General features: G+C 44.4%; 47 protein-coding genes, 5 tRNA genes and 1 other RNA gene (1 of these 53 running past the window's edge). 35 read left to right on the top strand and 18 right to left on the bottom strand.

Annotation, left to right across the window (positions count from 1 at the left end):
* Positions 1 to 52 precede the first annotated feature (52 nt).
* Entirely contained in the window at positions 53 to 1,399 is a 1,347-nt protein-coding gene (locus VME0621_RS14520; RefSeq protein WP_062462755.1) for a sigma-54-dependent transcriptional regulator, read from the bottom strand.
* Between the two features lie 3 nt (positions 1,400 to 1,402).
* Entirely contained in the window at positions 1,403 to 3,193 is a 1,791-nt protein-coding gene (locus tag VME0621_RS14515) for a sensor histidine kinase (protein ID WP_062462758.1), read from the bottom strand.
* Between the two features lie 560 nt (positions 3,194 to 3,753).
* Here VME0621_RS14515 and tig point away from each other — a divergent pair.
* The 7 genes from tig (at position 3,754) to VME0621_RS14480 (ending at position 12,638) form a co-directional block, all read left to right on the top strand.
* The gene (gene tig / locus VME0621_RS14510; RefSeq protein ID WP_062462760.1) at positions 3,754 to 5,058 is read left to right on the top strand and encodes a trigger factor; all 1,305 of its coding nucleotides are present in this window, start codon (positions 3,754 to 3,756) and stop codon (positions 5,056 to 5,058) included.
* A 105-nt stretch (positions 5,059 to 5,163) separates the two neighbouring features.
* Complete coding sequence (clpP, locus tag VME0621_RS14505; protein ID WP_038229800.1) at positions 5,164 to 5,787, top strand: ATP-dependent Clp endopeptidase proteolytic subunit ClpP; 624 nt, start codon at positions 5,164 to 5,166, stop codon at positions 5,785 to 5,787.
* A 123-nt stretch (positions 5,788 to 5,910) separates the two neighbouring features.
* A complete protein-coding gene (clpX, locus tag VME0621_RS14500) occupies positions 5,911 to 7,191 on the top strand; it encodes an ATP-dependent protease ATP-binding subunit ClpX (RefSeq protein ID WP_038229801.1) in 1,281 nt (426 codons plus the stop codon).
* A gap of 117 nt (positions 7,192 to 7,308) precedes the next feature.
* The gene (gene lon, locus VME0621_RS14495; RefSeq protein ID WP_038229802.1) at positions 7,309 to 9,660 is read left to right on the top strand and encodes an endopeptidase La; all 2,352 of its coding nucleotides are present in this window, start codon (positions 7,309 to 7,311) and stop codon (positions 9,658 to 9,660) included.
* Positions 9,661 to 9,855: 195 nt separating this feature from the next.
* Positions 9,856 to 10,128: a non-specific DNA-binding protein Hbs gene (gene hbs, locus VME0621_RS14490; protein ID WP_006075676.1), complete on the top strand. Its 273-nt coding sequence runs from the start codon at positions 9,856 to 9,858 to the stop codon at positions 10,126 to 10,128.
* Positions 10,129 to 10,313: 185 nt separating this feature from the next.
* The gene (gene ppiD, locus VME0621_RS14485; RefSeq protein WP_062462762.1) at positions 10,314 to 12,173 is read left to right on the top strand and encodes a peptidylprolyl isomerase; all 1,860 of its coding nucleotides are present in this window, start codon (positions 10,314 to 10,316) and stop codon (positions 12,171 to 12,173) included.
* A gap of 171 nt (positions 12,174 to 12,344) precedes the next feature.
* Complete coding sequence (locus tag VME0621_RS14480) at positions 12,345 to 12,638, top strand: ComEA family DNA-binding protein (RefSeq protein ID WP_062462764.1); 294 nt, start codon at positions 12,345 to 12,347, stop codon at positions 12,636 to 12,638.
* On the opposite strand, the gene rrtA is transcribed toward VME0621_RS14480, so the two are convergent.
* Complete coding sequence (gene rrtA, locus VME0621_RS14475; RefSeq protein WP_062462767.1) at positions 12,621 to 13,184, bottom strand: rhombosortase; 564 nt, start codon at positions 13,182 to 13,184, stop codon at positions 12,621 to 12,623. The two genes, VME0621_RS14480 and rrtA, sit on opposite strands and share 18 nt — an antisense overlap.
* On the opposite strand from rrtA, the gene VME0621_RS14470 reads away from it, so the two are divergent.
* Entirely contained in the window at positions 13,183 to 13,803 is a 621-nt protein-coding gene (locus tag VME0621_RS14470; protein ID WP_062462797.1) for a tRNA-uridine aminocarboxypropyltransferase, read from the top strand. The two genes, rrtA and VME0621_RS14470, sit on opposite strands and share 2 nt — an antisense overlap.
* Positions 13,804 to 13,822: 19 nt before the next feature.
* Here VME0621_RS14470 and VME0621_RS14465 read toward each other — a convergent pair whose 3' ends face one another.
* The 3 genes from VME0621_RS14465 to VME0621_RS14455 form a co-directional block, all read right to left on the bottom strand.
* A complete protein-coding gene (locus VME0621_RS14465) occupies positions 13,823 to 15,154 on the bottom strand; it encodes an anti-phage deoxyguanosine triphosphatase (protein WP_370736772.1) in 1,332 nt (443 codons plus the stop codon).
* Positions 15,155 to 15,172: 18 nt separating this feature from the next.
* On the bottom strand, positions 15,173 to 15,757 hold the full coding sequence (gene yfbR / locus VME0621_RS14460) for a 5'-deoxynucleotidase (RefSeq protein WP_006075259.1): 585 nt from the start codon (positions 15,755 to 15,757) through the stop codon (positions 15,173 to 15,175).
* An 83-nt stretch (positions 15,758 to 15,840) separates the two neighbouring features.
* Complete coding sequence (locus VME0621_RS14455; protein ID WP_006075260.1) at positions 15,841 to 17,055, bottom strand: pyridoxal phosphate-dependent aminotransferase; 1,215 nt, start codon at positions 17,053 to 17,055, stop codon at positions 15,841 to 15,843.
* A gap of 228 nt (positions 17,056 to 17,283) precedes the next feature.
* Between VME0621_RS14455 and VME0621_RS14450 the strand changes: the two genes are divergently transcribed.
* The 7 genes from VME0621_RS14450 to VME0621_RS26180 all read left to right on the top strand — a co-directional run bounded on the left by VME0621_RS14450 (position 17,284) and on the right by VME0621_RS26180 (position 24,884).
* Complete coding sequence (locus VME0621_RS14450; RefSeq protein WP_038230150.1) at positions 17,284 to 18,591, top strand: isochorismate synthase; 1,308 nt, start codon at positions 17,284 to 17,286, stop codon at positions 18,589 to 18,591.
* Positions 18,588 to 20,300 carry a 2-succinyl-5-enolpyruvyl-6-hydroxy-3-cyclohexene-1-carboxylic-acid synthase gene (gene menD, locus VME0621_RS14445; protein ID WP_062462770.1) on the top strand — a complete coding sequence of 571 codons (1,713 nt, stop codon included), beginning with the start codon at positions 18,588 to 18,590 and terminating at the stop codon, positions 20,298 to 20,300. Before VME0621_RS14450 ends, menD begins: the two co-directional genes overlap by 4 nt.
* Positions 20,293 to 21,147 (top strand): 2-succinyl-6-hydroxy-2,4-cyclohexadiene-1-carboxylate synthase, encoded by an 855-nt coding sequence (menH, locus tag VME0621_RS14440; protein WP_062462772.1) that lies wholly within the window; start codon positions 20,293 to 20,295, stop codon positions 21,145 to 21,147. Before menD ends, menH begins: the two co-directional genes overlap by 8 nt.
* A 3-nt stretch (positions 21,148 to 21,150) precedes the next feature.
* A complete protein-coding gene (menB, locus tag VME0621_RS14435; protein WP_006075264.1) occupies positions 21,151 to 22,017 on the top strand; it encodes a 1,4-dihydroxy-2-naphthoyl-CoA synthase in 867 nt (288 codons plus the stop codon).
* Positions 22,018 to 22,211: 194 nt separating this feature from the next.
* Positions 22,212 to 23,213, top strand: a complete 1,002-nt coding sequence (gene menC, locus VME0621_RS14430) for an o-succinylbenzoate synthase (RefSeq protein WP_062462775.1) — start codon at positions 22,212 to 22,214, stop codon at positions 23,211 to 23,213.
* Between the two features lie 3 nt (positions 23,214 to 23,216).
* Positions 23,217 to 24,602, top strand: a complete 1,386-nt coding sequence (gene menE / locus VME0621_RS14425) for an o-succinylbenzoate--CoA ligase (RefSeq protein ID WP_062462778.1) — start codon at positions 23,217 to 23,219, stop codon at positions 24,600 to 24,602.
* Positions 24,603 to 24,674: 72 nt separating this feature from the next.
* Positions 24,675 to 24,884, top strand: coding sequence for a hypothetical protein (locus tag VME0621_RS26180; protein ID WP_082795571.1), 210 nt, complete (start codon positions 24,675 to 24,677; stop codon positions 24,882 to 24,884).
* On the opposite strand, the gene VME0621_RS14420 is transcribed toward VME0621_RS26180, so the two are convergent.
* The 3 genes from VME0621_RS14420 to VME0621_RS14410 all read right to left on the bottom strand — a co-directional run bounded on the left by VME0621_RS14420 (position 24,829) and on the right by VME0621_RS14410 (position 28,406).
* Positions 24,829 to 25,755 carry a YeiH family protein gene (locus VME0621_RS14420; protein ID WP_062462780.1) on the bottom strand — a complete coding sequence of 309 codons (927 nt, stop codon included), beginning with the start codon at positions 25,753 to 25,755 and terminating at the stop codon, positions 24,829 to 24,831. The genes VME0621_RS26180 and VME0621_RS14420 overlap by 56 nt on opposite strands.
* A 170-nt stretch (positions 25,756 to 25,925) precedes the next feature.
* Positions 25,926 to 27,800 carry an MFS transporter gene (locus VME0621_RS14415; RefSeq protein WP_062462783.1) on the bottom strand — a complete coding sequence of 625 codons (1,875 nt, stop codon included), beginning with the start codon at positions 27,798 to 27,800 and terminating at the stop codon, positions 25,926 to 25,928.
* A gap of 15 nt (positions 27,801 to 27,815) precedes the next feature.
* The gene (locus tag VME0621_RS14410; RefSeq protein WP_038229823.1) at positions 27,816 to 28,406 is read right to left on the bottom strand and encodes a TetR/AcrR family transcriptional regulator; all 591 of its coding nucleotides are present in this window, start codon (positions 28,404 to 28,406) and stop codon (positions 27,816 to 27,818) included.
* Between the two features lie 263 nt (positions 28,407 to 28,669).
* Between VME0621_RS14410 and VME0621_RS14405 the strand changes: the two genes are divergently transcribed.
* The 3 genes from VME0621_RS14405 to VME0621_RS14395 all read left to right on the top strand — a co-directional run bounded on the left by VME0621_RS14405 (position 28,670) and on the right by VME0621_RS14395 (position 31,434).
* The gene (locus tag VME0621_RS14405) at positions 28,670 to 29,554 is read left to right on the top strand and encodes a Tim44 domain-containing protein (protein ID WP_062462786.1); all 885 of its coding nucleotides are present in this window, start codon (positions 28,670 to 28,672) and stop codon (positions 29,552 to 29,554) included.
* 112 nt (positions 29,555 to 29,666) lie between these two features.
* Positions 29,667 to 30,839 carry a BamA/TamA family outer membrane protein gene (locus VME0621_RS14400; RefSeq protein ID WP_062462789.1) on the top strand — a complete coding sequence of 391 codons (1,173 nt, stop codon included), beginning with the start codon at positions 29,667 to 29,669 and terminating at the stop codon, positions 30,837 to 30,839.
* 82 nt (positions 30,840 to 30,921) lie between these two features.
* Positions 30,922 to 31,434, top strand: coding sequence for a GNAT family N-acetyltransferase (locus VME0621_RS14395; protein ID WP_062462791.1), 513 nt, complete (start codon positions 30,922 to 30,924; stop codon positions 31,432 to 31,434).
* Between the two features lie 101 nt (positions 31,435 to 31,535).
* Here the strand turns inward: VME0621_RS14395 and VME0621_RS14390 are convergent.
* The 5 genes from VME0621_RS14390 to VME0621_RS14370 all read right to left on the bottom strand — a co-directional run bounded on the left by VME0621_RS14390 (position 31,536) and on the right by VME0621_RS14370 (position 32,284).
* Positions 31,536 to 31,620, bottom strand: a tRNA-Tyr gene (locus VME0621_RS14390).
* An 81-nt stretch (positions 31,621 to 31,701) separates the two neighbouring features.
* Positions 31,702 to 31,786: transfer RNA gene (locus VME0621_RS14385), tRNA-Tyr, on the bottom strand.
* 81 nt (positions 31,787 to 31,867) lie between these two features.
* Positions 31,868 to 31,952: transfer RNA gene (locus tag VME0621_RS14380), tRNA-Tyr, on the bottom strand.
* 81 nt (positions 31,953 to 32,033) lie between these two features.
* A tRNA-Tyr gene (locus VME0621_RS14375) sits at positions 32,034 to 32,118 on the bottom strand.
* Between the two features lie 81 nt (positions 32,119 to 32,199).
* Positions 32,200 to 32,284 (bottom strand) — tRNA-Tyr (locus tag VME0621_RS14370).
* A 321-nt stretch (positions 32,285 to 32,605) separates the two neighbouring features.
* Between VME0621_RS14370 and VME0621_RS14365 the strand changes: the two genes are divergently transcribed.
* The 4 genes from VME0621_RS14365 to VME0621_RS14350 all read left to right on the top strand — a co-directional run bounded on the left by VME0621_RS14365 (position 32,606) and on the right by VME0621_RS14350 (position 38,569).
* Entirely contained in the window at positions 32,606 to 33,691 is a 1,086-nt protein-coding gene (locus VME0621_RS14365) for an efflux RND transporter periplasmic adaptor subunit (protein ID WP_081875878.1), read from the top strand.
* Complete coding sequence (gene vexH, locus VME0621_RS14360; RefSeq protein ID WP_062463244.1) at positions 33,691 to 36,819, top strand: vibriobactin export RND transporter permease subunit VexH; 3,129 nt, start codon at positions 33,691 to 33,693, stop codon at positions 36,817 to 36,819. Before VME0621_RS14365 ends, vexH begins: the two co-directional genes overlap by 1 nt.
* Positions 36,820 to 36,943: 124 nt before the next feature.
* Positions 36,944 to 37,264 carry a DUF1244 domain-containing protein gene (locus VME0621_RS14355; protein ID WP_006071398.1) on the top strand — a complete coding sequence of 107 codons (321 nt, stop codon included), beginning with the start codon at positions 36,944 to 36,946 and terminating at the stop codon, positions 37,262 to 37,264.
* A gap of 210 nt (positions 37,265 to 37,474) precedes the next feature.
* Entirely contained in the window at positions 37,475 to 38,569 is a 1,095-nt protein-coding gene (locus tag VME0621_RS14350; RefSeq protein WP_062463247.1) for a methyl-accepting chemotaxis protein, read from the top strand.
* A 70-nt stretch (positions 38,570 to 38,639) separates the two neighbouring features.
* Here VME0621_RS14350 and VME0621_RS14345 read toward each other — a convergent pair whose 3' ends face one another.
* Positions 38,640 to 39,707 carry a PLP-dependent cysteine synthase family protein gene (locus VME0621_RS14345; protein WP_062463250.1) on the bottom strand — a complete coding sequence of 356 codons (1,068 nt, stop codon included), beginning with the start codon at positions 39,705 to 39,707 and terminating at the stop codon, positions 38,640 to 38,642.
* Positions 39,708 to 39,829: 122 nt separating this feature from the next.
* Between VME0621_RS14345 and VME0621_RS14340 the strand changes: the two genes are divergently transcribed.
* The 3 genes from VME0621_RS14340 to VME0621_RS14330 all read left to right on the top strand — a co-directional run bounded on the left by VME0621_RS14340 (position 39,830) and on the right by VME0621_RS14330 (position 43,014).
* Positions 39,830 to 40,291 (top strand): Lrp/AsnC family transcriptional regulator, encoded by a 462-nt coding sequence (locus VME0621_RS14340; RefSeq protein WP_006071395.1) that lies wholly within the window; start codon positions 39,830 to 39,832, stop codon positions 40,289 to 40,291.
* Between the two features lie 108 nt (positions 40,292 to 40,399).
* Positions 40,400 to 41,575 carry an iron-containing alcohol dehydrogenase gene (locus VME0621_RS14335; protein WP_062463253.1) on the top strand — a complete coding sequence of 392 codons (1,176 nt, stop codon included), beginning with the start codon at positions 40,400 to 40,402 and terminating at the stop codon, positions 41,573 to 41,575.
* Positions 41,575 to 43,014, top strand: coding sequence for a coniferyl aldehyde dehydrogenase (locus tag VME0621_RS14330; RefSeq protein WP_062463256.1), 1,440 nt, complete (start codon positions 41,575 to 41,577; stop codon positions 43,012 to 43,014). Before VME0621_RS14335 ends, VME0621_RS14330 begins: the two co-directional genes overlap by 1 nt.
* Positions 43,015 to 43,067: 53 nt before the next feature.
* On the opposite strand, the gene tesB is transcribed toward VME0621_RS14330, so the two are convergent.
* Positions 43,068 to 43,943: an acyl-CoA thioesterase II gene (tesB, locus tag VME0621_RS14325; protein ID WP_038222333.1), complete on the bottom strand. Its 876-nt coding sequence runs from the start codon at positions 43,941 to 43,943 to the stop codon at positions 43,068 to 43,070.
* A gap of 205 nt (positions 43,944 to 44,148) precedes the next feature.
* Between tesB and VME0621_RS14320 the strand changes: the two genes are divergently transcribed.
* On the top strand, positions 44,149 to 44,604 hold the full coding sequence (locus tag VME0621_RS14320; RefSeq protein WP_006071391.1) for a YbaY family lipoprotein: 456 nt from the start codon (positions 44,149 to 44,151) through the stop codon (positions 44,602 to 44,604).
* Between the two features lie 20 nt (positions 44,605 to 44,624).
* On the opposite strand, the gene VME0621_RS14315 is transcribed toward VME0621_RS14320, so the two are convergent.
* Positions 44,625 to 44,927, bottom strand: coding sequence for an MGMT family protein (locus VME0621_RS14315; RefSeq protein WP_038229849.1), 303 nt, complete (start codon positions 44,925 to 44,927; stop codon positions 44,625 to 44,627).
* A gap of 51 nt (positions 44,928 to 44,978) precedes the next feature.
* On the opposite strand from VME0621_RS14315, the gene VME0621_RS14310 reads away from it, so the two are divergent.
* From VME0621_RS14310 to VME0621_RS14295, 3 genes are all read left to right on the top strand, one after another.
* Positions 44,979 to 45,719 (top strand): VP0952 family biofilm-associated protein, encoded by a 741-nt coding sequence (locus tag VME0621_RS14310; protein WP_038229851.1) that lies wholly within the window; start codon positions 44,979 to 44,981, stop codon positions 45,717 to 45,719.
* A 193-nt stretch (positions 45,720 to 45,912) separates the two neighbouring features.
* An RNA gene (gene ffs, locus VME0621_RS14305) (signal recognition particle sRNA small type) lies at positions 45,913 to 46,009 on the top strand.
* A gap of 1,307 nt (positions 46,010 to 47,316) precedes the next feature.
* Positions 47,317 to 50,406: an Ig-like domain-containing protein gene (locus tag VME0621_RS14295; RefSeq protein ID WP_197498260.1), complete on the top strand. Its 3,090-nt coding sequence runs from the start codon at positions 47,317 to 47,319 to the stop codon at positions 50,404 to 50,406.
* Positions 50,407 to 50,523: 117 nt separating this feature from the next.
* On the opposite strand, the gene VME0621_RS14290 is transcribed toward VME0621_RS14295, so the two are convergent.
* The gene (locus VME0621_RS14290; RefSeq protein ID WP_256200726.1) at positions 50,524 to 51,444 is read right to left on the bottom strand and encodes a LysR family transcriptional regulator; all 921 of its coding nucleotides are present in this window, start codon (positions 51,442 to 51,444) and stop codon (positions 50,524 to 50,526) included.
* Between the two features lie 917 nt (positions 51,445 to 52,361).
* Between VME0621_RS14290 and VME0621_RS14285 the strand changes: the two genes are divergently transcribed.
* From VME0621_RS14285 to VME0621_RS14260, 6 genes are all read left to right on the top strand, one after another.
* Positions 52,362 to 52,652 (top strand): hypothetical protein, encoded by a 291-nt coding sequence (locus tag VME0621_RS14285; protein WP_062463268.1) that lies wholly within the window; start codon positions 52,362 to 52,364, stop codon positions 52,650 to 52,652.
* 275 nt (positions 52,653 to 52,927) lie between these two features.
* Entirely contained in the window at positions 52,928 to 53,572 is a 645-nt protein-coding gene (locus tag VME0621_RS14280) for a type III secretion system effector protein (protein WP_006071363.1), read from the top strand.
* A 77-nt stretch (positions 53,573 to 53,649) separates the two neighbouring features.
* Positions 53,650 to 54,039, top strand: a complete 390-nt coding sequence (locus VME0621_RS14275) for a hypothetical protein (protein WP_065311695.1) — start codon at positions 53,650 to 53,652, stop codon at positions 54,037 to 54,039.
* A gap of 138 nt (positions 54,040 to 54,177) precedes the next feature.
* On the top strand, positions 54,178 to 55,509 hold the full coding sequence (locus VME0621_RS14270) for a TolC family protein (RefSeq protein WP_231892949.1): 1,332 nt from the start codon (positions 54,178 to 54,180) through the stop codon (positions 55,507 to 55,509).
* 20 nt (positions 55,510 to 55,529) lie between these two features.
* On the top strand, positions 55,530 to 57,242 hold the full coding sequence (locus VME0621_RS14265; RefSeq protein WP_062463277.1) for an efflux RND transporter periplasmic adaptor subunit: 1,713 nt from the start codon (positions 55,530 to 55,532) through the stop codon (positions 57,240 to 57,242).
* Positions 57,239 to 57,671 carry the 5' portion of an efflux RND transporter permease subunit gene (locus tag VME0621_RS14260; protein WP_062463280.1) on the top strand. 2,690 nt of this gene lie beyond the right edge of the window, so 433 of the gene's 3,123 nt are visible here — the first part of the coding sequence; the start codon lies at positions 57,239 to 57,241; the stop codon falls past the right edge of the window. The genes VME0621_RS14265 and VME0621_RS14260 overlap by 4 nt, the downstream gene beginning before the upstream one ends.

Below are 57,671 nucleotides of genomic sequence, written 5' to 3'. Positions count from 1 at the left end.
CCTGTTTATATAATTTAAGTATAGGAGACTTGGCTCACACTTCTACAGTATTTTAGTAAGAGCTTTTGTAGGATTCCTTAATAAGCTGATATTTCTGCATTTTATCGTACAAAGTTTTTCTAGGAACGTTGAGCTTTTCCATTGTCGCCTTGATGCTACCATTGGTTTCGATAAGGGCATGCTCAATGACATTTTTTTCGAATAGCCCCACTTGTTCGGCGAGAGACTGTCCTTCGTCACTCTCCGCTTGATTTGGCGTACCTGCTTGAATTTTACCCAATAGGACAAAACGCTCTGCACAGTTTCTTAGCTCTCTTACATTTCCGGGCCAATCATGACCAATAAGTTGACTAAGTTCGTGAGGAGTTAATGCATTAGCGGTTTTTCCATAGCGGGATGCAGCGACAAGCTGAAAGTGGTGGAACAGTGAAGCGATATCGTCTTTCCGCTCTCTTAGAGGAGGTAAATCCAAAGTCACGATATTTAGGCGATAATAAAGATCTTGGCGAAAAGTACCTTGCATCGAAGCTTGGTTTAGATCGGATTTAGTGGCGGCGATAACGCGGATATTTAAGGGAATGAGTGTATTGGAACCGACTCGCTCAATGGCTCTTTCCTGCAATACTCGAAGCAGTCTTATTTGCGCTTGCATTGGCATCGATTCTATTTCGTCCAAAAATAAGGTTCCGCCTTCTGCGTGTTCAAACTTACCAATACGTTTGCTCTCTGCGCCGGTAAATGCTCCTTTCTCATGGCCGTATAGCTCGCTTTCAATCAAATTCTCTGGAACCGCGCCACAGTTTACTGCGACGAAATTACCGTCTTTCCGTGAGCTCTGTTCATGTAAAGAACGTGCAACCAACTCTTTGCCTGTGCCCGTTTCTCCAAACAGCAAAATATCGGCATCGGTATCGGCAACCACAGAGATAGTAGAGCGGAGTTCTTGAATCACATTGGTGTCACCGATAATCCTCGGTCCAAGTGTTTGGCTTGCTTTTAGTGAGCGCTTAAGGCTTTCATTCTCAAGGGTAAGTTGTCGCTTCTCAATCGCTCGTTGTGTTATCTCGATGAGACGTTCAGCAGAAAAGGGTTTCTCGATAAAATCGTAAGCACCATCTTGAATGGCTTGAACCGCCATCGAAATATCGCCATGCCCAGTAATCAGGATGACGGGAATACCTTGGTGGTGGCGGGTGACAGTGTTGAGTAAATCCAGACCTGATAACCCAGGTAGACGAATATCGGAAATAATGGCAAGCGGAAGGTCATTTTGTTTTAGACACAACATGGCATCTTCAACAGACGCGAAGAATCGCGCCTCAATATCGGCGAGTTCGAAGCTTTGTTCCAACGCGGCTCTTATATCAGCTTCATCATCGATAAAAAACACTTGGCTCATAATTTAGTCCTTGTCCGCATGGGTGAAAATAGGCAGTTCAACCGAGAAACGAGCGCCCCCAAGAGGAGATCGAGCGACACGAATCTTGCCGTTTAGGTTTTGAATAATTTGTTGGGAAATGGAAAGCCCTAACCCAAGACCATTCTCTTTGGTGGTATAGAAGGGCTCAAACAGCTCTGCAATCGAGTTGCCATCCAAGCCCGGTCCAGAATCATCGATATGAATCGTCACTTTGGTTTGACCCTGTTCTATGGTCAACTCTAGTCGTTTTCGTTCACTATCATGCATGGCTTGCATTGCGTTAGTCAGCAAATTGATGAGGACCTGTTCAACCTGAATGGGATTGATTTGTACTAAGGTATCTTGCTGACCTATTTTACAATCGAGCGTGACTCGATGACTCTTAAGTTGCGGTTGAATTAACTCTATGGTTGAAAATATCACCGGAGCAAGCTTGATACGGCTTAACTCATTGGCATCACTGCGTTTGGCGAAAGATTTAAGTTGCTGGCTGATTTTTGCCATTCGTTCAGTCAAAGCGACGATACGCTGTAAATTATCTTTTGCTCGGTCAACTTTGTTTTTGTCGATAAAACGTTGCCCGTTTTCGGCAAAGCTGCGAATGGCTGCAAGAGGGTTGTTTAGCTCGTGACTAATACTGGCAGACATTTGACCTAGCACTGCCAATTTAGCGGCTTGAATGAGTTCATCATGAGCTTGTCGCAAGGCTTTCTCAGTTTTGACCCTTTCATCAATTTCTACATGCAGTTCGGCGGTGCGTTCCATCACCAAAAACTCAAGCTTTTGTTTCGCCTCAGTTTGCACCTGTTCGATCTGTCGGTGGCGATAGCGGCGGTTCTCAATCAGAGCGACGACTAGGTAAAGCGTAATAAAAACCAGTGCTAGCACGCTAATAAAGCCGAAAAGCTCAATATAGAGCGTCGAGAGAGGAGTTAATACCCTTAAAATAAGGTTTGGAATACCGGATTCACGCTGGGTAACCAAGTAGTGTTTGGTGAATATATTACCCTCAGGATTAGCAAGTTGGGCGGATTTTACCGTCAGGTCACCGATGAATCCCAAACTGTGAATGTCGGTTTCTAAGTATTGTCTTGAATTACGGATACGTTGCAGTGTTTGCGAGTTCAGTGTTGAAAGACTGTTAAACAGCCAATTAGGGTTGCTAGACATGAACACGACGTGATTATTGTCGGTGGCAACATAGGTGCTAGTTTCACTTTGCCAGTTGCGTTCAATGGAAGACGGATCCATTTTGACCACCACCACACCAATGTTCTCTGCAGCATAAGTTACAGGAAAAGAGTAATAATAACCGCGTTGCCCAGATGTCGAGCCCAGCGCAAAATAAGTACTTCGTCCACCGTTAATGGCTTCTTGGAAATAAGGTCGAAATGCAAAGTTTTTGCCGATAAATGAACGTTCTAATGCCCAGTTACTTGAGGCAATGGTGTTGCCGTAACGGTCGATGAGATAGGTATCTGAGGCTAAGATAATCCGGTTGGCTTGCTCCAAGTAGCGATTAGTTACTTCAATTTGAGCGGTGTTGCTCGGGGATAATAATGCGTCTACTAATTCTTTATCTTGCGACAGGAGTTGTGGGATATGTCGATACTTGTCCAGTTTACTGTCGATGGTTTCTACGAATCGGTTCAGCCAATTGTTATGCTGTTCTTCAAGAGCAGCGTAGCTGTGCTGCCAGTACCATTGACCGCCTACAGTCGAAATTAAGAGAAATAGGGCAACAAAGCCTAGCAAAATCCGTTTCAATCGCATCGTCGAACCCCAACGTTAAACACCAACGATTCCGTATGTCGTTTGAAAGCATAGGTTAACGAATTTGAGGGTTTTGTGGCAAAAAAGTTATAAGAACTGAGAGGTTAACGCGTTGCAAAACAGGAGCAAGATCTCTTTTTTCGCCATTCACCAAAAAAAGCCCTTCACTCTCTTGAAAAAGCCGATATTGTCCCCATTTCAAGTTGGAATCGGTTGAAAACGTCATTGTTGAACGTTTTCTTGGAGTAATTAGAGACAAAACCACCGATTGACCCGACTTCGACTCGACAGGGTAGGCGGAGATCGCTAGAATGTCGCGTCTGAAATTTTGTCCTGAGACTAATCAGAGATGCCTTTGAGGCTGTCTATTCAGCCCGATGAAGACGTCACTCATTAGTCCGATAGCCAAGATAACATGCTAATTGAGGCATGATTTACCGGTTATCGATGCTCACTTTAAAGAAGTACCTATTGGTACTAACAAGGATGAAGCGGAAATATCCTCGTGATATGGATGCTCATACGCTCAGCCAACACTGAGCCAAACTGAGGTTTATACAATGCAAGTTACTGTTGAAACTCTAGAGGGCCTAGAGCGCCGTCTAAACATTACTGTTCCTGCTGCTAACATCGAAGACGCAGTGACAGCTGAACTACGCAACATCGCGAAAAACCGTCGTTTCGATGGTTTCCGTAAAGGTAAAGTACCGATGAAGATGGTTGCGCAAATGTACGGCAAAGCAGTACGTCAAGACGTGATGGGTGAAGTTATGCAACGTCACTTCATCGAAGCAATCGTTTCTGAGAAAATCAACCCAGCTGGTGCGCCTACTTTCGCTCCTGTTGAAAACGAAGCTGGTAAAGATCTTGTTTTCACTGCGACTTTCGAAGTTTACCCAGAAGTAGAACTTAAGGGTCTAGAAAACGTTGTTGTTGAAAAACCAACAACTGAAGTACAAGACGCAGACGTTGAAGAGATGATCGACACTCTACGTAAGCAGCAAGCAACTTGGACTGATGTTGAAGAAGCAGCTGAAGACGGTAAGCGTGTAACTATTGATTTCACTGGTTCAATCGACGGCGAAGAGTTCGAAGGCGGTAAAGCTGAGAACTTCCCACTAGAAATGGGCGCTGGTCGCATGATCCCTGGTTTCGAAGACGGTATCCAAGGTAAAACTGCGGGTATGGAATTTGAAATCGACGTAAACTTCCCAGAAGATTACCACGCAGAGAACCTAAAAGGTAAAGCAGCTAAGTTCCTAATCAAAGTGAACAAAGTTGAAGCACGTGAGCTTCCAGAAGTAAACGACGAGTTCGTTGCTAAGTTCGGTGTTGCTGAAGGCGGCGTTGACGCTCTTAAAGCTGAAGTTCGTAAGAACATGGAGCGCGAGCTTAAGCAAGCAATCAAGAACCGTATCAAAGAGCAAGCTCTTGACGGTCTAGTTAAAGAGAACGACATCGACGTTCCAGCTGCACTAATCGACCAAGAAATCGGTGCTCTACGTCAGCAAGCTGCACAACGTTTCGGTGGCAACCCAGAAGCTGCACAACAGCTTCCACGTGAGCTATTCGAAGAGCAAGCTAAGCGTCGCGTAGTTGTTGGCCTACTTCTAGGTGAAGTGATCAAGTCTGAAGAGCTAGAAGCTAGCGATGAGAAAGTGAAAGAGCTTATCTCTGAAATGGCAACAGCGTACGAAGATCCATCAGAAGTAATCTCTTACTACGAGCAAAACGAGCAAATGATGAACAACATGCGCAACGTTGCACTAGAAGAGCAAGCGATCGATGCAATTCTTGCTAAAGCACAGGTTTCTGATAAAGAAGTTAGCTTCAACGAGCTAATGAACCAACAGCCTGCTGCTTAATAAGCAATATCTTGTATAGAAGGTTGACTTAGAGTCGACTTCTCTGCTAACAATGGTCCGTATGATGTTTATCATCCGGGCCATTTATTTTAGGGACATAAGAATATGAGCTACCAAGAAAAAAATGCAATGTCGCCAATTATGAACGCGCTAGTACCGATGGTGGTTGAACAAACTTCCCGTGGCGAACGCTCTTACGATATTTATTCGCGACTACTAAAAGAACGAATCATTTTCTTGACTGGTCAAGTGGAAGACAACATGGCGAACTTAATTGTTGCCCAGATGCTTTTCCTTGAATCAGAAAATCCTGACAAAGATATCTTCCTCTACATTAACTCTCCTGGTGGTAGCGTAACGGCTGGTATGTCGATTTACGATACTATGCAGTTTATTAAGCCTAATGTAAGCACGCTTTGTACTGGTCAAGCATGTTCCATGGGGGCCTTCCTACTTGCAGGTGGTGCTCCTGGTAAACGTTTTGCTCTGCCTAACTCTCGCGTGATGATTCACCAACCACTAGGCGGTTTCCAAGGTCAAGCTTCAGACATTCAGATTCATGCACAAGAAATTCTGACTATCAAACAGAAGCTGAACAATCTTTTGGCAGAACATTCAGGTCAGCCACTCGACGTTATCGAAAAAGATACTGACCGTGACAACTTTATGTCAGCTGCTCAGGCCGCTGAATACGGTATTATTGACGAAGTTTTAACCCATCGCGGTTAATCGACAATCGTTTGAGTAACAATTGACCAAATTGAAGCCTGTGAAAATCAAATTGGCGGGCGCAATTTGGTCTAAATTGATATACACTCAAAACATAGAAAGTAAAGGCTAAGAGGTTAGCGAATGACAGATAAAAGCAAAGAGAGTGGTAGCGGTAAACTGCTGTATTGCTCTTTCTGTGGTAAAAGTCAGCACGAAGTTCGCAAGCTAATCGCAGGTCCGTCTGTTTACATTTGCGATGAGTGTGTTGATTTATGCAACGACATCATCCGTGAAGAAATCAAAGATGTGCTGCCGAAGAAGGAATCTGAAGCGTTACCAACGCCAAGAGACATTCGCGCACACCTCGATGATTATGTAATCGGTCAAGACTACGCGAAGAAAGTTCTCTCAGTCGCTGTTTACAACCACTACAAGCGCTTGCGCAATGGTGATACAACGGCAGACGGTGTTGAACTCGGTAAGAGTAATATTCTTCTTATCGGTCCAACGGGTAGTGGTAAAACACTGCTTGCTGAGACGCTTGCACGTTTCCTTGATGTGCCATTCACAATGGCCGACGCAACAACATTGACCGAAGCTGGTTATGTTGGTGAAGACGTTGAAAACATCATCCAAAAACTGCTTCAGAAGTGCGACTACGATGTAGCAAAAGCCGAGCGCGGTATTGTCTATATCGATGAAATTGACAAAATTTCACGTAAAGCTGAGAACCCATCTATCACACGTGATGTGTCGGGAGAAGGGGTTCAACAGGCACTACTAAAACTGGTTGAAGGTACAATTGCATCGGTTCCACCTCAAGGTGGTCGTAAGCACCCACAACAAGAATTTTTGCAGGTAGATACCTCTAAGATTCTGTTTATTTGTGGTGGTGCATTCGCAGGTCTTGATAAAGTGATCGACCAACGTGTTGCAACTGGCACTGGTATTGGTTTCGGCGCAGAAGTTCGTTCAAAAGACGAAACTAAGACTGTCGGCGAGCTATTTACCCAAGTTGAGCCAGAAGATCTAGTTAAGTACGGTCTAATTCCAGAGTTCATTGGTCGTCTACCAGTGACAACGACTCTAACCGAGCTTGATGAAGATGCACTGATTCAAATCTTGAATGAGCCGAAGAACGCACTGACCAAACAGTATGGTGCGCTATTCGACCTTGAGGGTGTTGAGTTGGAGTTCCGCGAAGATGCACTGCGTGCGATTGCTAAGAAAGCAATGGAGCGTAAAACAGGTGCTCGTGGTCTACGTTCAATCCTTGAAGGCGTGCTGCTAGAAACGATGTACGAATTACCATCGGCTACTGACGTAAGCAAAGTGGTTATTGATGAAAGTGTGATAAATGGTGAGTCAGAACCGCTACTTATCTACACAAACAACGATAATCAAGTTGCCAGCGCTGAGTAATTTGCGAAGCTGAGATAAAAAGGAGGTATTTGATACCTCCTTTTTTTATTTCTTTATTGAATCCAACGAATACGCCCCCATATACTGAAAATAATACTAAGCGGAAGAGAGAATAATATGAACTTGGAACGTTCCGAGCGTATAGAAATCCCGGTATTGCCTCTGCGCGACGTGGTTGTTTATCCACACATGGTGATTCCTTTGTTTGTTGGCCGCGAAAAGTCCATTAGTTGCTTAGAAGCGGCGATGGATAATGACAAACAAGTACTCCTTGTGGCTCAGAAAGAAGCAGATACTGAAGAGCCAAAAATTGACGATCTATTCACAACAGGCACAGTTGCAACCATTTTGCAGCTTCTCAAGCTACCGGATGGCACAGTAAAAGTACTGGTTGAAGGTCAGCAGCGTGCCAAAATTAACAATTACCGCGATGAAGAATTTTTCGTAGCGGATGCTGAATACCTGATCACGCCAGAACTCGATGAGCGTGAGGAAGAGGTCATTGTACGCAGTGCAATCGACCAGTTTGAAGGTTTCATCAAACTGAACAAGAAGATTCCACCGGAAGTACTAACGTCTCTCGGTGGCATCGATGAAGCAGCGCGTCTTGCTGATACTATCGCTGCTCATATGCCGCTTAAACTCGTAGATAAGCAGCAAGTGCTTGAGTTGCTTGATGTAACTGAGCGTTTAGAGTTCTTAATGGGACAAATGGAATCGGAAATCGACTTACTGCAAGTTGAGAAACGTATTCGTGGTCGCGTTAAGAAACAAATGGAAAAATCTCAGCGTGAGTACTATCTGAATGAGCAAATGAAGGCGATTCAGAAAGAACTGGGCGACTTAGATGATGCTCCTGATGAGTTCGAAACACTGAAGGCTAAGATTGAAGAATCAAAAATGCCTGCTGAAGCGAAAGAGAAGACCGAACAAGAGCTACAAAAGCTTAAGATGATGTCTCCGATGTCCGCTGAAGCAACCGTTGTTCGCAGTTACATCGATTGGATGGTAGGCGTTCCTTGGGCTAAACGCTCTAAGGTGAAAAAGAACCTAGCAAAAGCGGAAGAAGTACTGAACGAAGACCACTATGGCTTAGAGCGTGTTAAAGAGCGCATCCTTGAGTACTTGGCAGTGCAAAACCGCATTAACAAGCTAAAAGGTCCTATCTTGTGCCTTGTTGGCCCTCCTGGTGTGGGTAAAACTTCCCTTGGTCGCTCAATCGCGGCTGCAACGGGTCGTAAATATACTCGTATGGCATTGGGTGGTGTACGTGACGAAGCGGAAATTCGTGGTCACCGACGCACCTACATCGGTTCTATGCCGGGCAAGTTGATTCAGAAGATGTCGAAAGTTGGTGTTAAAAACCCGCTGTTTCTTCTGGATGAGATCGACAAAATGTCTTCGGATATGCGTGGTGACCCGTCATCAGCGCTGCTTGAAGTTTTAGACCCAGAGCAGAACAATGCCTTTAACGATCACTATCTAGAAGTCGATTACGATCTTTCTGACGTAATGTTTGTTGCGACGTCTAACTCAATGAACATTCCAGGGCCTTTACTTGACCGTATGGAAGTGATTCGCCTTTCTGGATATACAGAAGATGAAAAGCTGAATATTGCTAAGCGTCACCTAGTGTCTAAGCAAGTTCAACGTAATGGTTTGAAGCCGAACGAAATTGAAATTGAAGATTCTGCGATCATTGGCATCATTCGCTACTACACACGTGAAGCGGGTGTTCGTAGCCTTGAGCGTGAAATCTCAAAGATCTGTCGTAAAGCAGTTAAGAACATTTTGCTTGATCCAAAACTAAAGACAGTGACGGTAAATCAAGACAACTTGAAAGAATACCTGGGTGTTCAACGCTTTGACTATGGTAAAGCGGACGACAGCAATCGCATTGGACAGGTAACTGGCCTAGCGTGGACGGAGGTAGGTGGTGACCTATTGACTATCGAAACTGAAGCGATGGTCGGTAAAGGTAAGCTGACTCAAACCGGTTCATTGGGCGATGTGATGCAAGAGTCAATTCAAGCGGCAATGACGGTTGTACGTTCTCGTGCAGAGAAGCTTGGTATTAACTCAGACTTCTACGAGAAGCGTGACATTCATGTTCACGTTCCTGAAGGTGCGACGCCGAAAGACGGTCCAAGTGCGGGTATCGCAATGTGCACCGCTTTAGTTTCGAGCTTGACAGGTAACCCAGTGAAAGCTGAGGTGGCAATGACAGGTGAAATCACTCTACGTGGTGAAGTCCTACCTATCGGCGGCCTGAAAGAAAAACTACTTGCAGCGCATCGTGGCGGCATCAAAACGGTATTGATTCCTAAGGATAATGAACGTGACTTGGAAGAAATTCCTGACAACGTTATTGCGGATCTGAAGGTGATTCCGGTGCAATGGATTGATGAAGTTCTTGAAGTTGCTTTAGAGAGAGCACCGCTTGGAGCGGCATTTGAACCTGTAAAATAGTGATGTGCTCCAAATTTAGGTAAAAGAAATGCGCTGATAGGCAAAAAAAGCTTGTCAGCGTTTTTTTGTAGCACTAAGTTTAGCTATGTAACTCTGAAGCCCTTGATAGACAAGGCTTAGAGTCTTCAACTACGAGAATGGAACTAACGTTACCTTTTAAAAAATAACAATTCGGTAACAGAAAGGGGAAACACAGTGAACAAAACACAATTAGTGGAAAAAATCGCAGAGAACGCAGATCTATCTAAAGCTTCAGCTGGTCGTGCACTAGATGCTTTCATCGAAGCAGTTAGCACTACTCTAGAAGAAGGTGATCAAGTGGCTCTAGTTGGCTTCGGTACTTTCAGCGTACGTACTCGTGCAGCACGTACAGGTCGTAACCCAAAAACTGGTGAAGAGATCCAAATCTCTGAAGCTAAAGTTCCTGCATTCAAAGCAGGTAAAGCTCTTAAAGACGCTTGTAACTAATCATTTGTTACAGTTGCGCACAAACCTTGCGTCAACTGAGCAAAAATTAAGCTTTTGTAAGGCTTAATCGACAAAATAAGTCGAACTTTTTTTAAATATGCGCATCTTACTGATGCGCATTTCTTTTTCTGATATTATCCGATGCAGTAGAAGATAACCCTTCCTATCTGGAGAGTAATAAAATTATGATGGAGCGAATTCGCGAAGGCGTGAATAGCATCGCGGTTAAAATTATCTTAGGACTCATTATTCTGTCTTTTGTGTTTGCTGGTGTAGGTAGCTATATCGCAGGCGGAATTGGCAATACTGCGGCAAAAGTGGGTAATGTAGAAATTGGTCGTGGTGAGTTTGAACAAGCGTATCAAAATGAACGCAATCGCATGCAATCTCAGCTTGGTGATTACTTCTCGACTCTGCTTGGTGACCCAAGCTACGTAGCGTCTTTCCGTAAGTCAGTCCTTGATCGTATGATTAATGATGTGTTGCTTGAGCAACATGCAGAATCGCTGGGGCTACGTATTAGCGACGCTCAAATCCGTCAAATGATTCTTGAGATGCCTCAGTTCCAAAATGACGGAAAATTTGACCAAGACATTTATCAAGCAACGCTGCGCCGTGCTGGTTTCAGTGCTGACAGCTTTGCAGAGTACCTTCGTCGTGATTTGGTTCGTAACCAACTGCTATCGGCATTGCAAGGTAGCGAGTTTACGCTTCCGAGCGAAATTGAGCTTCAAAGCAAGCTGCTAACCCAAACGCGTGATATCAAAACGCTGACTCTATCGCTAGCTGACTTCTCTAAGAAAGCTCAGATTACTGATGAAGAGATTCAAAAGTACTATGAAGAGAACCCTGGCCAGTTTACGCGTCCTGAGCAAGTTAAAGTGGCTTACATTGAGCTATCTGCTCAAGCACTTAAAGATCAAGTTAAAGTCACTGATGATGAAGTTCAGAAGTACTATGACGAGCATCTAGATAAATACTCAACTTCTGAGCAACGTGAAGTGAGCCATATTCTGGTTCAAGGCGATGACGAAGCGAAAGCGCAAGCAATTTTGGACGAGCTCAATGCCGGTGCTGATTTTGCGACGCTAGCGAAAGAAAAGTCAGAAGACATTGGTAGCTCTGAAGAGGGTGGTTCTTTAGGTTGGATCGAACGTGATGTGATGGATCCTGCTTTTGAAGAAGCTGCATTTGCTCTTAAGGATGTGGGCGATACAACTGGTTTAGTTAAGTCTGATTTCGGTTACCACATTATTAAACTTGACGCTATCAAGGCATCTGAGTCTAAGCCTTTAGCTGAAGTGAAAGACGAAATCATTGCTGAGCTAAAAGACCAAGTGGCGGTAGATGAGTTCTATAACCTGCAAAATGAGCTAGAGAAGATTGCTTTCGAATATCCAGATTCACTGGATGATGCAGCGAAAGCAGTTAGTCAGAAAGTCGTGACTACCGATTTCATTTCTCAAGTTGATGCGCCAGAAATCTTGAAATCGCCAGCAGTGATGCAAGCGATTCAGTCACCAGAAGTGAAAGAAGATGGCCTTAACTCTGAAGTGATGGAAGTGGCACCAGAGCATATCATTGTGGTTCGTGTCGATGACGTTCGTGAACAAACTGTATTGCCACTTGAAGAAGTGAAAGAGCAAGTGGAAACTCAGTTAGCGAAAGTTAAAGGTGAGCAAGCGGCTATGGAGTTGGGTGTTCAGTTAGTGAACGAGCTAAAAGAAGGCAAGCAGGACACACTTCAAGCGAACAATCTAAGCTTTGGAGAACTGGAAGCTATCGACCGTAGCTCTCCATTAGCAGGCACTGTGTTTGCAATGACTAAGCCAGCAGAAAACGCAGCGACCTACGCTCAGACTAAAGATATGGAAGGCAACATTGTTGTTGTTGAGCTAACTAAAGTCGCTTCTGAGTACAATGAAGCATACAACGAGCAAATCGGCGCTCAAATGGAGCGTGAGGCGACTCAACAAGATTTAGCTTCTGTGCTTTCAATTCTGCGCAAAAATACGGACATCGAATACTTACTTGATGCTGAATAACAGCATAAACAGAGTCGATGACGCAATTCAGCTCACAGTTCTTGTGTAACTGATAAGCTAATAAAAACGGACCGCATTCGCGGTCCGTTTTGTTTTCAGTAGACAGAACTTTTCAGCTTGTTTTTTCTGGGTATCTTGGATGGCGACTTTTAGTGAGAAAAAGGAATTCAAATGAAGTATCTAAAAAATGTTTGGCTGCTAGTAGTTTTGTTAGTTGTCCCTGTGAGCTTTTCCTATGCATCCGAAGCGAAGAAACTAGAGGGGATAGAGATAACAGTCAATATCAACCAAGCGGGTCCTGAGGAACTAGCGGAACTGCTCAAAGGTGTTGGCGAGGAAAAAGCAAAAGATATCGTGGAGTATCGCGATCAACACGGAAGTTTTAAATCGGCAGATGATTTAACTCAAGTGAAAGGTATTGGTGAAGCAACGGTAGAGAAGAACCGTTCAAGAATCACTCTGTAACTTACGACGATAGACGCTTACCGAGAGTGCCAAAATCAAGCCGACGCCAAGTCCTATTGCGTGGGCTTGTGTCGCAACTGGAGCCGCGATTAGCTGCGAGGTTGCTTCTGACGCTCCGTAGAAGCTTTCCCAGGCCACTTTACCGATGATGCCCAAGACCAACAGCCAGCTTGAATTTCTTCCACTCAGTGCCTCTTGTAGCGCCCAATAAGCAAATAAAGCGTGGAGTACTCCTGATAGGCCTAAGTAATACGTTAAGTTTGTGAACAACAAAGCGAAACCAATAGAGGTCGCACTAATTAGCGTAACAGCCACCACTGACCGCCACGAAGGACGAAATACGTAGCAAATGACCCAAAGTCCGGCGAGGTTCATGCCCAGATGTGCTAGGTTGGTATGCGAGAAATTTCCTGATACTATCCGCCACCATTGACCCGCATGTATTGCTAGCTTGTTCCACTCTACTAAGGATTGTAAGCTCGGGATTTGCAGCAGTGCGCAAAGTAGAGAAAACAGCAATAGTCTTATGACGAAAGAAGTGTCCATATCTCGATATTGTCCCAAGTGCTTGAAAGCTAAGCGCGCTTGTATTTGTCAGTGGATTCAGCCCATTCACTGTGACACACAATTGATCATTTTGCAGCACCCAAGTGAAGAAAAGCGCCCGCTTGGGACGGCGCGAATTTTGTCCTTGTCATTGCCAAACGGACATCTTTTTATTGGTGAGGATTTCTCGACCCATCAAGCGCTTAATGATCTGTTGGCTGATGATAGATACCAGTCAGTGGTGCTGTATCCGGGTGAAGACTCTGTTGAATTATCGCAAACACAACTCGCAGCGCCTAATAAGCACTTGCGTGTCATTCTCCTAGACGGAACGTGGAAGAAAGCGTTTAAGATGTGGAAACTGTCTACGAATTTGCATACTTTACCGTTGGTTAAATTGCCAGAGACCTTGCAGGGCGATTATCGGATTCGCAAAGCACCATCACCTAATGCTCTATCCACGGTTGAAGCGGGTCATCATATTATTCAAACGTTAGAGCCTGAACGGAACTTCGACGCTATGCTGGTTGCATTTGAAAAAATGATAGAGTTCCAGATTCAGCAAATGCCTTCAGGTGTTTATGAAAAAAACTATCGCGCTCCGGGCTCCAACGATTAAGGTTTTACCTTTCTAATCACTAGTAATTCGAATGCGCCGCAAACAGTTGTTGATGCATCTTTTGCGCATAACCGTCAGTCATGGCGGAAATATAGTCAGCTATCACACGCATTCCGTTATCTTGTTGTCCACTGGCTTTACGCCAAAGGTTGCGTGTTGATTCAGGAAGTAAGCGCTCAGGATCGGCGCTGAATGCCTCAAAAAGATCCATAATGATTTGTTGGCCTTTGTACTCGACGATTTGTACCCTTGGTACTTGAATCACGAACTCGCTGACAAATCGTTTCAGAATCGCTAAGACACATTCCATATCACCATCAAGATAGGCGTTGTAGTGAAGTAAAGGATCGTCGAAACTAGCTTCTGGGACTTTCTTGACTTCAATACTAGTTAGTAGGGCGTTAACAATGCCCCCGATGGCGTCTTTTCGCTCGTAGTGTTTACCTGAAAAAAGCAGTTCAGTGATTGAGTCAATATGTTCTGAGAGCCAAGTATTGGTTTGCGTTTTAAGCTGTGCCGCGGCATTGGCTCGCCACATATCTTTGTCCACCAACTCAAGCACAATTGCGTCTTCTAAGTCATGCACACCGTAAGCAATATCGTCAGCTAACTCCATGATAGAGCAATCAAGAGATTTGAATTGCGTCTTGTTGTGTTGAAGTGGAGTCAATTGCTCAAATCGCATGGTTTGCAACAATAATTTATCGCTGTCAGATAGTGGGTCGATAACCCAATCAAACTGGGGCTTATCTTTATCGTAGATCCCTTTTGCAGGCGCCCAGTCCTTCGCTTTTAACTGGCGTTGGCTGCTCACCGGGTGAGGCTGTTTGTCGGCGCAAGTTTGGCTAATAGGGGCGGGATATTTAAGCAAACCTAATAGGCTGCGACGGGTGAGGTTCATCCCGTGATGCTCGGTGTAGGGTTCGAGTTGGGTGACGATACGAAACGTCTGGGCGTTACCTTCAAAACCACCATATTCACGCATCATGTAGTTGAGTGCGACTTCACCGCCATGCCCATAGGGTGGATGACCGATATCATGAGCGAGGCAGAGTGCTTCAATGAGTGCATCAGAAGGCAATAATGGTTCGAGTTCTGGCTGTTTTTGTTTTAATTGAGCTGCGATGCCTGAGCCAATTTGAGCCGCTTCGAGCGAATGTGTTAGGCGTGTGCGGTGAAAATCGTTAACACCTGTACCGTGCACCTGCGTTTTAGCTTGCAGTCGCCTAAACGCTGCAGAGTGGAGAATCCTAGCTCTATCACGTTGGAAGGGGTCGCGATGATCATTACGTCTGAGCTTGTGCTCATCACTATGTCTGGCTTGCCAAATTTGCATGGATTCTAACAGCATCTCAATTCCTCGAGTTGGCTAACTGATTTCATCAAGAGAAAGCTCAAAGCTTGGTGCAAAGGTGTTTAGGAAATAGTCCATCTCTTCGGTTTGCTTTTCAAGCAGTGTTTGGTCCAAACGTTTTTTGGCGAGAGCAAACTCATGGTTTCCAGCGCTCAGCTCCTCAAGACATTTCAAATATGCGCAGATAGAATCGGCTTGTTTGACAATTTGGGTGTCTTCTTCGTAAGCGTATTCTGAAATTAAGAAAGGTCGGAAATCATCCTGAAATTCTTCGGGTAACATAGACAGCAGCTTTCGCTCAGCTGCAGACTCTATCTTTTTGTATTCCTTTGCGATTTCTGGGTTGTAATATTTAACTGGTGTTGGAAGATCCCCAGTTAGCACTTCACTGGTATCGTGATACATCGCGAGAATCGCGATTCTTTCAGGGTTGGTTTTACCGCCAAATTTCTTGTTTTTTATGATGGCTAAAGCATGAGCAACGAAGGCGACTTGAAGACTGTGTTCAGAGATGTTTTCCGTTGAAACCGAACGCATTAATGGCCAGCGTTGGATCAGTTTCATTCGAGCAAGGTGAGCAAAAAAGTGACTTTCTTTCATACAGCGTAATCCCTTAATACTAGCGCCGAACTATTTATTCGGCGCTCAATAAGAATAGGCTTTATATCAGTGTTATGAAAGAGTTACTGGCTATATGTTGCCAAGAATTTTTCAAATCGACCAATCGCCATCTCTAGATCTTCTACGTGAGGTAGAGTAACGATGCGGAAGTGATCAGGTTTAGGCCAGTTGAAACCAGTGCCTTGCACGAGGAGAACCTTTTCTTGCTTCAAAAAATCGAGCACCATGCGCTGATCGTCTTTGATGTTGTACATCTTGGTGTCGATCTTGGGGAACAGGTACATAGCTCCCTTGGGTTTCACACAAGAGATCCCTGGAATTTGAGTAATAAGCTCGTAGGCTTTATCTCGCTGTTCTAATAGACGACCACCCGGCAAGATCAGTTCATTGATACTTTGGTAGCCACCCAAGGCGGTCTGAATCGCGTGTTGCATCGGAACGTTAGCGCAAAGGCGCATCGAGGCAAGCATTTCAAGACCCGCAATGTACCCAGTGGCATGCTCCTTAGGGCCCGTCATAAACATCCAACCGCCACGGAAGCCACAAACGCGATAAGACTTAGAAAGACCATTGAAGGTCACTACGAGTACATCTTCGGTTAGGGTTGCAACTGAGGTATGAGTCGCGCCGTCATACAGAACTTTGTCGTAAATCTCATCTGCGAAGATGATAAGTTTATGCTGGCGTGCAATTTCAATCACCTCGAGTAGGAAGTCACGACTGTACACCGCACCGGTTGGGTTGTTTGGGTTGATAAGCACAATACCACGAGTTTTAGGCGTGATTTTCTTCTTGATATCATCTAGGTCTGGATACCAATCAGCTTGTTCATCACAGAGGTAGTGAACTGGGCTACCACCGGATAGAGAAACCGCTGCTGTCCAAAGTGGATAGTCAGGAGCGGGAACTAACATTTCATCTCCGTTGTTTAACAGAGCTTGCATCGCCATTACAATGAGCTCCGAAACGCCATTGCCAATGTAAACATCTTCAACGTCTAAGCTACGAATGCCTTTACGCTGATAGTGTTGAACCACAGCTTTGCGTGCTGAGTATATACCTTTGGAATCACAATAACCTTGAGATGTAGGTAAATTCCTGATGACATCGACTAATATTTCATCAGGGGCATCAAAACCAAAAGGGGCGGGATTACCGATATTGAGTTTCAGTATTTTATGTCCCTCTTCTTCCATGCGCTTAGCATGTTTGAGTACAGGTCCCCTAATGTCGTAGCAGACATTATCGAGTTTTGACGACATCTCGATATTTTTCATTGCTATATTCCTAAAAAAACGGCTATTTCTTTACTAAATTACACTAAATTGGCTTTTGAAAGAATAAAAATCTGCCTAAAGTGAAAATTAAAGATTGGATATGAATTCAGTGGCAATGAGCCACTTAACATTGCGAACAATTAAAGCGCGTGTTGCTTGATCTATGTAGTTGGTATAAATAGAGTATCTCGTGTATATAAGATTAAAAGTTACAGTTTTGAGGTTGATTTGTCTCATTTAACAAAAGCCATCACTCAGCTTGTTGAAAAACTAGAGCGTGCGCCGCAAGGCACCAAACGACTAGAGCAAGAATTGCAGGGTTCACCAAAGACTCATGGCATCGACTGGTTGGACGCTCAGCCTCATTATCCTAAGTTCTATTGGCAGTCGAGAGATACCCGTGAAGAAGTGGTTGCTCTCGGTCAGCTTCATACTTTTTCTGAAGCAGCTCCTGCTTATACGATCCTCAGTGAAAACCAGCGAGTATGGGGTGGTCGCTCTTTTGATGGCCATTCAGACAAAAACCGTCGTTGTATGTCGGCATTCTTTTTCCTACCTCAAGTTGAGTTGATTCGTTTCGATGAAGGATGGCGTTTGGCGGTTAACATTGGAATGAGCAAAGAGGTATCAATTAGGGCCTTGAAGCAACTCGTTGCCGATGCAAAAGAACTCGCGCCGCTAGCGAGTGACATCGTCTCATTGCGTCATACACCAGAGAAAACACAGTGGTGTGATTTGGTTGATGATGTTTTAGCAGGAATTCAACAAGACAAATTCAAAAAAGTGGTCTTGGCTCGTAAAACCTGCGTTGATCTCAAGCATTCCATTTCTCCTGCGCAGCTACTCAAAGCAAGTTATGCTCAAAACCATCATAGCTTTCATTTTTTGATGGCCTTGTCCCCTGGTCACGCATTTGTAGGCTCAACGCCTGAACGCCTCTATCGAAGAGTAGGACAGGAGCTAGAGACAGAAGCTTTGGCGGGTACGATTGGTCGAGGTGGCAATGCTGCTCAAGATATGGAACTTGCCAATTGGTTGACTCAGGATGACAAGAACATCAATGAGAATCAGTACGTTGTGGATGATATTCTGCAAAGCCTATCGCCACATTCAGACCAAGTGCATTTAGAAAGCGAACTTCGCTTAGTTCGCTTGCGTAAAGTTCAACATCTAAAAAGAAACATCTTGGCGCACTTGCACAAGGGTATTAATGGTGTGCAATTGCTACAAGCGTTGCAGCCAACAGCTGCGGTTGCGGGGCTTCCAAGAGCAGAAGCAATGCAGTATATCCAGCAGAACGAACCTTTTGCGCGTGGTTGGTACGCTGGTTCAGTGGGCTATCTAAGCCATGAAAAAGCAGAGTTTTGTGTTGCGATTAGAAGTGCGTTATTGGTCAAAGATGAGCTACAACTCTTCGCGGGTGCGGGGATCGTGCCTGGTTCCATCGCCGAACATGAATGGCAAGAGTTGGATAAAAAGATGTCCACGTTATTGAGTCTAATTTCTGACCAACCGTCATTAGGTGTTGCGTCATGAGCCAAAACCAAGCTGCTTTAAATAGGGTTTGGACGGAAATACTAATAGAAGAACTCTATCGCCAAGGGGTAAGACACGTATGCATTGCTCCGGGTTCACGCTCAACCCCGCTTACTCTTGAGGCTGTTGCTCACCCTGAGTTGACCGTTCACACACACTTTGACGAGCGTGGTTTAGGTTTCTTGGCGTTAGGTCTTGCCAAGTCAAGCCAATCACCTGTTGCTGTCATTGTTACATCTGGCACTGCAGTCGCTAATTTACTTCCTGCGGTTGCTGAGTCGAAGTTGACTAAAGAGAAGCTGGTTTTACTGACCTCTGATCGTCCCATTGAGTTAGTCGATTGTGGTGCTAATCAAGCCATCGTGCAGTCTGGAATCTTCTCACAACATGTGACGGAGACCGTTAATCTGCCATCGCCGACAACCCAGATTTCGCCAACGTGGATATTATCTACAGTTGACCATGCGTTATCAGTTCAAAAAGTGAATGGCGGTAGTATTCACTTCAACTGTCCGTTCCCTGAACCATTATATGGTGGAGACGATAAGCGTTCGTTCTCAGCCTATTTGCAACCCATAGCGAAATGGCGTAATAGCAAGGCCTGCTTTGTCGACTACCATACGGTTAACGTTACTGACTATACGGCGGAGCATAGTGCATTAAGACTAAGTGACAGAAAAGGTGTCATTGTCGTAGGCAGTGTAACTCTCGCTATTGCCCAGCAAGCAAAGTTACTGGCGCAGAAATTAGGTTGGCCAATTCTGCTCGACCCTCAATCGGGTTTGGGAGGTGACTGGCAGCGTTATGATATTTGGCTTCAGAATCCGCAAGCAGCAGACATGCTTTCAAGTGCCGATACTGTACTCCAAGTAGGTGCAAGGCTGGTTTCGAAAAGGCTGAATGCTTGGCTAAAGCAGCAATCTCAACACAGTGATTACCTAGTGCTGAGTGAATTTGGCGAGCGGTTAAACCCAGATCACGTTGCGTTGAAACATTGTCAGGTGTCAATTCCTCTATGGTTAGAGTCAGCCATAGAAACAGTGGAGCACAGCAGAAATATCGGGTGGGGGGATGAATTAAAATCTTATGCCCAAATCGTAACGACATTAATGCCTACTCGCTCACACCTGACCGAATTTGATGTTGCCCGTAGCATTGAGCGACTACCGCTAGACATTAGTGTTTTTATGGGTAATAGCCTTATAGTAAGGTTAGCGGATATGTTAACTAACCCGCTTGGTATCGAAACTTATAGCAATCGAGGCGCATCAGGTATTGATGGTTTGGTCGCTTCTGCCAATGGTGTTCATCGCGATAAAGGTAAGTCGATGGTGCTCTATTTGGGTGATACATCACTGCTCTATGATTTGAATTCGCTGTCACTTTTTAGTCGTACACAAGTACCTTGCGTAATCGTTGTGACTAACAATGATGGGGGGGCGATATTTGATATGCTGCCTGTGCCGCAAGACAAAAAAGTACGCTGTTATCAAATGCCTCATGGCCTAAACTTTGAACATGCGGCGGCTCAGTTTGGTTTGCAATATAGCGCACCTAAATCACGTGAAGACTTAGAGACACAAATTCAACATCATCTATTAAGTGGTAAAGACACTCTATTGATTGAAGTGCTTACCGCTGCCGACGAAGTAGCAAGTTTGATTCGCCAACTAAGCCAAGATATTAGTACTTATCAAACTCATGCTTAATAGTCAGTTTACAGCCTCCCGCCAAGCTCATACTGAAGATCAGCCTCTGTTGGTTTTCGTACATGGCTTTTTAGGGGCGGGTGACGACTTTCACACCGTTAGTGAATACCTTCCAAACTACAACAAGCTGTTTGTCGATTTACCGGGACATGGTCAAAGTCAGTCGATCCAAAGCACAAGTTTTAGTGATGTTTGCAGATTGATCCATTCAACCATACTAAAATGTATTGAAACACAAAACCTCAGTGCTACAGTGCCCATCTGTTTGGTGGGGTACTCGTTAGGTGCTAGGTTGTCGATGTACTTTCTCTGCGAGTATGAGGGTGCAGATAATCAACTGCTGCCACTCACGGTGGCTGGTGTCGTCATTGAAGGTGGAAATTTTGGACTGTGCTCAGAACATGCCCGTCAGGATAGATTTGCAAATGACTTAGCATGGGCGCATCGCTTCAAAAATGATGATATTGCAGAGGTTTTGGGCGATTGGTATCAACAACCGGTGTTTTCTTCCTTAAATCATGAGCAAAGACAAGATTTGATTGCTAAACGTAGTGTTAACCTTGGTGACAAGCTAAGTCATATGCTGATGACGACTTCACTAGCTCACCAGCCTAACCTGTTGCCAAAAATCCAGCAGCTTCGGCTTAGTAACGGTAATCGACCTCTGTATATCGTGGGTGAACGAGACACAAAATTTACTGCGCTAGCTCAAGATAGCAACCTTGATTTTAAGGTGATTGCGGGAGCTGGGCATAATGTACACAAAGAGCAGCCTAAGGCCTTTGCCTCGGTGTTGCTGAGTTATCTAGAACAAATGGGTTTAAACCCAAAAGAAAAATTGGAATAGATCATGGCTAAAACAGTTGGACTAACAGAAGAAGAACTTTACGCACCGGTTAATTGGGCGGATGTAACGGGCGATTTTGAAGAAATTCAATATCATAAATCTGAAGATGGCATCGCGAGAATCACGATTGCACGCCCACAAGTTCACAATGCATTTACCCCAAAAACAGTCAGCGAAATGATTAAAGCACTGGCTGACGCTCGTTACGACGAGGGTGTTGGAGTCATTATTCTTACTGGATTAGGTGAAAAAGCCTTCTGTTCTGGTGGCGACCAAAGTGTTCGTGGCGACTATGGCGGTTACCAAGATGATTCAGGTACACATCATCTCAATGTGTTGGACTTCCAACGTCAAATTCGTACTTGCCCTAAACCTGTTATCGCTTCGGTAGCTGGCTGGGCTGTTGGTGGTGGTCATGTTCTACACATGATGTGTGATCTAACGATTGCAGCAGAAAATGCACAGTTCGGTCAAACGGGTCCTAAAGTTGGTTCATTTGATGGTGGTTGGGGTGCGTCTTATATGGCTCGCATCGTTGGCCAGAAAAAAGCTCGTGAAATTTGGTTCTTATGCCGCTTCTACGACGCACAAGAAGCTTTGGATATGGGCTTAGTGAACACGGTTGTGCCACTAGAGGATTTGGACAAAGAGACTGTTCGTTGGTGTCGTGAAGTACTTCAACATAGCCCAATGGCACTTCGATGCCTGAAAGCCGCTCTGAACGCTGACTGTGATGGTCAAGCTGGCTTACAAGAGCTAGCGGGCAACGCGACTATGATGTTCTACATGACTGATGAAGGTCAGGAAGGACGTAATGCATTTAATGAGAAGCGTCGTCCAGACTTCAATAAGTTCCCAAGAAACCCGTAACCATCGGCTCCAAGGCATTATCAGCCTTGGCGTCATGTTTGTTTGGCCATATTTAGATACATTTTATCGATAGTTTGCTCAAGTAATTTGGGAACTCTCGTAGCGAAATGTGGCCTAACAACGGTGTATTCAACGTCGTCGACTCTCTCATTTTTCGTTGACGACGCATACTTCCTATGAAGTGGGACTCTACTATGAGACAAGCAAAACTCTATCGCTACAGTCTGCCTATGGACAGCGGTGTTATTCTTCGAGAACAAAAACTTACTCACCGAGACGGTTGGATTGTAGAACTGTCTGAAGATGGCCAGACAGGCTTAGGTGAGATAGCCCCTCTACCTAGATTCAGCCAAGAAACATTTGAACAAGCCGGCATAGAAGCACAAAGCCAATTAGAGCAATGGGTCAATGGCAAAGACATAGACTTAGAAGTATGCGTGCCTTCTGTCGCGTTCGGTCTGTCTGCCGCATTAATGGAACTTGCTCACACGCTTCCTCAAACTGGTAATTATCGTGCGGCCCCTTTGTGTAGTGGCGACCCGGATGAACTGATACCTATCTTGAATAACATGCAAGGTACTAAAGTTGCTAAATTCAAAGTAGGGCTGTACGAAACGATAAGAGACGGGATGTTGGTCAGTCTTTTCCTCGAATCAATTCCTGACCTCACTCTGCGACTTGATGCCAATAAAGCATGGACTTTGGACAAAGCTAAGCAGTTTGCCAAACACATTTCCCCATCGCTCAGACAGCGTATCGCGTTTGTCGAGGAGCCTTGCCAAACACCTGGTGATAGTGTGTCGTTTGCCATAGATACGGGGATTGCTATCGCTTGGGATGAAACACTGCAGGCCGCGATTAAAGAGCCTGGATTTTCGGTGAAAGAGCTAACCGGTGTCAAAGCGTTAATCATCAAACCAACCTTAATCGGCAGCTTTGACAAGTGTATTCGTTTGATCGATGAAGCGAGAAGCCATGCTATTCAAGTCGTTATTAGCTCAAGCTTGGAGAGTAGCATTGGTCTTGGGCAGTTAGCGCGCTTTGCTCACTGGCAAGTACCAGCAGAAACACCTGGTTTGGATACCATGCAGCTGTTCGGTGCTCAGCTCGAAACGCCTTGGCCAGGTTGCTTGCTTCCTGTCGAGCGTCTAGCAGACCAAACTTTGGTTTGGCAATCTGAATCCGTGGACAGCTAGTCAGTGGTTTCATCACACTTTTGGGAGCACTGGGCTCAGTCTGCTCCCAACGACATTGCCTTAATTACTCCTCAACGCCAACTGACGTGGGTCGATGTTAAACAACAAGTCGATCAATATCGACAGTTGCTTATTAATAAGGCTGTCAGTCAAGGTCAGGTGGTTTGCCTTATTGGTCGTGCTGAGGAAGCGTTAGTCTTCGCTTATCTCGCTTGCCTCACTCATGGTGCGGTGCCTGCGATTGTTGCCGCACAATCAAGTGAATTACTTGAAGCCAAATTGTCCTCTCTATATCTAGACGGTGAGCGTGCTGTGGTTTGGGATTGCAGTGACTCGACGTTGCTACCAAGTTTGTACTTCCTTTCTCGAGGGACTGCATCGCGACAGTCGTTAGTCTCCGCAAATGTTAATATCGCCTCCATCATTTTTACATCTGGTTCAACAGGGTGTCCAAAAGCCGTTGTCCATGGTAGAGATCAACACATAGCCTCTGCTAGTGGCTTACTTGAGCGCTTTCGTTTCACTGTCGGAGATTGCTGGTTATTGAGCCTACCTATGTACCATGTCTCAGGGTTAGGTATTGTTTGGCGTTGGCTGCAAGCTGGTGCAACGCTCAAAATTGCTAGCGGTGACTTTTGCAAAGACATTTCAGATGTAAGTCACGCCTCGCTGGTGTCTACGCAGCTTAAACGGATTATTGATAATCAATGGCAGACTAAGTTAGAGCGAGTACTACTCGGTGGTAGCCACATTCCTTTGTCACTAATCCAACAAGCAAAAGCCCGACATATCGATGCATGGATGGGCTATGGTATGACGGAAACCGCTTCGACAGTGACCGCTAAACCAGTAGATGAGTGGCCATCATCAGGGCATATTCTTCCTCGACGAGAGCTAAAATTAAGTGGTAATCGTATTTTTGTGTCGGGTGAGACCTTAGCCAAAGGCTACTATTGGCAAGGTCAAATTCTGCCACTGGCATTGGAAGGGCAATGGCTGGATAGCAGAGATCTCGGAGAGTGGGTCAACGGCAATGAGCTTAGAGTGGTTGGTCGTGCTGACAATCTGTTTATTTCAGGTGGCGAAAACGTACATTGCGAGGAGGTCGAAGCTGCTCTCAATGTACAGCCAACGATTACTCAGAGCATTGTAGTGGCGGTAGAAGATGAAGAATATGGGGCGCGATGTGTTGCAGTAGTGCAGTCAACTGCGTTGCCGACGGTCTCTGAACAGCGGCAAAAGCTTTCGGATTCGTTACCAAGATTCAAACAGCCGATCGCCTATTTCTTATTGCCTGAATCTCTTTCGCAATCGGGAATTAAAGTCTCACGTGCTGAAGTGAAAAAATGGCTATCGCAACATCAATCCAATTATGTAGTTATTTCATAGTCCAAAACTGAATTTTCATTACCTAATAGGCTCACCATAATATGAGACATGGAAAAACAGTGAGCCTATGGAATGAACAAATTACTGGTTATCGCAATTGCCCTTCAACTGGCGCTTGCCTTCTCAACAGATGGACTGACAAGAGCGCTTGCGGAACTGACAGCGTTTTTGTTGACTGTAGTGTTGTTCTTCAATGTAAAACAAGGAAAAACAGCAGACCCTGAGACTAAACGAGCGTTAGCCAAGCTAGAGAAGTCGTCGAAATCAACAACCACATCGTAACGCCAAACACCATCGGCTTACTCCCTGCCTGTTTAAGCTTCTCAATTGAGATACTGCAACCAATCAAGAATAGACACACGACCAACAGCTTTTTCGAGACATCAAAAATTCCCTGATATACCACTTCGAACTGAGGTAAGTAGTCGCTTACTAAGATTGCGACACAGTAAAACAAAATGAAGTAAGGGATAGTGATTTTATTTTGCTTGTTGCTAAAAATAGCTGCACTTACTAGGACAACAGGAATAATCCATAGCGCACGGGCCAGCTTTAGTGTCGTAGCTGTCGTGAGTGCTTCCTCACCATAAGCGGAAGCCGCACCGACCACGGATGACGTGTCATGGATGGCGATCGCTGCCCACGTACCGAAAGTATGTTGATCGAGACTTAGCGCGTGACCAATGACGGGAAATACGAATAAGGCGACAGAATTTAGTACGAATACAGTTGCAAGAGCTATACCGATCTTTTCATCATCTGCGTTGATCGCCGGTGCAACAGCGGCAATAGCACTACCACCACAAATGGCAGTACCTGATGAAATAAGGTAACCCGTTTGTTTGTCCAAGCCCATGCGGCGTGCCAAGAACCAACCGATGATTAAGGTGCCAACGATGGTCACTACGATGATTCCAAGTCCATCGCTGGTCGCTTGCATCGCTTGATCTAAGTGGATACCAAAACCAAGTCCGACAATGGAGTAGGCGAGCAACTTTTTAGTGAATTTTGCTAATGGCAGCGTGGTTGGCACTAGGCTGAAAGTTGTTAAAAAGAAGCCAAGTATCAGTGCAATTGGCGAGGAAACCCATGGAGTGAGACAGGCAAGAATTGCGAGAAAAAACAGAGGGTATGAGCGTAACTGGGTGAACATGGAGTACCTTTAATAAAAAGGCGAGAATTTTCTCGCCACATAAAGGAATTGTATGAATTTCGCTAGATCAACAAAACCTAAAATTTCTTAACGAGCGTTCAGTAAAACTAAACGCTCGTTGTTTTGATATGAACAACATCGAAATAAACGAACAAAATCGCTTATGGCGATCAGCGATAATCACCACGAAGTGATGCGACTTTTTCGAACATCGCAGCACTTGATGCTTCTTCAGGTGCTACCGGTGCTCCCGCTTCTAATTCCAACTTAGCTCTAAAGCGAGTTGGGAGCCCTTTACACGCGCGGCCTTTATGTCGACTAAAGTAGCTGCCCCATAATCCCTTTAACGCCATTGGGATGACAGGTACAGGAGAGCGGCGCAGGACAATATCAATACCACGCATAAATTCATTCATCTCACCATCTGAGGTTAGACGTCCTTCAGGGAAAATGCAGACAATCTCCCCTTTAGCTAAAGCTTGTTCGATATCGTTAAACGCTCTTCGAATGGAACCTTTGCGAGAGGAGGAGATAGGTATGACTCCAGCACGTCGTAAAAAGCGACGAACGGGTTTGTAGTTCGCGTAGTCTTCTTCCATGACAAAACGTATGAGTCTTGGGCTTGCCGCACTCATCACCAACGCATCCATATAGCTCACATGATTGCAGACAATCAAGGCGCCACCTTTTTCTGGTAGGTGATGCAGATTTTTATGGGTGATACGGTACATGATGGTAGTGAGTACCCAAATAAGGAAACGAACCACGAAGATAGGAGCTTGCAAAAATAGGTAAGTCGCCATCATAAAGTTCATCAGAGCTAGCACAAGGAACAGTTCGACAATAGTGAGTTCCAGCACTGACAGTCCTACGATACCTAAAACTGCACTTCCAACCATAAATAGCGAGTTATAGATATTGAGGGCAGCAATCACTCGGGCACGTTCAGTTTCTTTAGCCTGTTGTTGCATCAGCGCGTACAAAGGGACGATAAACAATCCACCGGACATGCCGAGTAACAATAAATAGCCAAAAACAGGCCATAAGCTAGAGTGGGAAATAAACTCGCTGAATGAAGTAAACTGAGGCAGCTCTGATGGAACTGCAAAAGCCATAAGCGCGCCAAAAATGGTAATGCCAATGCTGCCTATTGGCACGATGCCGACATCAATGCGATTCTTAGACATCTTATCGCACAACATAGATCCGAGAGCGATGCCTACAGAAAAAAGTGCAAGTAGGAATGAAACGGCCGCTTCATTACCCATCAAATGTATTTTGGTGAAATTCGGAAACTGCGTTAGGTAAGCTGCGCCCAAGAACCAGAACCAACTAATGGCCATGATACATTGGAATACTACGCGGTCTTGGTGAGCAATTTTAAGTGTTTCTTTAGTTTGCTTTACGGGTTGCCAGCGAAATTTTAGTTCCGGTGCAGCCGCAGGCGCTTCTGGAATAGAGCGACTTGAAATGTAGCCAGCCAAGGCAAACAAAACTACACATCCAGCAGCGACGTATTTCGCGCTTTCTGCTGAAGCTATAATGCCGGCGCCTAAGGTTCCCAACAAGATGGCAAGGAAGGTGCCAGTTTCAACCAATGCATTGCCGGACAAGAGTTCGTTCGGTTTCAGTTGTTGTGGCAGAAGTGCGTACTTCACTGGACCAAAAAACGCAGACTGTGTGCCCATTAAGAACAGCAATAACAATAAAATGCCGTAGCTTTCAGTAATAAAGCCAATTGCGCCGAGACACATAATTGCGATCTCAGCCAGCTTTACTTTTCTGATGAACCATGACTTTTCGTATTTGTCGGCAAGTACACCTGCTGAGGCGGAAAACAGAAAGAACGGCAAAATGAATAGACCGGCCGCTAAGTTAATAAACAGGTTACTTGAGATTGGCAGAACCTGTGGTCCTGCAAATGCGACAAACAACAATAAAACGTTCTTAAAAATATTGTCGTTAAACGCGCCAAAGAACTGGGTCACAAAGTAGGGCAGAAAGCGCCTTTGAGATAACAGAGACGCAGATTTCGTATGTGGCATTACCTTTCCTTTTGATTACCAGCTTTGTAAATACTTTGAGATTAGATCTTTGATTAGCTCATCGCCATCGACGGGCTCTGAAGCAAAGAATTTGTCGTCAACACTGAGCAGTGTGATGCCATGAACTCCAGCCCACAGTACGCGACTGGCACGAAGGACTTCTGAGTGAGACTTTTCCGGTTTATAGACAGAAAGCAAGCTCTCCAGCATGCCTGTCATCCCATCGATACGTTGTGATTGCCATTCTGGGAGCGTATCACCGTTCATGTTGTGTTCGAAAATTAATTGCCAACGATACGGGTATTTCTTGGCAAAGTCGTGATAACAGCTCGCGAGAGCATATAACGCTTCTTCGACATTATCAGCTTCATCCACAACCGCTTTTGCTTCCTGTGACAGCTCATCTAGAGTGCGAGCGACAGCGTGCAGTAGTAGCAGATTATAACTGCCAAATACATTCACTAGTGTGCTGGGAACATAACCAATCAGAGTGGCAATCTTCCGAAGGCTAAGCGTGTGATAAGAGTTTTCGCTAAGGTAGTCTTTTACCGTCGTGAGCGTAAGCTCAACAAGCTCTTCCCTGGTATGATCGTTTCTGCGGGCCATGGTTGCGGATCGTTAATTGAACACGGTTCGTTATTTTAGAGGTGTCATGATTAAGCGTCAACTAATGAAGCCTTGTATTGCAGGCTTTGCGCATAGTTTTGAATGCGGTTCTATCTAGCTCGTAACATACGTGCAATATTCTGAAACATGTCGAGGCATCAGAGTGTTTCCTTTAATGCTAAGCTCAGTATATTATGCTTGATGGGTCGTAGTTCATGTATAGTGGTTTCGGCTTAACGTAACAATATAACTAAAGGTCTAGAATGAAACGTTTATTTTCTTTCGTCGCTCTGCTTGTTCTTGCAGTAGCGGTGAATCCGGTAGCTGAAGCGAAGAAGTTCGGTGGCGGTAAATCATTCGGTAAGAGCTTTAAAACAGCTCCAGCTCCGAAACAACAGCAACAGAATACAAATAACATCAGCAGACAGGATCAAAACAAAGCTGGTAGCAGCAAAAAGGGCTTGATGGGCGGTCTTCTAGGCGGTCTATTGGCTGGTGGTTTGTTAGCGGCGTTCTTTGGTGGTGCATTTGAAGGCATCAACTTCATGGACATCCTAATCTTTGGCCTAATTGCATTCGTTATCTTCAAGTTTATGCGAGGGATGCTTGGTGCCAAGCAAGGCAGCATGAATCAGCAGCGACAGCAACCCGCGTTCGGTGGCAACACGCGCAACCAATTTGAGCAGCAACCAAACTTCCAAAACTTCGAGCAGCCGCAAAACGGTGGCGCAGCGACAGGTGGTTTTGGTGCGGCAGGACACAGCGATGTTCCACATAACTACCCACCGGGTTTCGATCAAGCGGCATTCCTAAATGGTGCGCGTGAACACTATCGAATTCTACAAGGTGCTTGGAACCATAACGAACTTCATACCATTGAAGAGTATGTATCGCCAAGCCTACTTCAAGATCTTATGGCTGAGCGTGCAAAACTAGAGGGCGAGCAGCATACTGACGTTATGTACGTAGATGCGGAAATTGTTCGCGCAGACTTCGATGCAAACAAAGCACAGCTGAGCTTGCAGTTCTCGGGTCGTTACCGTGATGCGGTAGAAAGCATCGAAGAGGATATCGAAGATATTTGGCACTTAGAGCGCGATCTTACTGTACCTAACGCGCCATGGCTTATCGTCGGTATTCAAGGTTAATTACCTCAATATCATGTTAAAAACCGCAGTCTGACCACTGCGGTTTTTTTATATTTTGCTGCTGTTTTATTCTATAATTCGGCCTCTCTTTTCTGATACATATAAATTATCCATGCACCAGACATTTTCTAGATTCGCACTTGTGCTTTGCGCTTCTTTGGCGACCACGACTTCATTGCATGCTGAAGAATCAGTGGTGCCTTTATTTGAGGCGACACCTAATCCAACAACAGACACTCTGGATGATGTGTTGAGTATATTTGGTGCAGAGCAAGAGTATGACGCTCAGCAAGGGCTTAACTCGAGCTATATTCCAGCCGTGTTCTATACCCCAGAGCAAGGCTTAGGGCTTGGTCTTTTGTATGTTGGCCTTTATGGTGAACTGTCAGAGGGGGCGGGACAACCTTCGTCTATGGTTATCAACCCATATGCTTCTAGTAACGGATCAATGGGTATTACGTTCAGTAACAAGCACTTCTACAATTCGGGTAACGACCGTATTTTCACTGACATAAAAGTATTTGATGATGCCGCCGTCTACTACGGTCGCGGCTACGAGAACGGCCAACAAGACGATAATAAGGTCAACTTTAAAGAGCAAGTTATTGATATCAAACCTACATGGCTCACGAGAGTGAGAGGCGATTATTTCTTAGGTCTCGGTGGTAACATCAAATCGGTGCGCCCTCATGAAAAGGAATTTGATAATCAGTCAGCGGACTACCTTGCTGATGAGCTAACCGATAACACCAGCTACGGTGTGTTTGTATCTAACGTTTATGACACACGTGATAATGTGACCAACGCTTCTAAGGGCACGCTACTGCAAGCGGATATCGGTTATTACCATGATGCAACCAACTCCGCAGATTTTGGTAAATATTCACTGAAAGCTTCACAGTACCATTCACTGGCACCTGTGCCAGGATTACTGGCTTGGCAAGTACAAGCGAACTTAACTTCCGGGGATGTGCCATGGAATCAACTGCCCGATCTTGGTGGTGCTGATGCTATGCGTGGTTACATACTTGGCCGCTACCGTGACAACCAGATGATGATGGGACAAGTCGAGTACCGCTTGCCTGTGTATTGGCGAGTAGGTGTCGTGTTCTGGGGTGCAGCTGGCACCGTTGCCGATGATGTTTCAGGGCTTTGGGACAATACACTTGCGAGTGCCGGTACGGGTTTGCGCTTAAAGATCAAAGACAAGGTTAATGTGCGTGCTGATATCGGTTATGGTGAACATGGTGGTACCTTCTATTTCCATGTTAACGAAGTCTTCTAAACAGAATTTTTGCGTTGGTTATGTGCATTAGGGTTATGCATTTAGCGAGCGCAATCAAAAATATTAAGGGTTGATAGCTTATATGGACATATCCATATCGCTTGTTGAGCTGGAAGATTGTCACGCTTTGTTATTGTTTGAACGGCAGAACAAAGCGTGGTTTGAGCAGTATATTCCTCCAAGGGATGACGGCTTCTACAGTCAACAAGGTGTGGAAGAGCATATTCGTGAACTGGTACTGTTTCATAGAGCGAAACTTTGCTACCCAATGCTCATTCGTAATAACGAAGGAGAGATTTGTGGTCGAATTAATCTCAATGTCTCTGAAGCCGAGATGAGTTATGCAGAGGTGGGGTATCGAATCGGCGAGGCCTATACGGGAAAAGGTGTTGCTAGTTTTGCGTTGTCACTGCTTTTAGATTACGCAAAAAAAACTGCCGGTCTGAAAACCCTCAAAGCGCACGCATTAACGTCGAACTTGGCCTCACAAAAAGTGCTTGAGAATAATCAGTTCAAGCGCATAGAAAAGATCAACGACTTTGCGGTACTTCATGAGATCTGCTCAGATGCATATTTATATCAGCGTGAGATTTAGAGTCTAAACTAAACTCGAAAATAGCTTGGCAGGTAGTGGTGTCAGCAATACAAAGTGGTAATAACAAAAAAGCCGACTCAGTGAGTCGGCTTTCGTTTGTATGGTGGGGGGGGACGGATTCGAACCATCGAAGGCAGTGCCGTCAGATTTACAGTCTGATCCCTTTGGCCACTCGGGAACCCCCCCAGGGTTTTTATACTTGTTTCGCCGTTTTCCCAACGCAGCGCTTCAAGTTTGTTTAACTGTTAATAACAACTAAACAGAATATGGTGGGGGGGGACGGATTCGAACCATCGAAGGCAGTGCCGTCAGATTTACAGTCTGATCCCTTTGGCCACTCGGGAACCCCCCCAGGGTTTTTATACTTGTTTCGCCGTTTTCCCAACGCAGCGCTTCAAGTTTGTTTAACTGTTAATAACAACTAAACAGAATATGGTGGGGGGGGACGGATTCGAACCATCGAAGGCAGTGCCGTCAGATTTACAGTCTGATCCCTTTGGCCACTCGGGAACCCCCCCAGGGTTTTTATACTTGTTTCGCCGTTTTCCCAACGCAGCGCTTCAAGTTTGTTTAACTGTTAATAACAACTAAACAGAATATGGTGGGGGGGGACGGATTCGAACCATCGAAGGCAGTGCCGTCAGATTTACAGTCTGATCCCTTTGGCCACTCGGGAACCCCCCCAGGGTTTTTATACTTGTTTCGCCGTTTTCCCAACGCAGCGCTTCAAGTTTGTTTAACTGTCAATAACAACTAAACAGAATATGGTGGGGGGGGACGGATTCGAACCATCGAAGGCAGTGCCGTCAGATTTACAGTCTGATCCCTTTGGCCACTCGGGAACCCCCCCAGGAGTTTTTATACTTGTTTGATGTTTTCCCAACACATCACTCAAGTGCGGAGCGCATCATAACAAACTGCGCATAGCTGTAAACCCTTTTTTGAGGATTTTGAATTGAATGGTGCCTTTTTGGACAAAGACGCTTAAAAAGCGTGTTTTTAGTCATTATTTATTAACCAGCGCGGTGTTACATTGATTGTACGTGGATGGTTTCTAAATAGATGAGCATCAAATGTAAATAATCTCTTTAGAATACATTTACACTTCTTGACGTTACTCCTCGTATTACTCGCTACACTATCTGTAGTTTTTACACTGAAGACAAACACGATGAAAAACAAAACAATAATCGGTTTGCTGGCACTGTCTATTCTTAGTGCTTCACCAGCAACCTTCGCCAAAAGGAACGTTGGCTCCAAGGCTATCTCAGTAGTGACTGAACCTGTTGCCATCCATCAAGTTTCTCAATCTCTCTCATTAGTTGGCAAATTAGAAGCGGATCAGTCAGTTATTATCGCCTCGGAAGTCAACGGTATCGTCGATGAAATCAAAGTCACCGCTAACCAAAAGGTTGAAAAAGGTCAGCCTTTGGTCTTACTTAATGACGATAAAGCGCGAGCTGCTGTCGCTGAAGCAAAGGCTTATACCCGTGATCAAAAGCGTATCCTTGCTGAATTTGAGCGTCTAGTAGACCGCAATGCAATTACTAAAACCGAAATTGATGCACAGAAAGCTGCGGTAGAAATTGGTAATGCACGATTAGACGCGGCTAATGCCAATCTGAACGATCTTTATATCGAAGCTCCCTTCACAGGTACAGTGGGCTTAATTGACTTTAGCCGAGGAAAACTGGTCAGTGTCGGTACTGAACTGCTGACTTTAGATGACCTCTCGACGATGCAACTCGACCTTCAAGTTCCTGAACACTACTTACCTATGCTTGAAAAAGGTATGGATGTGACCGCCAGAACATCAGCATGGGGTACACGTATTTTCACAGGTAAAGTGGTTGCAATCGATACCCGAGTGAATCAGGAAACCCTCAACCTTCGAGTTCGTATTCATTTTGAAAATGATGAAAACCGTTTAAAACCAGGCATGCTTGCGCAAGCTAGAATGGAATTTCCACCAATTGAAGCACCGATCATTCCAGTACAGGCTTTGGAATATTCGGGTACTAAGCGTTTTGTTTACGTCGTTGATGAAAACAACAAGGCACATCGCACGGAAGTATTCTTAGGCGCGCGCGTTGGTAACCAAGTGGTGATTGAAAAGGGTTTAGAAATCGGCCAGCGTATTGTGGTTCAAGGTATCGTAAATATGCGTGATGGTGCCTCGGTTCAAGAAGTGAAATCCGAACCGACAGCAGGTCGCACCGGTGACAAGCCAGCGGGCAATGACAAGGAAGCGAGCTAATGTTGTTATCTGATGTTTCTGTTAAACGTCCGGTAGCGGCAATCGTATTGAGCTTGCTGCTCTGCGTGTTCGGTATTGTTTCCTTTAGTAAGCTCGCCGTTCGTGAAATGCCGGACATTGAAAACCCAGTTGTTTCTATCTCTACTCGTTATGAAGGGGCATCGGCTACCATCATTGAGAGTCAGATCACCTCTGTGATTGAAGACCAACTTTCTGGTATCAGTGGTATTGATGAAATAGAGTCGACCACGCGAAACAGCATGTCACGTATTACAGTGACATTTGAACTCGGCTATGACTTGAATACCGGTGTCAGTGACATTCGTGATGCCGTAGCCCGTGCCCAGCGCGCACTTCCGGATGAGGCGGATGACCCTCTGGTGTTTAAGAACAATGGTAGTGGTGAAGCGTCACTCTATATCAATCTTAGTTCTTCAGAGATGGACCGCACTCAGCTTACTGATTATGTGAACCGTGTTTTGGTCGACCGTTTCAGTCTTATCTCTGGCGTGAGCTCGGTGGATATTTCAGGTGGCCTGTATCAGGTAATGTACATTAAGCTCAAGCCTGCCTACATGGCTGGTCGCGGTGTGACAACGTCAGATATTACCTCGTCGCTACGCAGCGAGAACATTGAAAGTCCGGGCGGCGAAGTTCGAAACGATGCCACTGTGATGTCAGTGCGTACCGCACGCGCCTACAATACACCTGTCGATTTTGAATATTTGGTAGTTAAGCGCGCTAGTGATAATACGCCTATCTACCTAAAAGATGTTGCTGATGTTTATGTGGGCGCAGAAAACGAAAACTCGACCTTTAAGAGTGATGGCGTCGTCAACGTTAGTATGGGGATTGTGCCGCAATCGGACGCAAACCCGCTACAAGTCGCTGACTTAGTTCATAAAGAAGTAGAGCGCATGCAGCAGTTCCTTCCACAAGGAACGAGACTGGCGATTGACTACGATTCTACCGTCTTTATCGACCGCTCGATTTCAGAAGTGTATAACACGCTGTTTATTACCGGCGGTTTGGTTATCCTCGTGCTTTACATCTTTATTGGCCAAGCTCGAGCTACTTTGATTCCAGCCGTGACGGTTCCAGTGTCGCTTATCTCGTCTTTTATTGCGGCATATTTCTTTGGCTTCTCTATCAACTTAATTACCTTAATGGCACTGATCCTTTCAATCGGTCTGGTGGTCGATGATGCCATTGTGGTAGTCGAAAACATCTTCCACCATATCGAAAGAGGAGAGTCACCTCTATTAGCGGCCTATAAAGGGACGCGTGAGGTAGGGTTTGCTGTTATTGCCACTACACTGGTTTTGGTGATGGTGTTCCTGCCTATCTCATTTATGGATGGCATGATCGGGTTGCTATTTACTGAGTTTTCGGTGTTACTGGCGATGTCGGTGATCTTTTCCTCATTGATTGCATTAACGCTAACGCCGGTGTTGGGAAGCACTATTCTAAAAGCCAATGTAAAACCGAATCGCTTTACTCAGTTCGTCGACAAGGGGTTTAGAAAGCTTGAGCGCGGTTACAAAGCGGCTTTGGTTAAAGCCCTTCGATTGAGATGGATGGCACCAATTATCATCGTGGCTTGTATTGGCGGTAGTTTCCAATTGATGCAACAAGTCCCTGCCCAATTAACACCGTCAGAAGACCGTGGGGTTATTTTTGCCTTCGTTCGCGGTGCCGATGCGACCAGTTATAACCGTATGGCTGCAAATATGGACATCGTTGAGAAACGTCTTATACCGCTATTAGGGCAAGGTTTCTTAAAGTCGTTTAGTATTCAATCGCCTGCGTTTGGCGGTAATGCGGGTGACCAAACGGGCTTTGTTATCATGATTTTAGAGGATTGGAATGATCGTGATATCACGGCACAAGAATCTCTCAATGTGGTGAGAAAGTCTTTGGCGGGTATTGCCGATGTCCGTGTCTTCCCATTTATGCCGGGTTTCCGAGGCGGGTCGAGCGAACCTGTGCAGTTTGTTATTGGTGGTTCGGATTATCATGAGCTACAAACCTGGGCGGATAAACTAGAGTTGGCAGCGGAACAGTCTCCGTTTATGGAAGGGGCAAGTACCGACTATTCTGAGAAAACGCCTGAACTTGTTGTGACGATTGACCGTGAGCGTGCCGCAGAGTTAGGCATTAGTGTGTCTGATATCTCGGATACGTTAGAGATCATGCTTGGTGGTAAAAGTGAAACCACCTATGTAGAACGCGGCGAAGAGTATGACGTGTATCTGCGTGGTGATGAGAATAACTTTAATAACGCCAATGATTTAAGTCAGATCTATATGCGAACTAAGTCCGGCGAATTGGTTACTCTGGATGCGGTGACTTCCATCGAAGAAGTGGCGTCATCAATTCGTTTGTCACACTACAACAAGCAGAAATCGATCACCATTAAGGCCAACCTATCGGACGGTTACACATTAGGTGAAGCGCTCGATTTCATGGACCAACAAGCTGTGGAAATGCTTCCTGGTGATATCTCAGTAAGCTATGCGGGTGAATCGAAAGATTTCAAAGAAAACCAGTCCAGTATCTTAGTCGTGTTTGGTTTGGCTCTGCTGGTGGCTTATCTCGTACTAGCCGCTCAGTTTGAAAGCTTCGTAAACCCTCTCGTGGTAATGTTTACTGTACCTATGGGCGTATTTGGTGGCTTCCTAGGTCTGGTAATCATGCAGCAAGGACTGAATATTTACAGCCAAATCGGCATGATCATGTTGATCGGTATGGTGACCAAAAACGGTATCTTGATTGTAGAGTTTGCTAACCAGTTACGTGATAAAGGCGTTGAGTTTGAAAAAGCTATTATTGATGCTTCAGCACGACGTTTACGTCCCATCATGATGACGGCATTTACTACGCTCGCGGGTGCAATTCCGCTGATTCTGTCTACTGGAGCAGGCTATGAAAGTAGAGTCGCAGTGGGTACGGTAATATTCTTTGGTATGGCTTTCGCTACCTTAGTGACCTTGTTTGTAATCCCAGCGATGTATCGACTTATCTCTGCTAAGACCAAAGCGCCAGGGCATGTTGAAGCCGAACTCAATAAAGCGCTGAGTCACGATGTAAAAGCACGAGCCAGCCATGGCGAGTTAACCGACAACTAAAACCACAGATTAAATTAAAATCACGGTTTAAATTAGTCTCATAAAATGCTCAGTTTCGACTGGGCATTTTTTTGTTTGTTGGTTAGGATTGTTGAGTACAAAAACAATCAATAAGGAAAGTAAAGTGGCTGAATTTAAATACAAAGATCTTCCTCAAGAGCAGCAAGATAAACTGGATGCGGCGGTATTTCGTAAGCTGTTGACTCACCTTGATGAAAACAAAGATGTGCAGAACATCGATCTGATGATTCTTGCAGGATTCTGCCGTAACTGTTTTAGCAAATGGTATAAAGCAGAAGCGGAAAATGAAGGATTGGCGCTGGACATCGATGACGCCCGAGAGCGTGTTTACGGTATGACTTACGATGAGTGGAAAACTAACCACCAACCTAAAGCGACACCTGAACAGTTGGCCGCGTTTGAAGCGCGTCAAAACAAGAAATAGTCATTAGATTCTCTTCCTCTTGAGGAAGAGAATTACTTTTTTGTGATAGCCATTTAAGTCGATAAATCAAAGCGAGGCACTTACCCGTCCATACCCTAATCGGGGTATACCCACTGCCACTAATCACAACTTACTCTTTAGTCCATTTCTATTTAGCACCTCAATGCTAACGTTAATAAAGAATAACAAGAACCGCAGTGGTCATGATTTATGTTTGCATCCAAAAAACAGTTACTAAACACTCAGCAGCAGTTGCAACAGCAAAAACAACAGACGGACACTTTTGCTTGCCAGATTGAGCAATTGCAGAAAGAGCTAGCGCTTCGCGAGCAAACTATCGAGCGACTGGAGCAGCAGCTGTCTTCGCAGAAGGCTCGTTCGCGTCGATTCTTAAATAGCGTGACGACGCAAATGATCTCCACCACCGCCAATATTGAACAGGCTAATAACCAACTTATTGCTCAAAGTGATCAGTTGCAGGCTAATCTTGGCGTGTTTGAAAGCACACAGCAGCAGTTGCATGCTATGTATCAGTCGTTGGATGAAGTCTCTCAGTCAGCGGCAACGAGCAAAGAAACCGTCGCAGCTCTTCAGGTACTTACCAGCGATATCACTCAGTTTATTAGTATTATCCACCAGATATCCGAGCAAACAAATTTACTGGCGTTAAATGCTGCCATTGAAGCCGCGCGCGCTGGTGAGCATGGTCGTGGTTTTGCAGTAGTAGCTGATGAGGTGCGCTCTTTGGCGGGTAGAGCCAATGAAGCCGCCAGTGAAATTTCGGGATTGGTTGAACGCATTGAAGGCAGCACGAATCGAGCGGGAGATAATATTGAATTGGTCTCAAGCCAAGTAACGGAAGCGTCACGAGGCGCGGCAGAGATAGTTCAAGATACCCAGTCTATTTTGTCTCTCTCATCTGATACGGTAGATGTGATTTACAAAAGCACAGTAGATATTTACGCTTCAAGCGCAATCGCACAATACACCAATATGTGGACGACTGCCCATTCTAAGCTCATCGGCGCCGAATACGAACATTCGCTATTAGAGCTCAAAGAACACGAAACCATCTTTGGTCAAATAGTGGCTCATCATGATGAAACCCGCCAGTTAGCGAGTGTTGGTGGGCCTTTGCAGTTTTTCGGTGACAAAGCCAAGTCTTATCATGATTGCCTGCAGCACGTGGCGAATGATGAAGCTGATGTGGAACTGATTGGCCAGTTAGATGATAGTTATAGAGACCTTGTACACTATATTTCGGAAGCTCAAGAGCGTGTTAAATCTGATTATCAGCGCTATTAATACTGTTTGAATCGTAACAAATAAAAACGCCACTTCGCTTACCGAAGTGGCGTTTGGTCTTCATTGAAGATTAAGCCAGTTCACCTGTCGCTTCGAAGCTTGCTAGCTTGTCAGTGTAAGGTTGTAGATCGCCAATGTTGTTATTAATCCACTCTGCATTGTAGTAAGTGTCTAGATAACGCTCGCCACTGTCACATAGTAGGGTGACAATAGAGCCTTTCTCGCCGCGCTTTTTCATTTCGCCAGCCAATTGCAACACACCGTATAAGTTAGTACCTGTCGATGCCCCGACTTTACGACCTAACATTTTCTCCAACCAGTGGATGGTAGCAATACTTGCCGCATCAGGAATGGTGCGCATTTCATCGACCACACCTGGGATAAAGCTAGGCTCCACACGAGGGCGGCCAATGCCTTCAATTTTGCTACCACAGTCACCGGTAATATCAGCATTACCTGTTTTGAAGAAGTCATGGAACACGGAATTCTCTGGGTCGACAACACACAATTTAGTGTCGTGCATTTGATAGCGGATAAAGCGTCCGATTGTTGCAGATGTACCGCCAGTCCCAGGGCTCATTACTACCCATGTAGGAATCGGATGATCTTCTAGCTCCATTTGATTAAAAATAGAGTTGGCAATGTTGTTGTTACCACGCCAGTCTGTAGCACGTTCTGCGTAGGTAAATTGGTCCATATAGTGACCGTTAAGTTCTTTCGCTAAGCGGTGAGACTCGGCATAGATTTGGTCAGGACGATCAACTAGGTGTGCTTTACCGCCATAGAATTCGATTTGCTCGATCTTCTTACGAGCTGTGCTCTTTGGCATAACCGCGATAAATGGCAAACCAAGTAGGCGCGCGAAGTAAGCTTCAGAAACCGCAGTGCTACCTGATGATGATTCAATAACCGTCGTCTTTGGACCAATCCAACCGTTACAAAGTGCATAAAGGAAAAGAGAACGCGCTAAACGGTGCTTTAACGAACCAGTAGGGTGTGTACTTTCATCTTTTAGATAAACATCGATACCCTCGATGCTTGGAAGATCGAGTTTGATGAGGTGCGTATCGGCTGAGCGTTGGAAGTCTGCCTCAATTTTACGGATGGCGTCATTTACCCATTTTTGGTCGTTGTGCATAGTTGAGCGTCCTATTTTCTTTTTAATATGGTGATAATTTACCTACATACCCAGAGAAAAACTTTGCTATATTGTCTGTGGTTTTGCAAATTAGTAGAAAAGTTTTCTACTTGGAGAGTTTGGTGGATATAGATAATACTGATAAAAAGTTGCTTGCACTTTTACAACAGGACGGCACCTTGTCACTAAATGAGTTAGCTGATGCGGTAAATTTAACAACTACACCGTGTTGGAAGCGACTAAAAAAACTCGAAGATCAAGGAATCATTGATAAACGTGTTGCTTTGCTAGATCCAGAAAAGCTCGGCTTGTCATTCACCGCTTTCGTGCAAGTCAAAACGACTGATCACTCACATGAGTGGTATAAAGAATTTGTCGAAACCGCATCACTTTTTCCGGAAGTGATGGAGTTTTATCGCATGGCGGGTGAGTATGACTACATGATGAAAGTACTGGTTAAAGACATGAAATGTTTTGATGAGTTCTACAAAAAGTTGGTCAATAGTATTGATGGTTTGTCTAATGTGACCTCGACATTTGCCATGGAACCGTTGAAGTACACCACAGCGTTACCGATACGTTGATTCAGTAAAAGCTCTCAACTTATTGCCATCAAGCTTGCTTCGTCTGAGTAATCACTCTATAAAACTAGACTAGATTCATATCAAAATTGGCAGGCAAAGGAGTGTCGTATGCTGCATCAGCTAATGGTGTCGGTAAAAAAACCGTTTATTAAAATGGTACCAGTGCCTAAGCCAGAGTGCTTGTCGGGCTCTGGTCAAGTACTTAACGTCCCATCACTATGTCATCAGTATTCAGTGAAAAGGCCGTTAGTGGTAACGGATGGAGTGTTGAGAAAACTGGGGCTGCTCGATGATATGCTTGCCGCATTGGACGCCGCCGCTATTGAATACAGTTTGTTTGATGAAGTCCTTCCTGACCCCGACTTTGCCACGGTTCGCAAAGGCGTTGAGCGTTATAAACAGCAGAGTTGCGATGGCATTATTGCGTTCGGAGGTGGGTCACCAATGGACTGCGCTAAGGCGATTGCTGGCAGTGCGAAATCTAACAAAGATGTCTCTAAGCTGACGGGATTGCTCAAAGTACACCGTCCACTGATGCCAATTATTGCGATTCCAACAACAGCAGGCACAGGCTCTGAAGGGACGGTAGCGGCGGTAGTCAGCGATGTAGAGTCCAAAATGAAGCGCTCTATTACCGATCCGTTCTTAGTCCCGAAAGTGGCGGTGTTAGACCCTGATATTATGTTGGGCTTACCCGCACAAATTACCGCAGAAACGGGGGCGGATGCCTTAACTCATGCCGTTGAGTCTTATCTGAGCCAATATTCAAATACCTTTACTGAAACGTGCTCAATCAACGCAATTCAAGCGATTTTCGACTATCTTCCAGCTGCTTATCTGCAAGGTAGTGACAAAGTCGCGCGAGAAAAAATGGCCATAGCGAGTTATGAGGCAGGTTTGGCGTTTACCCGAACTTATATCGGCTACGTTCATGCAATTGCCCATCAATTAGGGGCTTTTTACCATGTTCCTCATGGTAGGGCGAATGCGGTGGTATTGCCCCATGTACTTCGATTTATTGAACAAAGAGATAACGCAAGACTGACAAAACTGTCGTTGGCCTTGGGATATAAAGACAGTCATCACTTTATTGAAAATGTCGATTCGTTGCTCCGTACTCTGAATATTCCAACGGTGATACCGGAGCTTAATAAGTCCGACATTCCTCGCTTGGCAAAACAAGCAATTAAGGAAGCGTTTGGTGAGTATCCGGTACCTGAAGAGATGACGGTAGCGGAGTGCCAACAACTATTAGACACATTACTTGATACAGGAGCGCATTAATGAGTGCAGTTGAACTCAATGAACAACAGATGATAGAGCGACTTCAAGAACAGAAAGCCGCATTTAAAGAGTCTCCTTGTATTAGTCGCGAACTCAGACGCGTCAACCTGCTCAAACTGGAAAAAATCCTGCGAGAGAATCAATCTGAGATCTGTGAAGCCATCGCTAAGGACTTTGGGCATCGTTCTTCAACAGAAACAGCGCTGCTAGAAATTTTCTCTTCCATTGATGGCATTATTGATGCCAGAAAGCAGCTAAAAAAATGGATGCGTCCAAAACAACGTCATACTTCAGTTTGGTTCTGGCCTGCGAAAAATAAAGTCGTGCCTCAACCGTTAGGTGTCGTTGGGATTATCGTACCGTGGAACTACCCTCTTTATTTGGCTGTAGGGCCCATGACCGCTGCGTTAGCTGCGGGTAACCGTGTCATGGTAAAGATGTCGGAGAACTCAACTCATCTCTGCCAAGCTTTAGCGCAAGCATTTTCCAGTGCGTTTACCAAAGATGAAGTGTGCTTTATCTCCGAAACTGGCTCGACGGGTCAAGCGTTCTCAAAACTGCCATTTGACCACCTTATCTTTACTGGTTCAGGTGCTACGGGCCGTAAGGTTATGGCTGCGGCAGCAGAAAATCTAACACCGGTGACCTTAGAACTGGGCGGAAAATCTCCAACTATCATCGCACCAGATTACGATGTGAAGAAAGCACTCAAACGCATTCTTGGCGGCAAAGTGTATAACTCTGGGCAGACATGTGTGGCTCCGGATTACTTGTTAGTGCCGGAAGACAAGCTCAAGCATGTGATTAAAGCGGCGAAATCAGTGATGAAGAGTCGTTATAAAACTATTAACCACCCAGATTACACTGCAGTGATAGATGAGGTGTCGTTTACTCGCCTTAACGAGACGCTTCAATCTGCGAAGGAAGGGCAGGGCGAGGTGATTAACCTTATCCCAGCAAGTGAGCCAGACGCTCAGACTCGACGTTTTCCTTTACATTTAGTGGTAAGCCCCGCTTGCGATGAGCCAGTCATGACCAGAGAGATTTTTGGTCCTATCTTGCCAGTACTGACTTACAAATCCATGGACGATGTTTACCATTTCATTAATGAACGTGACCGACCACTGGCGCTGTATCTATTCTCTGATGATAAAGAACTGCAACAAGCGGTGTTGGAAAACACCATGTCCGGCGCGCTAACCATCAATGATGTGATGCTTCATGTGGCACAGCATGATTTGCCGTTCGGTGGTGTAGGACCAAGTGGTATGGGACATTATCATGGGCGCGAAGGGTTTGAGACTTTTTCTAAACTGCGTCCAATCATGCACCAAGGCAAGATGTCAGCGATTGGCTTTTTGCATTCACCTTACTCAGGGTTCGCTCGTCGTGTGGTGAATTATCTAATCAATCGAAAGTGGGGCAAGTACCCTCACTAACCTGAGAATCAGAGTAAGAACGAAAAGGCGGGGATGATTCCCCGCCTTTTTTATTAGTATCGTGACGTTTCATCGGTAAAGCGCATAACCCCTTCTTGAACTGAAGAAGCAATGAGCTCGCCTTTTTGGTTGAAAATTTCGCCACGAACCAATCCTCGAGAGTTACTAGCGTTCGGGCTATCTATTACGTACAACAACCACTCATCCATTTTTACAGGACGATGGAACCATATGGAATGGTCGATGGTAGCAACCTGAAATTTAGGGGTTAACAAGGTAACACCATGGGGGTGCAGTGCGGTGGTTAAGAAACCCCAATCGGATGCGTACCCAAGCAGGTACTGGTGGATAAGCTGATTGTCTGGCATCTCACCGTTCGCACGAATCCAAAGGTATTGTTTGGGCTCTGCCTTCTCTGGCTTCAATGGATTGATGACGGTCACCGGACGCATTTCAATCGGTTTTTCACCGCAAAAAGCTTTGCGAAGCTTTTCTGGGAGAAAGTCAGCGATTCGTGCTGCCAATTCAGATTCTGAAGCGTAGTTTTCCGGGCCTGGTATTTCTGGCATGGCGCTTTGATGCTCAAAGCCTGGTGCTTCACCATGGTAACTCGCCGTTAAGTAGAAAATGGGGCGACCATTTTGGATGGCTTTGACGCGGCGAGTACTAAAACTCTTGCCATCTCTCAGATTTTCCACATCGTAAATGATGGGCTTTTCCGGGTCACCGGGGTAGAGAAAGTAACTGTGGAAGGAGTGAACTGTTCTATCTTCAGCTACGGTATAACGCGCTGCAGACAACGCTTGTCCAATCACTTGGCCACCATAAACTTGCGGTAAACCAAGGTTCTCACTTTGCCCTCGGAACAAGTCAACTTCGAGCTGTTCTAGCTGTAATAGTTCTAATAAATCGCTTAGTGGTTTACTCATAGCACCCATCTTTTATTCATAACTTTATTAGCCAAGTGTGGGTTTTGCTGTCAATTTCGTCAAGCAGATAAAAATGTAGGAATTGGGTGAATTTATTGAAAAAAAGCGTGTTTTTGTTAAGCGAGATACCGTATATCTGATATGTTTATTGCATATTGTTCCTGTTTTTTGCACAGGTCGTAATCAAAAACTCAAGAGAGGCATCATGAAAAAGACACTCATCGGCACGCTGGTTATTGCTTTAGGTCTAGGCTTGGTAGGGTGTCAATCTGCACCTCAATCAGACGCAGCATCTCAAGTTGAACAACAGAAGAAGATGGAAGACAGTATGTCATCAGTGAAAGGCACAATTGCTTACAGAGAGCGTATTGCATTACCGCCTAATGCCGTTGTGACAGTGAAACTTCAAGATGTATCGCTACAAGACGTTGCTGCCACAGTGATCAGTGAGCAAACCTTTACAACCGATGGTGCACAAGTGCCGTTTGATTTTGAGTTAAGCTACGACATGGCGGATATCAAAGCGAAGCATACTTATAGTGTGAGCGCTCGCATTGAAGTAGATGGCAAACTGCGTTTTATCAGTGATACCTCATACCCTGTTATCACAGACGCTAACCAAACAGCAAACGTAAATATGATGTTAGTTGGTGTGCGCTAATACCTATCACTGGATGGCAGTTATGGCTGCCATCCAAATTCTTTCAAACGAACCCTACCTTTGATTGAAAACGCCACGCCTTCCTCCATTAATCGCGCTCTTTGTCTTAAGAAATCATCTCCTTTTAGCGATATCTCTCCTTTGCCATTAATCACTCGATGCCAAGGTAATGCACTACCTTCAGGTAAGTTGCCTAATGCTTTGCCAACATGGCGTGCATAACCCGGATAGCCCGCCATTTTTGCAATTTGACCGTAAGTCGCGACTTTTCCAAGTGGAATTTGGTGAATTACTGCAAAGATTTGCGCCTTAAATTGATCCATACTGAAGGTGTCCTAGTTCATTTTGCCAAGGATAGGTAATAAGGAGGAGCTATGGTATTTTCCGTTTTTCAATTCATAATCACAAGTCTACTTGTTGTAGTTTGTGCTAGAACGATCAGCGTTACCGAAGGTGATATCCCTGTGCTAGCGATGATGATCCCTGCGCTGTGGATCTTGCCTCAGGGTGGCATAGCAGGACTGATGCTGCTTGCTTCAATGGTGGTATATGGCCTCACTTTACCCCTTCAGTCTATTGCGATGTCGGTGGCGGTTTGGATACTAATCCCAGTATTTTCTGTCGCGTTTTCCAAACGAAGTAATATATGGGTCGTCAGCATCATAGGGCTCATAGTCTTGACCCTCAATGTTGGGATTATGCTCACCCAATCGGCGGGTAAATTAGGTGGCACCCCTATGGTGACACTTGTTCAAGCTTTCTCAGTTTTCGTTGCTTGGTATGCGGCGCGAAACTGGAAAGGTTCAACGGAGCATAGCTGGTGGTCATTAGCATTGATATTGCCAATTTGGGCGGCCGGTTTGCCATACGCCGCGTTGGTATCTTTGTGTATTACCGGAATTTTAGCTTCGATGGAAAGTCTCGGAAGACTTAAAACATTTCGTTGGAACAAGCTGTTGTGCTGGACACTGCCCACGGTAGGTTTTGCCGCTTTAGTCGTAGTGCCATCGATAGAAGTACCTAAACCAGTATTTGTTGTTTGGCTCTGTTTGTTGGGCACAGCATGGATGACCGATTACATTCTTAGCATAGATGAAGAACAGCAAGAACCTTAAAGCTCTTTTTGAACAAGAAAAAGCGCAGACATTGACTACAGTGTCGGCGCTTTGACTATTCTGTAAGCACTTAATCTACTTAGGGTACAAATTTGCGGTGATGGCCTTGCATTCATCGTCACGATACCTGATAATCCTCCCACGCCTTGCAACAGTGACCCTTCACCAAGCAACGCAACAAAATCTATGGAGGCCCTGGTCCTCCCGCAACAATAGCTCGTGAACTCGGTCAGGTCCGGAAGGAAGCAGCCGCAGCGAGTGACTTGTGTGCCGGGATGTGGCTGGGGCTTCCACCCATTGAAAACGCCGCTTTTATAAGCGGCGTTTTGCTATCTAAATCTCATCAGAGCTTCGCTAATTGCCGTCTTTCCTGTGCCAGCAGGAATCTATCGATAGCGCCCACCTCCGTAAACTGCCTAACGGGGCTAGTTTAATTTGCTCCATTTCGTGTTTCAAAACATCCCCCAAAAATTACCGTCATTCCCTTGAAAAAGGGAATCTCATTCAGCGCGTCCCGCAGCCGAGTGACGTAACTTAGTCGCCAATTTTCAGTCACCTACACGTGGTAGGAGGTCCTCACTTTCGTGAGGATGACGGCTATAGGGGGCATGTTAGAAGTGAAGGGATGTAGAGCATTTCTGTCCAAAAACGATTTAGGCCGCTAACTAAAGTAGTGTGATCACCAATCGGTCCTAGTGACTTGGCTGTACGTGAATGGCTGTAAACTTACTACGTAGAAATTCGAGGCGAGTTAGAATTTACAGACTTCTGTTGCGAGCATCACCATATAACGTTTAGTCACTTTTAATCGACGAGTTACAACGTACCACAACTTCCAACAGCATAGAAAACCCGACTGGTACTGAACTTACGTACTGAGTTATGCGCTATCCAATCTAGTAATCATCCTTTGAACAACTTTTTACTAATTGAATATTATTTATTAGCTATCTTGCCATTTAGAAAGGAGTTTTTTAGCTACAACTTTGCGATTTCTAATTTGTTCACTCGATTTGTGCAACAAATCTTGTTCATAAAACCTAGAGCTAGCGTTCTTCAATTCTTAGTCAGATATAACGTGCTTATCCAACGTATCTTTAATCTTATAGGCTTCTTCAGCCAGTGTCTTTATTATTTCACACAGTTCTAATTTATAGCCTACGAAAGATAATTCGTTAGGGTAAATAGTGTGATATTCATAAGAGTCGCTTATGAAAATAGCTCTTAAATATTCTTTAGTTATACTGTGTAGATTTGGATAGTGTGTAAGTATTATACTCACTTCGTGTATTTTTGCTTCTAGTAGAACTCCAATTTTACTCGACTTTACTATATGGATGTCATAGAAGTTCATGGATTTTAGTATAGGGATTAGCTTGTCTTTCTGAATGTAAATATTTTCGGGTAAGTCATGGGGTAAATTTATGGTGATTAAACACATATGATATTTACCTACGGTTTATTAATTCTTCGATAAGTTATTATGATCTCTAGTTAAACGCATAAGTACAATCACTATTGGTTATCACGGTGATAACTGCAAGTTTCTTTTTTGGAGTGCTAAGCTATGCACCCAGACTCTAGAAACAAAAAAAAGATGAAGTTATTTTCTATTTTACTACTCGTTCTGATTATTACCGGATGTGGATCTGAAAAGACACCGGGAGATGACAATGGACAAAAAATACTCCAAAGTATCTCAATAATGTTTGAACAAAATAATTCAACAGGGACCTTAAGCTACTCTATACCTATTGGCCATAGTAAACAGTTGATAGCAAGGGGCTTATATGATGATGGAAGTACAGTTGATATAACAAGTGTTGTCAGCTGGAGTTCTTCTAATCAAACTGTAGCAACAGTAGATAAAAATGGATTATTGAAAGCTAAAGAAGAAGGAAGTTCTTTAGTTACAGCACAGTTTGATGGAATCCGAAGTAACGCCCTTTCTGTGACAGTCAGCGCTGCTGAGTTGCAGGAGTTGCAGGTGACGCCAGGCTTAGTCTCGTTAACTAAAGGAGCTACTCAACAGTTAAAAGCGGAGGCATTTTACAATAATGGCTCAAGTCGTGATGTAACAGAGTCAGTGAGATGGCAATCTTCTAATGGGGAAGTAGCTACGGTAGATCTTCACGGTATGTTGAAAGGCACAGAAGAAGGTAGCTCCTTGATTACGGCCCAACTCGAAGGTATCCGAAGTAATACAGTAACGGTTACGGTGACATCGAGCGGTGAAGAGTTGACACCTATTGAGGATGCACTAAAAACAGGTGATCATAAAAAAGTACCGAATATAGAGCTTTTTTATGATGAGATACTTGCTGAAGTTGATGATAAAGATTACGGCGAAATAGGCGAAGCAGTTTGGAGTGTTATTAGTAAGTTTAGCGATCAATCTTTTAGTTTTGACACGAGAAACTGTCCACATTCAAACAGAAACGAATGTGACATTGAAGGCTTTAATGAGGAGTTCTTTAACTACTACCAACAGATTGTTGAATACCTAGTAGATATCCAATCAGTAAAACAAGTTCGCATCTTTGAAGTCCCTGGTTATAGGTTAGAAAGGCTATTAGTTCTACTTGGCGATAAGCTGAGAGAAGAGGTTGCTTTTCCTATGTTCGCACATAGTACAGACACTTATACGTTTATTGGTGCGTTACTTTCCGATGGTTTAAACTATGATTTGCGAGCGCTAGTTTATCCACAAAATGACTTGGGGATTAACAACTCCGCCTATAATTTAGCAGAATTAACAGCTATCAGTACGCGTTTACTCATGGTAAATAATGGAGTTCCAGTGAGTGCATACGCTATACCGGGACAAGAAGTCACCGTTATTAACAATAGTGAGCAGGACGTCTATCTAGCGATAGGACGTCATATGTGGAATTCAACAACACCATTTGATCAAAATAGGCTTGGTTACTCTCGACCAAGTGACTTTGCCTTGCAAGCCTCGTGGACTAATGGGGAGGATGAACTAGTTAGAAAAATAATCGTCCCTAGCGGTAGTAGTGAGAAGTTTAATTCTTCTACAGGGGGAAATGTTTGGGTAGTGGGTAAGACTCCTACTGGTTCAATCTTAGATTTAGAACTTCAGAATATTGCACTTGGTTCAGTTGTAAGTCCTTATTCAAATGAAATTGAGATAAATACCTTTAAAGACTCCGTTAACCGAGAGGTGTTTCCTTATTATATTTTTTCAACAGATAATTCAAATGATGTTTATCACCACCAAGTATATAAAGATCTATTTGAAAATGAACCTGTTGAGAAGTTACTCTCTGATGCAGATTGGTTTAGTCAGAACTATCCGGCATATGGATACAGGCACGGAGAAAACGTAAGGCAAGTCTCTGGTATTCAGGGCTTTGTCACAGGATTAGGCCTTGATATGGATGCTCCTTTACTTGACTACGTTCAAAGTTTCTATTATCCGACAGACGTGTCGATTTTTTCAACATCATCGTTTAATGATCCTGTAGGCTCCAGTTACGGTAAGTTTGCTCCAACGAACACAAGTCCAGCCTCCCATACTGATGGTTCTCTTATTTATGGTCACTTAAACTTTCATGAAAAAGCCCATATCTTTCAAGATAACGACACACAATTCATGCCATGGAGACCTGTTTCTGGGACTGAAGCGACAGTCAACTTGATCGCATGGTCTTTAACCTATGAATACAACAAAAACCATTATGAAGCCCCTGATTTCACGGAGGCTCAATGTTGGTCAAATATCCACTTCGATGATTTTATAATTGCTTTGGGTTCAGCCTATCAAACGGATGATCCACATCAGGCAATGGTGGATCATTGGAACGAAAAAACCGGGACTTATTTTCGTGGTCAATATAATATTTTTCTACAAATGATGGTTGCCGCAGATAAAACTGAGGGCTCAACAGCGGAGTTTAACCAATTATTTCAACGTACCTCTATAATGCATCGAAATCTCAGAGAAGCACTTGAAAGTGCAGCTTTATGGGATAGTCGAGCTCAATCTCTAGGTTTTGCTGGATTAAATAGAGAAGACGTTAAGGATTGGGAGCTAAATGATATCTTATATGTTCTATTTTCATCCGCAGCATCCCTCGACTATTACGACTTATTACACGGCCTTGGAGTTGTTATTGGTCAAGATGCTCGTGATCATGTTCGTTCCGCTTCATATACTATAGTTGATGCTAAGGTATATGACATATCAGATTGTAAATGGGCTACTCCACCGTTATTTACTAGAGACCTACCGGTTGTGATGGAACTAAAAAAATATGAGAATGTCGCGCTGGGTAAGCCTGTTACAGCATCATCATATAACCCCAATAGAGAACCATATTATGCAACAGATGGTTCCTATTCGACTCATACAGAGACTACAAATAAATTGACTGAAGAGTGGATAGAAGTAGATCTTGGATATGAACATAATTTGGATTCTATTTCTGTAGTTAATTTCAATCATAGTGCGTATTGGGAGCGATTTAGCGGAACAGAAGTACATGGTTTTAATAGCAAAAGAGAGTTGAAATTTGAATCAGGAAAGCTTAATGCCATGGACAGGTATAGCGTTACTTCAAATGAACGTTTCGAAGATATCCAGTATATTAGAGTTTTCAAAACTGGAGAGGATAATATGGTGGTCCAAACTTCTCAAATTGAAGCTGTAATATATGATAAATAAATTCTAAGTGTATAGAGCTTAGTTTGACTGAGCTCTATATTTCAAATGTAAAGATGTTAGCTATGTAATCTGGACCTGGAATAAGATGTTAAAATTAGTCTATTAGATATTGTTGTCTTATTTTGTGAATATTCTATTGCATATTTTATTTAGCTCATTAATCATTTTTGTATGTCGATTTCTGACATGAAAGTATCCATAAATTGTTGTATTTATCCCTATTTTATCAACGAAGTCTATATCTACAAACTTTAAGTCCGGATCGTTCTCTGGCAAAAGAAACTTAGAAGCGGGGAATGCAATGTCCGTTTTTTTAACTATGTTTATTACAGCCGAAGGTAACTCAGTTCTAAAAACAACATTTATATTAGCCAAGTAAGACTGTTTGATTACTTCAGCATAAGATATAGTGTCATTCCAACCAGCCGCAATCAGTGTTGCTATTTCATAATAGGTCCTAGAACTCTTCAAATCATTTAGAGAAATATTATTTTTATAGATGAGAGACTGTTTTCTTACTATTAATTTAAAATCATCTTTGACTATAGGGTGATTATAAATTTCTTTTGTTTTTTTTGCGAGCTCATAACTAATCGCGTAGTCTATTTCGTTTGTTACCAACCTATCTATGCTAGATGAGTTGAAATTTACTAACTGGACTTGTGTATTTGGGGGTATTTTCCTTATTTCTTCAAGTAGTTCATTAGCTATCCCTGATAGAAAGTGAGGGGATACAGCGATTTTAATGACGTCTCGAAAGATTGGCTTTTTGCTTGAGTCATTATCGTATACGGAGTTCTCTATTTTTGTAATTAGTGGCTCAATTTCGTCATATATATCAATCGTTTTTAGTGTTGGGCTTAACCCTCGTTGAGTCTTAACGAACAGCTCATCTTCGAAATATTCTCTGAGTTTTTTCAAAGATTTACTTACTGCAGGCTGAGTTACCATTAATCTTTCAGCTGTTTTACCCATATGTCTCTCTTGGGTCAATACAACCAACACTCTGAGCAAATTTAGGTCCACTTTCTTAAACATTTCTTTGGGCATTAATTAGTTCTTCTTATATTTCTGTGCAAGCCGAACTTACTCTAAATGGTGATTGAATTATATTCTTTCTTTGAACTTGTGGGACAAGATCACACGATATTTATGTTAACATATATACCAATAATCAGTTATTTTTTAGTATTGTATCCCCACATATAAAGAAGCATTGCTGTGATTTGAAAAAAAGTTCATGAACTCATCATCCACACCTGCTAATTGTTCTAGCATGATGCTAAGAAATAATTAGAAGGCGAATAATAAAATACAGTATCAAAAGTTCTATACAGAAATATGAAGTAGATAATTATTGATGTGAGTACACTTTCTCGTTGATTCAACTTATTACTTATTGCATGCAAAATTCCTTAATAGAAATTTAATCAGAACAACCATACTATATCGACGATCAAACTCTTCGCATGACTTCGGCATAAAAATAGCTTTAGGGTATTGATTTTACTGAAGCTCAGTGTTGTGTTTGAGAATTGTTCAATACCTTTCCGAGTTAGACTGGCCTTAAGCTATTAGTTTGCATAACATTGTATAAAATGGTGCTCATCTCTGCATAAGCTCAAAATGATTTTATATTAAGTGACTCACTGCTCATAAATACAATACATTACAAAACCACATACTGAATCGATTCAGGGGTTACTTTATAGCTGTCTCTAGCCGCTCATTTTACTATCAAATCCATATTGTTAACCTCTCTGGAGAGCTTTGTTTAGAGCTTCTACGCTAATGCGACAATAATGTATGGCTTTGTAAACTGCCATTGTATAACAACTCATTAACGTAGTAGTTTGATTATATAACTGTCAGTTAGAGTGAACTCGATCGCTGGTAGGTAAGCATGCGTTATGTCCAAGGAGAGTGAACCAATTATCTAGAGTATTATGAGGTAGATGATGAGTGCAGAGCTGAGACGTAAAATAGAAGAGTTATTGGTGATCGCAAAGCAGGAAGGTGTTTCTATTTTGGGGTTAGTTGATTCGGCTGATGAAGCACAATGCCAGATTTTTCGGAGCATTGAATTGAACTCTCGTCAGGGTATCAGGGCGTTAGATGACATCGTCATGGGACAAAAGTGTCTTGCTGATGGAAGTGCTTGTGATACCTGCCACCAATCTTGCAGGGAAGACCCTAGTTCAGAAATCCCTAAGGTTAGTTCGACACTGCTCTATTTGGTTAAATAGTCACAGGAAGCGTTTTTAACCCAGCGTTACAAAAAGAACGTATTCGCGCATATTGGGTATTTTGTTTGCCTTTTCATTGATGACATCTTCAATAAAACCACGCCAAATAGTGAGCCTCCTCCAACTTCATTTTTATTTGCCAATGCCTGTTTAAATTAAGGCTAGACTCAAAATTCATCGTGGCTACAACCACATAACTTTATCAGCTGAGCAGATGACACTCTAGACACGGACGTTATGGTACTAGACGCAAGCTGCAAAGTGAGAGGTGAATTATGGCAGAAATTACTCAACTCCTTCCCGCTTTTCCTGGATTCGCAGTGCAATATGACCCAAGTAAGAACCCTTACTTCAGAGTGATTATGGAAGAGAACCTTCGCAAGCTAAAGCAGGTTTCAGCAGGTAAATCATTACTTTCATCGATTCAAGCGGCGACACCTGCTTTTCGTGGTTCTTTTCCTCGAGGTGTGAACGTAATGTGTGTTCCGACACACCTTCACTTTACCCAAAGTGGCTACAACCTTGAGATTGAATACGCACAAGATTACAGCCAAAAGCTGACAGGCATGACACCTTCAAACCTCGCCAAACACGCACCTCAAGGATGCCCATTCTGGATCTCTGGAGGCAGCCACAATTCCGCTTTAGATCAAAAATCTGCCACCAACGCCACGGGTTCCGTATGTCATATGCGTTTTACCAACGTTCAGGTTGTAACCCGAAGAGGTGAGAAGGCAGAGCCTTATGTGGTGTTAGCTCACGAGCTGATTCATTCTTTACATTGTCTTCAAGGTATTAAAATGGATGGTCGAGACGAAGAGTTATGGACGACTGGGCTCGGAAAATATGAAAATAACCCAATGAGCGAAAACGTATTTAGAGCTCAATTTGGCTTAGCGAAAAGACAGCGATATTTCTAAATTTTCTTCACAGTTTTATTGACCTTCCCCTTAGGGGAGGGTCTACACTCAAGAAGATTTTTCGTAGAAGGCTTGTTATGCGCTTTAGTGTTATTAGAAAACGTTGGATGTCGTTACTGACGATTGTTGCGCTATTAGCATCAACGTTAGCCGTTAGTGCACCAACGATGGCTTTTTCTAATGATATTGTTTTGTCTTCTCAACATGGTGCAATGGTAGATTGTACTGCTAGTGTCGATTCTTCCACAAACTCCCATCATAATGTTTCTAAGCAAACCGCCGTCAGTGAGTGTGGTGGTGAATCAAAGCATAATTGCTGTAGCGCAACGTGTGCGAACGGTGTTGGGGTTATCAGTGCAGACTTAATGCACGGTATTCATCATTATCTCTTCTCCAAAAGATCGCTCGAACTTGCGTTTAGTCCTATTTATCGAGCAAACGGTCTCGATCGACCCCCTAGAGCGTAATCCAATCTAATTTTTCTAGCCCTTCTTAGAGTTCTAAGAAGTTGTTTAATCGTGCTTATTATTTAAGCGCGCAGATTGGATACTATCGTGAACAAACCTATTACTTTGGTTGCGCTTACCGTGAGCGCTGCCTTGTGGATGCCGATGTCAGCTTTGGCAGACGATGTCACCACGATGCAAGTTACCAACCCAAGCGCAGAACAGCTTGGTTCAGTAACGCTGCAACAGCTGATCGAATTGTCGATCGCCAATGATGCAAGTAGAGTTCGCTTCTACGCTCAATCAGAATCGTTAAGGCAGTCTGGGATTGCTAGCGCTACGTTGAAAGACCCAGTATTAAAAGTTGGCGTTGGCGGCCTACCAACGGACAGCTTTCAATTCGACCAAGATCCAATGACAAACGTGTCAGTGGGTTTGATGCAACAGTTTGGGCGAGGGTCGACGTTAGCTCTGCAAAACCAAAAAACGCAAAAGCAAGCTGATGGTGTTGAATTTCAAGTACAGACACGTGAGCTTGAGATAGCAAACAGTATCTCAAAGCTGTGGTACGAGCTGGGATTTCAGCAACAGTCAGAGCGTGTGCTGCTGGAAAGTCAGGATCTAATGCGAGAAATGGTTCGCTTTATCCAAACTAACTACGCCATAGGTAACAGTGAATCTCAAGATCTGATTCAGGCTCAGTTGCAGGTCAGCAAGTTGGATGAAAAATTGCAGGCTAATAGGCAAATGCAAAACCGCCTAATTGCTCAGCTCTCCGAATGGTTAGGTGCTCAATGGTTGTCTAATTCGCCGACTCTTAAGGCGACCACGACTTCAGACTGGCAGAGATTGGAAGGTCGTCTTTTAGAGCACAGTCGTTCGGACTACTACGCTATTCTCAATCAGCACCCAATGGCTCGCGTGGCAGATATCGAAATAGCTGCAAGTGAAACCCAAGTAGCCATTGCAGAGGAAGCGTACAAACCGCAGTTTGGCGTTGAAGCGATGTATGCCCATCGACAAGCTAACAATATGCGCGGTGAGCCAGCGCCAGATTTAGTGAGCGCTTATGTCACAATGGATATTCCTCTGTTCACTGGTAATCGTCAGGATAAAAATCATGCCGCTGCCGAGTATCAAGTGGTCGCCACTAAATCTAATAAGGATGCATTGCTTTCTCAGATGTACGCCAAAGTCAGTGCACTGACAATGGATAGGCAAAACCTCACCGAACGTCTTGAACGTTATCGTCAAAGTCTCCTTTCTCAGGCTAAAGCTCGCACCAAAGCTGTAGAAAGAGGTTATGAAAACAGCACTGCGCAATTTAGTGATGTGATCACCGCCTCTAGAGACGAACTGGCAATAGAGCTAGAGGCGCTGAGGTTGGAAACCGATCTTAGCTTGGTCAATAGCGACCTGTCCTATTTTCTGGGTGGTTTTGATTATCAAGCCTCAACTCCGGTGCTTTCAGTGCCATCAAAACAACAATAATTCTGAGAAGGTAAACAAAGATGAAGACATTGAATGTTGCGCTATTGGCCTTAGCGGTTGGCGCTGGAATTGGTGTGCTAGTCGCTCCTTATGTCGGAGGTCATAACATGGCGGAGGCGTCCGATGAAAATACCAGTACAACGGGAGCGAAAGAGCCGCTGTACTGGGTAGCACCGATGGACCCAAACTATCAACGCGATCAACTAGGTAAATCCCCAATGGGAATGGACCTTATTCCTGTGTACGCCGATGACCTTAACGGTGGTAATGACAAACCAGGAACGGTCAACATCAACCCGGCGGTGGAGAACAATTTAGGAGTAAAAACAGAACCGGTAAAGCTAGCGAAGCTATCGCCGCGTATCGAGACAGTCGGCTATATCGCTTTTGATGAAAGTCGTTTGTGGCAAACCAATGTGCGCGTTGCAGGCTGGGTCGAAAAGCTCTATATCAATGCTGTGGGAGAGCGTGTTAACAAAGGAGATGTGTTATTCAAGCTTTATTCACCAGAGCTGGTCAAAGCGCAGGAAGAGTTACTTAATGCCCATCGCACAGGACGCAGTAGTTTGGTTAAAGGCGCCACGGAGCGTTTAATTTCCCTGGGTGTAGACCGAGCTCAAATTAACCAGATAGTCAAGCAAGGCAAAGCGTCCCAGACCATTGATATCAAGGCACTGGGCAATGGTGTGGTGGCTACATTGAATATCCGAGAAGGTGGCTATTTGTCCCCAGCTCAATCGGTTATCAGCGCGGGGCCAATTGATGAAGTTTGGGTCGATGCTGAAGTGTTCGAACGCCAAGCGGAATGGATCAAAGCGGGTAGCCAAGCAACGATGACATTAGACGCGCTATCAGGCAGGGAATGGCAAGGAGAAATTGACTATGTTTATCCGATTCTCGACCCTGCAACGAGAACGCTAAGAGTAAGACTCAAGTTTGCTAACCCAGACCATCAATTGAAGCCAAATATGTTTGCCAACATTGCGCTGCAACCCAAGACGGAGCATGCGGTGCTCACTATACCTCGTTCAAGCGTGATTCGCTCTGGAGGGATGACTCGCGTGGTGTTATCCGAAGGAGGCGGTAAATACCGCTCGGCACGTATCGACATTGGACGAGAGGCCCGTGACCGAGTTGAGGTGTTAGCAGGATTGACCACAAGTGACAAGGTGGTGACCTCTGCGCAGTTTATGTTGGATTCGGAGTCAAGCCAAAGTGCGGATTTGTCACGAATCAACGGTGTAGAACCGCCAGCGGAGGCTGTGTGGGCGCAAGGTGAAATCACGAGTGTGATGGCAGGGCACAATATGTTGACCATTAATCACCAACCCGTGCCAGAGTGGGATTGGCCGGGGATGACTATGGATTTCACGGTGGACAAGGGTGTCAACCTTAACACCTTGCAATCGGGTCAACAGGTTGAGTTTGAAATGGCAAAGACCGATTCAGGGCAATACGCCATTATCGATCTCAAAGTGAGTGACAAACGGGTTGTCGAGCAAGTTTGGGTTCAAGGGGATATCACCATGTTGATGGCTGATTTTGGCATGATAACCCTCAGTCACAACGCCGTTGCTGAATGGGGCTGGGAAGCCGGAGAAATGAACTTCACTTCTCAAGGAAATGTGGATTTAACAGGCTTCTCTGAAGGCGAAACGGTGCGCTTCTTAGTGACGAAGCAGGGTTCGGACTATGTGCTTATTGATCTGCAGCGTGGAGGAGGTCAGCCATGATTGGAGCCATTATTCGTTGGTCTATCAATAATCGTTTTCTGGTCTTGGTCGCTACCTGCTTTTTGACATTAGCAGGTTTGTACAGTGTGAAGAATACACCTGTTGACGCTATTCCTGATCTGTCAGATGTTCAGGTGATTATCAAAACCAGTTATCCGGGACAGGCTCCACAGGTTGTTGAGGATCAGGTTACTTATCCTCTGACGACAGCCATGTTAGCGGTGCCGGGCGCAGAAACGGTGCGGGGATACTCCTTCTTCGGTGATTCGTATGTGTACATTATCTTCAACGATGATACCGACATGTACTGGGCACGTTCGCGGGTTTTAGAGTACTTAAGCCAAGTTACGCCTAACTTACCAGCACAGGCAAAGCCGACTCTGGGTCCCGATGCGACAGGGGTGGGCTGGATTTACAGCTACGTACTAC

This window comes from Vibrio mediterranei (assembly GCF_900088415.1).
Lineage (GTDB): Bacteria > Pseudomonadota > Gammaproteobacteria > Enterobacterales > Vibrionaceae > Vibrio > Vibrio mediterranei.
This window is presented reverse-complemented; position numbering and strand designations above follow the sequence as displayed.

What these genes read in the sequence shown, in the direction of transcription:
- VME0621_RS14520 (WP_062462755.1), bottom strand. Translation starts at nt 1,399, where the DNA reads ATGAGCCAAGTGTTTTTTATCGATGATGAAGCTGATATAAGAGCCGCG.
- VME0621_RS14515 (WP_062462758.1), bottom strand. Translation starts at nt 3,193, where the DNA reads ATGCGATTGAAACGGATTTTGCTAGGCTTTGTTGCCCTATTTCTCTTA.
- tig (WP_062462760.1), top strand. Translation starts at nt 3,754, where the DNA reads ATGCAAGTTACTGTTGAAACTCTAGAGGGCCTAGAGCGCCGTCTAAAC.
- clpP (WP_038229800.1), top strand. Translation starts at nt 5,164, where the DNA reads ATGAGCTACCAAGAAAAAAATGCAATGTCGCCAATTATGAACGCGCTA.
- clpX (WP_038229801.1), top strand. Translation starts at nt 5,911, where the DNA reads ATGACAGATAAAAGCAAAGAGAGTGGTAGCGGTAAACTGCTGTATTGC.
- lon (WP_038229802.1), top strand. Translation starts at nt 7,309, where the DNA reads ATGAACTTGGAACGTTCCGAGCGTATAGAAATCCCGGTATTGCCTCTG.
- ppiD (WP_062462762.1), top strand. Translation starts at nt 10,314, where the DNA reads ATGATGGAGCGAATTCGCGAAGGCGTGAATAGCATCGCGGTTAAAATT.
- VME0621_RS14480 (WP_062462764.1), top strand. Translation starts at nt 12,345, where the DNA reads ATGAAGTATCTAAAAAATGTTTGGCTGCTAGTAGTTTTGTTAGTTGTC.
- rrtA (WP_062462767.1), bottom strand. Translation starts at nt 13,184, where the DNA reads ATGGACACTTCTTTCGTCATAAGACTATTGCTGTTTTCTCTACTTTGC.
- VME0621_RS14465 (WP_370736772.1), bottom strand. Translation starts at nt 15,154, where the DNA reads ATGCTGTTAGAATCCATGCAAATTTGGCAAGCCAGACATAGTGATGAG.
- yfbR (WP_006075259.1), bottom strand. Translation starts at nt 15,757, where the DNA reads ATGAAAGAAAGTCACTTTTTTGCTCACCTTGCTCGAATGAAACTGATC.
- VME0621_RS14455 (WP_006075260.1), bottom strand. Translation starts at nt 17,055, where the DNA reads ATGAAAAATATCGAGATGTCGTCAAAACTCGATAATGTCTGCTACGAC.
- menD (WP_062462770.1), top strand. Translation starts at nt 18,588, where the DNA reads ATGAGCCAAAACCAAGCTGCTTTAAATAGGGTTTGGACGGAAATACTA.
- menH (WP_062462772.1), top strand. Translation starts at nt 20,293, where the DNA reads ATGCTTAATAGTCAGTTTACAGCCTCCCGCCAAGCTCATACTGAAGAT.
- menB (WP_006075264.1), top strand. Translation starts at nt 21,151, where the DNA reads ATGGCTAAAACAGTTGGACTAACAGAAGAAGAACTTTACGCACCGGTT.
- menC (WP_062462775.1), top strand. Translation starts at nt 22,212, where the DNA reads ATGAGACAAGCAAAACTCTATCGCTACAGTCTGCCTATGGACAGCGGT.
- VME0621_RS26180 (WP_082795571.1), top strand. Translation starts at nt 24,675, where the DNA reads ATGAACAAATTACTGGTTATCGCAATTGCCCTTCAACTGGCGCTTGCC.
- VME0621_RS14420 (WP_062462780.1), bottom strand. Translation starts at nt 25,755, where the DNA reads ATGTTCACCCAGTTACGCTCATACCCTCTGTTTTTTCTCGCAATTCTT.
- VME0621_RS14415 (WP_062462783.1), bottom strand. Translation starts at nt 27,800, where the DNA reads ATGCCACATACGAAATCTGCGTCTCTGTTATCTCAAAGGCGCTTTCTG.
- VME0621_RS14410 (WP_038229823.1), bottom strand. Translation starts at nt 28,406, where the DNA reads ATGGCCCGCAGAAACGATCATACCAGGGAAGAGCTTGTTGAGCTTACG.
- VME0621_RS14405 (WP_062462786.1), top strand. Translation starts at nt 28,670, where the DNA reads ATGAAACGTTTATTTTCTTTCGTCGCTCTGCTTGTTCTTGCAGTAGCG.
- VME0621_RS14400 (WP_062462789.1), top strand. Translation starts at nt 29,667, where the DNA reads ATGCACCAGACATTTTCTAGATTCGCACTTGTGCTTTGCGCTTCTTTG.
- VME0621_RS14395 (WP_062462791.1), top strand. Translation starts at nt 30,922, where the DNA reads ATGGACATATCCATATCGCTTGTTGAGCTGGAAGATTGTCACGCTTTG.
- VME0621_RS14365 (WP_081875878.1), top strand. Translation starts at nt 32,606, where the DNA reads ATGAAAAACAAAACAATAATCGGTTTGCTGGCACTGTCTATTCTTAGT.
- vexH (WP_062463244.1), top strand. Translation starts at nt 33,691, where the DNA reads ATGTTGTTATCTGATGTTTCTGTTAAACGTCCGGTAGCGGCAATCGTA.
- VME0621_RS14350 (WP_062463247.1), top strand. Translation starts at nt 37,475, where the DNA reads ATGTTTGCATCCAAAAAACAGTTACTAAACACTCAGCAGCAGTTGCAA.
- VME0621_RS14345 (WP_062463250.1), bottom strand. Translation starts at nt 39,707, where the DNA reads ATGCACAACGACCAAAAATGGGTAAATGACGCCATCCGTAAAATTGAG.
- VME0621_RS14335 (WP_062463253.1), top strand. Translation starts at nt 40,400, where the DNA reads ATGCTGCATCAGCTAATGGTGTCGGTAAAAAAACCGTTTATTAAAATG.
- VME0621_RS14330 (WP_062463256.1), top strand. Translation starts at nt 41,575, where the DNA reads ATGAGTGCAGTTGAACTCAATGAACAACAGATGATAGAGCGACTTCAA.
- tesB (WP_038222333.1), bottom strand. Translation starts at nt 43,943, where the DNA reads ATGAGTAAACCACTAAGCGATTTATTAGAACTATTACAGCTAGAACAG.
- VME0621_RS14320 (WP_006071391.1), top strand. Translation starts at nt 44,149, where the DNA reads ATGAAAAAGACACTCATCGGCACGCTGGTTATTGCTTTAGGTCTAGGC.
- VME0621_RS14315 (WP_038229849.1), bottom strand. Translation starts at nt 44,927, where the DNA reads ATGGATCAATTTAAGGCGCAAATCTTTGCAGTAATTCACCAAATTCCA.
- VME0621_RS14310 (WP_038229851.1), top strand. Translation starts at nt 44,979, where the DNA reads ATGGTATTTTCCGTTTTTCAATTCATAATCACAAGTCTACTTGTTGTA.
- VME0621_RS14295 (WP_197498260.1), top strand. Translation starts at nt 47,317, where the DNA reads ATGAAGTTATTTTCTATTTTACTACTCGTTCTGATTATTACCGGATGT.
- VME0621_RS14290 (WP_256200726.1), bottom strand. Translation starts at nt 51,444, where the DNA reads ATGTTTAAGAAAGTGGACCTAAATTTGCTCAGAGTGTTGGTTGTATTG.
- VME0621_RS14285 (WP_062463268.1), top strand. Translation starts at nt 52,362, where the DNA reads ATGATGAGTGCAGAGCTGAGACGTAAAATAGAAGAGTTATTGGTGATC.
- VME0621_RS14280 (WP_006071363.1), top strand. Translation starts at nt 52,928, where the DNA reads ATGGCAGAAATTACTCAACTCCTTCCCGCTTTTCCTGGATTCGCAGTG.
- VME0621_RS14275 (WP_065311695.1), top strand. Translation starts at nt 53,650, where the DNA reads ATGCGCTTTAGTGTTATTAGAAAACGTTGGATGTCGTTACTGACGATT.
- VME0621_RS14270 (WP_231892949.1), top strand. Translation starts at nt 54,178, where the DNA reads ATGCCGATGTCAGCTTTGGCAGACGATGTCACCACGATGCAAGTTACC.
- VME0621_RS14265 (WP_062463277.1), top strand. Translation starts at nt 55,530, where the DNA reads ATGAAGACATTGAATGTTGCGCTATTGGCCTTAGCGGTTGGCGCTGGA.